The following is a 57,671-nucleotide window of genomic DNA, read 5'->3' as shown; positions in this document are numbered from 1 at the left end:
GGTGACACGTTCGCGCCGGTACGGGCGTTGCTTTCCGGCACGGCCCGGACCACGACGGCCCACCGCACGCCCCGCCGCGCCCCGCGAGGACGGGCCTACCTGCCCCGGCCGAGCATGCCCACCCGTTCCGGCCCGCCCTCGGTCGCCGGGAGATGGTCTCTGCTCCCGGAGCGGGTCTCGGACAACACGCTGCGCGCCCACGCGACCGCGGACCTGCTCCTGGAGCGGTACGGCGTGCTGACCAGGGGCTCGGTGCAGAACGAGGGCGTGCCGGGCGGGTTCGCGCTGATGTACCGGGTGCTCACGGAGTTCGAGGACCGAGGACGCTGCCGCCGCGGTTATTTCGTCGATTCGCTGGGCGGCGCGCAGTTCTCCACCACCGACGTGGTGGACCGGCTGCGCTCCTTCGACCCGGAACGCGCCCGTCCCGAGTCCAGGGAGCCGACCGGCACGGTACTGGCACTGGCCGCGTCCGATCCGGCGAACCCATACGGCGCCGCTCTGGCTTGGCCGAAGAGCGACGTGGAGGGCGGGCATCGCCCCGGACGTAAGGCCGGAGCGCTCGTCGTGCTCGTCGACGGTGAACTGGTGCTGTATCTGGAGCGGGGCGGCAAGACCCTGCTCACCTTCACCGAGGACCCCGACGCCCGCCGCGCCGCCGCCGCGGCGCTCGCCGACCTGGTCCACCGCCGCCGGGTGGACTCGCTGGTCATCGACCGGGTCAACGGAGACACCGTGCACGGCAACACGTTCGCCGGGTTCCTCACCGAAGCCGGCTTCTCCGCCACCCCCCGCGGCCTGCGCCTCCGGAGCCGCCCGTGAGCCCGCGATTCCGCGCCGACTCGGCGGAGCTGCCGTATGCCTGAGGGGGACACCGTCTTTCTCGCCGCGAAACGGCTTCGCACCGCGCTGGAGGGCAAAGAACTGACGCGCAGTGACTTCCGCGTACCGCGATACGCGACGGTGGATCTGCGCGGGCAGGTGATCGAAAGCGTCGGCAGTTACGGAAAACACCTGTTCATCCGCACGCCCACCGTGAGCGTTCACACCCACCTGAAGATGGAGGGCAGCTGGCGCGTGTTCCACTGCGGACAGCGCTGGACGAAACCGCGCGTCGCCGCACGAGTCGTCTTGAGCACCGCGGACGTCGAAGCCGTCGGGTTCTCCTTGGGCACCGTCGAGGTCGTGCGGGTGGGCGACGAGCACCGCATCGTCGACCATCTCGGACCCGATCTGCTGGGCCCGGATTGGGATGCGGCGGAAGCCGTTCGGCGATTGGCGCGGTATCCGGATCAACCCATCGGCGTCGCACTGCTGGATCAGCGCAACCTCGCCGGTATCGGGAACATCTTCCGCAGCGAGGTGTGTTTCCTGCGCCGCGTCCACCCCGCGACCAGGGTCGGCGACGTCCCGGACCTGTTGGCCATGGTCAACGAAGCACACCGCATCCTCGCCGAATCGGTGGCCAAGCCGCCGCGGCGCGCTCTGGCCTACGGCCGAACACACCGTCCGTGCCAGCGCTGCGGCACCCCACTCGTCGCCGACCTACTCGGTGACACCGCACCGGATCACGACCGCGTGGTGCAGCGAGAGCGGGGCATCTTCTTCTGCCCTCGATGTCAGCCCATCCCGGCCGATTGATCCGATGCCGCGAGTCCCGGTTTCCGACACGGCGATCCGCCACGCCGCGCGCTAATTCGCTGCCTTACAGCCGATATCGGCCGACAACTCTTGACGAGCACTTCCCGCCCACCTAACTTACAATTTGTCAGTTATGGCGGGAGGCAGCATGGGCGACCCACGGCGATACGTGGTGATCGGGGGCGGCCTGGCCGGGCTCGCCTCGGCGGTCTGGCTGGCGGAAGCGGGCAAGCAGGTCACCCTGCTCGAACGCAGAGGCAGGCTCGGCGGACGCACCCACGCCATGCGCGCCGCGGCGGTGGACGATCCACCGGACAACGGCCAGCACGTGATCGCCAGCGGATACGACCACCTGTTCCGCTATCTGACCAGCGTCGGCACACGGCAGTACGTCGCTTTCCCACATGGCGGCACACTGCGCTGGCCCGACGGCCGCAGCGTCACCATGCGCACCAAAGGAATCGCCGCGCTGCGCACGCTCTCCGGCGCGCATCCCGATGCGAACCCGCTGGAGCGCGTACGCGCGACGATCGCCACGCTCCGGCTCGGCTGGCAATGCCTGCGTCAGCCCGCCGACCTGCCCGGCCTCACCACCGAGCAATGGTTCGACCGGGTCGGCATGCCCGCCAAAGCCCGGGAAGCACTGTGGGATTGGCTGGCGCTCGGCATCGCGGCGGAGCCGGTGCAGCGGGAGTCGGCGAAGGTGTTCGCCGATGTGATGGCCACGGGCATCCGGCTGGGCCTGCGGCACCGGCAGGCCGTCGACATCGGTTATCCGACCACCGATCTGGACACGTTATATGTCACCGGGGCGTTGCGTGTCTTCGAGAAGCACGGCGTGCAGGTGCGCTATCGAGCCGTGGCGCGCCGGATCCACATCGTGGACGGGAAGGCCAGCGGCGTCGCGTTGGCGGACGGCAGCACGATCCCGGCCGACGCGGTGGTGTGCGCCGTGCCCAACTCGAACATCGGCGGCCTGCTCGACGATCTACCCGAGCACGCCGAGATCTACGCGGCGGCCGACAAACTCGGCTACACGCCGATCGTCAGCACCAACCTCTATCTCGATCGCCCACTGGGGACCACGGCCGAGTTCGAGGCGCTGATCGGCGGCACCGGCGTCATCGACGAGGTCTTCGATCGCCAGCGGATGACCGGGCGCAGTACCGCGAAGGCCTGGCTGTACTGCCTGACCACCAGTGGCGCCTACGAACAGATCCACAAGTCCGGCGACGAGATCGTCGCCGAGCAGATGGCGCTGCTGCGCCGCTACTATCCGGCGGCGCGAGCGGCGAACGTGGTACAGGCCCAAGTCCTCCGCATGCCGAAAGCCACCTTCTCCCAAGTCGTCGGCAACCACGCGTTGCGCCCGAGCCAGCGCACCTCGGTGCCCACTTTGACCCTCGCGGGTGACTGGACCGCCACCGACTGGTCGGCGACGATGGAAAGCGCGGCGCAGAGCGCGGCGCGGGCGGTCGAGCTGCTGCTCGAGCTACCTTCGACGGCGTGACCACCGACCGCTCCACGGCCGAGCGCGGTACCAGCGAGGCGCGGCCGAAGCGCCGGATGTCCGCCGCCGACCGCCGTACCCAGCTGCTGAACGTGGCGCGCGACATCGTCGCCACCGAAGGCTTCGGCGCGGTCAGCATCGACCGGGTGGCCCGCGAAGCGCGGGTCGCCCGTGCGCTGGTGTACCAGCAGTTCACCGACCTGTCCGGGCTGACGTCGGCGCTGCTGGACCGCGAGTCGGCCATCGCCTTCGCCGGTGTGCGCAGCGTGGACTGGGACCACGGTGACGTGGACCGGGTCGGTCGCGGCATCCTCGCCTACCTGCGCGCCGCGCCGACCAGTTGGCGGATCATGCTCAGCCCGTTCGACGGCGGGCCGCCGGAGCTGCGCGAGCGACTCGCGCTCGGTCGCGCTTACGCGCGGGCGATCGGCGCGCGTCATCTGTCCAGATACCTCGGGGTCACCGTGGATCCGAATGGTCCGACAGAGCGAATCCTGTTGGCCGCCATGGAGGAACTGGCCCGGCTGCACCTCACCGACCCGAGCGCGTATCCGGACGAACTGGTGCTGCGCTACCTGCGCTCGCTGGTCGGCTGGGCCATGGCGATGGAAGCGCCCGACTGACCACACTCAGCCCTCCGACGGCACCGGCTCCAGGATCTGCGGGCGCGGCTCGGGCGCGGCGATCCGCAGGGCATCGGCGGAGGCGTCGTCCGGTTGGGTCTGCGATTGGATCTCCGCCTCGACCCGCGCCTGATAAGTGCGTACCTCCCGGTCGATCTCCTCGTCGTCCCAGCCCAGGACGGGCGCGACCAGCCGGGCCACCTGCTCTGCGCAATTGGCTCCGCGGTGCGGGTACTCGATCGAGATCCGGGTCCGCCGGGCCAGGATGTCGTCGAGATGCAGGGCGCCCTCGGCCGCCGCCGCGTAGACCGCCTCCACCTGGAGATAGGACGGCGCGTCCGTGATCGGTTGCAGCAGTTCGGGTTGGTCCTCGGCGAAGGCCATCACATCGGCGATCAGCGAGCCGTACCGATCCAGCAGGTGCTTGATCCGGTACGGATGCACCCCGTAGGTCTCGGCCAGCTGCACCGTCTGGTTGACCAGCGCGAAATAGCCGTCGGCGCCGAGCAGCGGCACCTTCGCCGTGATCGACGGTGAGACCCGGGCCGGTATGTCCTGCGCCGCTTCGTCCACCGCGTCGAGAGCCATCACACGATAGGTGGTGTACTTGCCACCCGCGATGCCGACCAGACCGGGTGCGACCCGGGCGACGGCATGTTCACGTGAGAGCTTGGAGGTCTCGTCGCTCTCCCCGGCCAGCAACGGGCGAAGGCCCGCGTACACGCCGTCGATGTCGTCCGGCGTGAGTGGCTGAACCAGTACTTGGTTCACCCGTTCCAGCAGATAGTCGATATCGGCCTTGGTCGCGGCCGGATGCGCGAGGTCGAGATTCCACTCGGTGTCGGTCGTGCCGATGATCCAATGCGCGCCCCAGGGAATGACGAACAGCACCGATGTGGCGGTGCGCAGGATGATCGCGGTGTCGCTCACGATCCGGTCGCGTGGGACCACGATGTGCACGCCTTTGGAGGCCCGCACATGGAACCGGCCGCGCTGATGCGACAGAGCTTGGACTTCGTCGGTCCACACGCCGGTCGCGTTGATCACCACATGTCCACGGACCTCGCCCGCGCGGCCGTCCTCGGTGTCGCGCACCTTCACACCGACCACCCGATCGGCTTCCCGCAGGAATCCGACGACCTGGGTGGACGTGCGGATCACCGCACCGTAGTGCGCGGCCGTGCGCGCCACCATCATGGTGTGGCGTGCGTCGTCGACGACAGTGTCGTAGTAGCTGACACCGCCGATCAGCGAATCGCGCCGCAACCCGGGCGCCAGCCGCAACGCGCCCGCGCGCGTGAGATGCCGTTGCCCGGGAACGGATTTCGCCCCGCCCATGGTGTCGTACAGGACCAGGCCCGTCGCCACGTACGGACGCTCCCACACGCGGTTGGTCAGCGGGTACAGGAAGCGCAGCGGCTTGACCAGGTGCGGCGCCAGCATGGACAGCGCGAGTTCGCGCTCGCGCAGCGCCTCGCGCACCAATCCGAACTCCAGCTGCTCGAGGTAGCGCAGTCCGCCGTGGAACATCTTCGACGACCGGCTGGACGTCCCGGACGCGAAATCGCGGGCTTCGACCAAAGCGACCTGTAAGCCCCTGGTCGCCGCGTCCAACGCGATGCCGGCCCCGACCACGCCCCCACCTACGACGACCACATCGAAATGATCTTTGCCGAAGCGCTCCCAGGCCGCACTGCGCTGCTCCGGCCCGAGAAGCTGCGATTCCGGTTTCTTCGCCATGCTCGACTCCTCCAGCGGATGTGTCCGATCGAGCGTTCAGATCCAGGCTAGGCGAACCGCCGCGAATCGACCGCCCGCGCCCCGGCCCGTGTCGCCCCGTCCTACTCGTCGGTAACAATCCCAACCCTAGCTGAGCGGCGACCCGTCCCCACCGCCCAGTGAGCCACACAACAGCACACTCCCGCACTCACCAACCCCGCCGCCACAACGACCGGATCGCCTCATCAGACCCAGCACAATTGCGACCGAACCGAGACCGAGCAGCCGCCCAGGCAGGGCAAACACCCCGGCGGACCGGCAACTACTGCGGCCTCATGCACAACGTCTCGAATCCGACCCACGAGTCGCGCGCGCCCCGCCACAGCCCGAACGGCCAACACGCCTTTCCCTCCTGGCAGTCCCGGCCGAGCACATGCGCCGGCGGCCAACACAGCCGACTCGTACCCGACAACTCGCCGAACCGATCGAGCCGACACCAGAGCTACCACCAACCGCTCGCACCGGGTAGCAAGCCTCGACCCCGACGGCACCCACGCCTTCAGCGCGAAGCGAGACCGAGCATCCACCCTTCGCCGCCCGGCTCCGGTCCGACTGGCCGCCGCGTACGCGACGAAAGGAGGAACAGACCGCCGGACCCGCAGCCAGCACTACAACCGCGTGCACCGGTAGCCGAACTTCGACACCGACGCGCCCAGCGCACCGCAACCACGTCTTTCGAGCGCAGCGAGACCGAGCATGCGCCGTTCGCGGCCCGGCTCGCGTTTGCGCGGCCGCCGCGTACGCGACGAAGGAGCAAGCGGCGGTCGCGCAAACGCGAGCCCCAAAGGGGCCGCGAACACGCCGCGCCGAAGTCGTGGCAAATTCAACACAGTAGGATTGCCAGGTGTCTCCGGCCGATCGCGCGAACAGTCGACGCCGCCAGCCTCGGCGCCGCGGTTCGGCCGCCAACGCCGCGAAGCCGCGGATGCGCACGGTGCGGGAGACTTCCGCAGGTGGACTGGTCGTCGACGGCCTGGACGGTCCACGGGAAGCACGAAGCGCGGCCCTCATCGGACGCACCGATCGCCGCGGGCGGTTACTGTGGTCGCTGCCCAAAGGACATATCGAAGAAGGTGAGACCGCCGAGCAGACCGCGATCCGCGAGGTCGCCGAGGAGACCGGCATCAACGGTGTCGTGGTCGCCGAACTCGGCAGCATCGATTACTGGTTCGTGACGGACGGTCGGCGGGTACACAAAACGGTGCATCATTATCTGCTGCGTTCGGTCGGTGGCGAACTGTCCGACGCCGACGTGGAAGTGACCCAGGTCGCCTGGGTTCCGTTGAGTGAACTGGATTCTCGGTTGGCCTACGCCGATGAGCGGCGGCTGGCGGAGATGGCGAACAAGCTGATCGACCGGATGGAGACCGGCAAGCGATGACGCGTGGACTGTTCCGGATCTTCGTGGCGGTCCTGACCATCCTCGGCCCCGTGACGACGCTGCCACTGCTCGATTCCGCGGCGGCGGGAGCGCAACCGACCGGGTCCGGAACCTCGACGAATCCCAAATTCCTGAAGCTGTCCCTCGATTCGGTGACGCCGACCACAGTGACCGCGGGCAGCGATTCGGTGCTCACGGTCGCGGGCACGGTCACCAATATCGGCGACCGTGTGGTGGACGACGTCAGCATCCGTGTCCAGCGGGCGGCGGCGATCACCACGCCGGTCGGGTTGCGCGCCACTTTGCGCCTCGATGAGGTCAACTACGACGTGAACGGTGACTTCGAAGATGTCGCGCAGCGGCTGAACCCGGGGCAGCGCAAACAGTTCACGCTGAGCATCCCGTTGCGTTCCGAGACCGGCGCCACGTCGCTGCGGATCACGGAGCCGGGCGTCTACCCGCTGCTGCTGAACGTCAACGGCGAACCCGCTTACGGCACGCAGGCCAGGCTCGACGACGCGCGATTCCTCCTCCCGGTGCTCGGCGTGCCGCCCGCCGCGAGCGATGGAGCCCCGTCGGTATCGGCGCCCACCGACGCTCCGGTGGCGACCACGCTGCTGTGGCCGCTGGCCGACCGGCCGCGGCAGGTCGGGGGTCATCCGGGCAGCGTGGACGGCAAGGTCGAGCTCACCGACGACGAATTGGCCGCCTCACTCGGCAAGGGCGGCCGTCTCGATCAACTGCTGGCCGCGCTGGAGGGGACGTTGAACCCGAGCGCGGGCCGCAGCACCGATCTGGCCTCGGCCGTGTGCCTCGCCATCGACCCAGACTTGCTGCTCACGGTGCGCGCGATGACCAAGGGTTACCGCGTGCTGGCCAGTCCGTCCGATCCCGACGGCGCGACCAGAGCGGGTGCGGGCGCTGAACAGGCCCAGACCTGGCTGGACCGGCTGCGCGCCATGGCGGGGTCGATGTGCACCGTGGCACTGCCGTTCGCGCAGGTCGATCTCACCGCGCTGGCCGCGGTCAACGATCCGGCACTGTCCGCGCGCGCGATCAACGAACCGGCCGAGATCATCGACTCGATCCTGTCGACCCGGTCGGTGCGCGGGGTCAGCCTGCCGGATTCCGGCAGCATCGATGACGGCGCGGGGGCCCTGTTGCGCAGTCACGGTTTCGGTACCGCCGTGCTCGCGTCGACGGCGGCCGTTCCGCAGGGAAGCGTGGACTGGGCGCAGTCGAGCAGTGAGAGCGGCCGATCCGCATCCGGTGGGAACGAGGTTCTCTCCACCGCCGACCCGGCGATTCCGGAAGCGGTACGCCTGCCCGATATCACCGCGAGCCAGCCGACAGCACCGGCGCCCGCACCACAGATCACGGGCAATACGGTGCCCACCGCGAGTGCACCCGCGCCCGCCGCCGACCCCGCGCTGCACGCGGTGACGTTCGACATCTGGTCCGCGACCGCGCTCGCCGCGGTGGGTTCGAACCCGCCGACCCCGCCGTTCACCCCGTCCCGGGTTCGCTACGACGTGACCAACGACTCACGAGCGGCGCGCTTGCAGGACGCTCTCGGAGCGATTTCGTGGAAGGCGCTGCACCCGGAGGCGAACCCGTCGCGCTCGCTGTTGCTCGTTCCGCCGCAGCAATGGGGTGCGAACCGGGACGAGGCGACCGCACTGCTGCGCCAAGTCGACCAGCTGCTGCGCGGCAACCTCGCCACCGCGCGTCCGTTCCACGATCTGGTGACGCTGCCGCCGGACCCGCGGCCCTACGAGCTGGACTATCTGCCGCAGGCGGCGCAGGACGCGGTGCCGGACCGATTCCTGCCGCCGGTACGCGAGCAGAGTCGCCGGATCACCGAGATGATGCGCGCGTTGGTGGACGTGCCGGAGGCCGAGCCGACGCCGCACGACTTCCTGACGCCGCTGCGCGACGACCTGCTGCGCGTACTGAGCCTCTCGGATCGGCGCGCGGGCGATGCCGCACCGCCGGACACCTTCGCCCAGCGGCGGCTGGACCAGAACACCCGGACGATGGACAAGCTCTATCGCTCGGTGACCGTGCTGCCGCCGGGCGGTGTGTACACGCTCGCGTCCGAGCAGAGCCCCTTGTTGCTGGTCGCGCGCAACGATCTGCCGGTGGCCATCCGGGTCAGGTTCCGGATCGAGGCGCCTGCCGAGACGAAGATCACCGACCCCGGCGAGCAGCAGCTCCCGGCCAATGGGTCCAGGTCCTTCCAGATCCCGACGGAGGTCAGCGACAGCCGCAACCTCGTCATTCCGATCTCGCTCACCACGCCGGAGGGCGTCGCGCTCGGCAATCCCACGCAGGTCTCGGTGCGTTCGAACGCCTACGGCAAGGCCTTGGCGATAATTACGGGATGCGCCGCACTCCTGCTGCTCCTGCTGGCCGGTCGCCGTTTGTGGCGCCGGTTCCGCGGGCAGCCCGATCCGGCCGACGAGGGATTCGATCCGAGTACCAGGCGCCGGGTCAACCGGTACCGGCGCGCGCGCTCGCGTGTGTTGCGGGCGCAGGAAAAAGAGCAGGAGCACCCCCAGGAGACGCGGTGACGGATCCCGCTCCGACGGGGCTACGTAAACCGCTGCTACCTGCGCCGATGTGGGGTACCGCAGTGTCATGTGGCACGGTGGAGGACAATCACAGTGTTGCCGAGCCGGTCCGATCCGGACGGGGACCACGGACAGAATGTTCGCTGAACACGGCGAACCATTGCGGCGAGCCGCGGCTCACCGCACCGATGGGGGTGCGGAATCCCGGCTGGTACAGGAGGCATGATGAGCGACGATGACATATCGGCTCATCGCCCTCGACCAAGCGACCGGCTCGACGGGCCACCGGTGCGGCGAGCCCCGGTCGCGCCGTGGGAGCGGAGCCCCGCTCCAGCCGAAGCCGAGCACCAGGGTTTGAACGGCGGTCCGTACAACGACGGCCAGGCGCCGAGAGTGCCGCAGGTCAGCCGTCCTCCGGCCGCACCGCAGCCGCGCCCTGGTCAGCACATGCCGCCGCCACCGCCCGCCGGACAACCGAGGCCGCCGGTGCCGCCACCGCCGCGACCCGGCCCCGTACCGAACCAACGCCAATATCCGGCTCCGCCACCGGCGGCCGGTCCTGGCCAGCCCCGCCCCGTTCCGCCTGGACCCAATCGCCAGGTGCCTGCGCCCTCCGGCCCGCCTGGCAATGTCCGGCAGACGCCGCCGCCCCCCGGACCACGTGGGCCGCAGCCCGGCGCCATTCCGGCCGCACCGCGTCCCCCGCAGTCCGGCGGGATCCCGACCACGCCGCGTCCACCTCGTTCCGGCGCCATACCCGCGGTGCCACGGCCTCCGCAGTCCGGTCCGATCCCGGCCGCGCCGCGCCTACCCCGTTCCGGGCCGATGCCTGCGATCACGCCGGAATCCGATCGGGTGCCGCCGCCGCGCTACGCCCCGCCGCAGCCGCAGCAGTTCCCACCGCCGCGTCAGCGGCCGGCCGCCCCGGTACGGCATGAACCCGCGGAACCGGATCGCCCACGGACCAGGGAGTGGCCCGCCGCCACCGGCACCGCGGAGCGACCGAAGGCCGACGAGCCGAAGCAGAACACCACCTCCCGGCTGCTGAGCGACACCGGATCAATCGCGTTCGCGACGCTGATCAGCCGGATCACCGGATTCGGCAAGCAGTTGATGCTGCTCACCGTGCTCGGCCCGGCGATCGCCAGCGCCTTCGCGTCTGCCAGCCTGATCCCGAACATGATTTCGGAACTGGTACTCGGCGCGGTGCTGACCGCGATCGTCGTTCCGACACTGGTTCGGGCCGAGCAAGAGGATGCCGACAATGGCGCCGCATTCGTGCGGCGCCTGGTTACCGCAGCATTCACGGTGCTGGCTATAGCGACAATGTTCGCGGTCGCGGCAGCCCCTGTACTCGCGACCCATGTATTCGTGTCGTCCGACGGCCAGGTGAACACCGCGCTGACCACAGCGCTGACGTTCCTACTGGTGCCCGCCATCCTTTTCTACGGCATGTCGGCACTGCTCACCGCGATCCTCAATACGCGACAAGTGTTCAAGCCAGGTGCTTGGGCGCCGGTGCTCAACAATCTGGTTGTGCTGACCGTACTCGGTCTCTACGCACTGACACCCGGCGAAATCACCCTCGACCCGGTGCGGATGAGCGACCCGAAGCTCCTGGTACTCGGCATCGGCGTCACCTTCGGTGTGGTTACGCAGGCGCTCAGCCTGATGCCCGCCATTCGCCGACAAGGGATCGATCTGCGGCCGCTGTGGGGGATCGATGCCCGTCTGAAGCGATTCGGCAGGATGGGCGCAGCCATCATCCTGTACGTGCTGATCAGCCAGGCCGGCCTGGTTTTCGCGAATAACATCTCCTCGCACACCGACGCGGCCGGTCCCGCGATCTACCAGAATGCCTGGCTGCTGCTGCAGCTTCCGTACGGCGTACTCGGCGTCACCGTGCTCACGGCAATCATGCCGCGGTTGAGCCGGAATGCCGCGGCGGACGACACTCCAGCCGTCGTGGACGATCTGTCGGTCGCTACCCGGTTGACGATGATCGCACTGGTCCCGGTCATCACCTTTCTCACCCTGGCTGGACCACAGGTCGGCGAGGCGTTGTTCGGGTACGCACGATTCGCCGACGACGCCGAGCGTTTGGGTCAGGCGGTGAGTTGGTCCGCATTTACGCTCATCCCGTACTCACTCGTGTTGATCCACTTGCGCGTGTTCTATGCCAGGGAGCAGGCATGGACGCCGACCTGGATCATCCTCGGCATCACCGCCGCCAAGATCGTCTTCTCCGCCCTGGCTCCGGTGGTCACCGACTCCGAGCACGTGGTTATCGCGCTCGGTGTCGCGAACGGCCTCGGCTTCACGGTCGGCGCCGTGGTGGGCGGTTTCCTACTGCACCGCAGTCTCGGCGACCTGCGTATGGCGAACGTCGGCCGAACGGTGACTCGTGTCGTACTTGCGTCACTCGCGGGCGGCGCGGTGATGTGGATCGTGGACCGGGTACTCGGCTTGGATCGGCTGACCGAGTCCTTCGGCGGCCCCGGTTCGCTGATCCGGGTGGCGATCACCGCGATCGTGATGTTCGCGGTGGCCTTCGGCTTGATGCGACTCGCCGGTATTCCGGAGATCGTCGCCATCACCGTGGCCGTCTCGCGGCGCCTCGGCTGGACACCGCCCGCGCCGGAACTCGACCTGGAGAGCCCGGTCGAAGATCCCTACGTCACGCAGGTGCTCCGCAGGCCTGATCCCTACTTGGCATACCCGAGGTTCGATCCGTACATGGACGCCCAGACCATGGTGCTTCCTGTGATCCGACCCGATGCCGTTGACCGCACCGGCAAGGGTGAGTTCCCGTACCCTGTTCGGCAGAGAAGCACAAGTGGCGAATTCGCCGGAACCTCGACATACCAGGGCGAAGGAGGACCGAGGGTGAGCGACGACGCGGTGGGCGGCGTCCCAGCCGCCGATTCTTCTGCGACCACGCCCGGCGGACTGTCCACCGATGTACCGCCGACCGCGGGGGAGCCGTTGGATCCCGCGTACGCGAACAACGGGCCGGGCACGGCCGGACCGGAGCAGGACGCGGCGAGACCGCAGGAGAACCAGCTGCCGCCGCGGGATCCGATGTACGACACCGGGATGATCCCCGTCGGCTCGCCGGAGATGCCGCCGATGGGTGGCGAGAACCTGGGCGCCCGGCGAATCCCGCGCGGCCCCAAGTTGATTCCGGGCGCGTCGGTGGCGGGCGGGCGTTACCGCCTGCTGGCGAGTCACGGCGGCGCCCGCGGCCTGAAGTTCTGGCAGGCGCTGGACATCAAACTCGATCGCGAGGTCGCGCTGACCTTCGTCGACGCCGACCAGAAAGCGACAGAGAACTCCGGGCAGGACGGTCCCCAGGCGATCCTGTCCCGGACGCTACGCCTCGGCCGGATCAACTCGCCCGGCCTCGCCCGCGTACTCGACGTCGTGCGCGGCAGTTCCGGCGGCATCGTGGTGGCGGAATGGACGCCGGGTCGTTCGCTGCGCGAGATGGCCGAGACGGTGCCGTCACCGATCGGCGCGGCGCGGGCCATCCGCGCCCTCGCCTCGGCGGCCGAGCTGGCGCACCGTGGCGGCGGGTCGCTGTCCATCGACCATCCCGACCGGGTGCGCATCAGCGCGTCCGGTGACGCGGTGCTCGCCTTCCCCGGCACGCTGTCGGACTCCGACGCGCAGTCCGACGTCCGCGGTCTCGGTGCGATGCTCTACTCCCTGATCACTGCCCGCTGGCCGATCCGCTCCGGCGGTGTCACGGGCACCGCCGCGACCGTCGGCGGGCTGCGGCTGGCCGATTTCGGACCGGACGGCACGCCGGTGGAACCGCGCCAGATCCGTCCCGAAGTGCCGTTCGAGATCTCCGCGGTCGCCGTGCGCTCGCTGGAGTCGAACAAGGGCGTGCGTACGGCGGCGACGGTCCAGCACGTGCTGGAGCAGGCGTCGGTGGTCGATCAGAAGACCGACTTCATCCCGGTGCTGCGGCTTGGCCAGCGCGCTCCCGCGAACATGGACGACTCGCTCGCCGATCCGGAACTGCTCGCGGCCGAACGCGAACGCTCGCAACGCATGATGTGGATCATGGTCGGCCTCGGCATCCTCGCCGCGCTGGTGGTCGGCGTGGTGATCTGGTGGATGGTAAGCGTGTTCGCGCCGAGCGCTTCCGACGCGCCGCTGAACGAACAGCGCAATATCGGCCTGACGACGAACAACCAACCGGTGCCGACGCCCGCCGCCGCGGGCCCCGGCCTCACCTCGACCGGTGCGCCGGTTCCGGTGACCGGCGTGTCGGTGTTCTCGCCGGAGGGCACCGCCGACGGCGTCGCCAACGTCCACGCGGTGCTGGACAACGATCCGGGCACCCAGTGGCGCACCGATCAGTACTTCCAGCAGTTCCCGGCGCTCAAGAAGGGGGTCGGTCTGCTCGCCACGCTGCCGGCCCCCGCGAAGCTCACGAACGTCTCGATCAACTCGCCCAGCGCGGGCACATCGGTGGAGATCCGCACGTCGCCCACCGGATCGCCGACGCTGGATCAGACCCAGCTGATCGGTTCCGCCCGGCTGGACGGCGGCGTCACCGATATCCCGGTGCGCGCCGACCAGGCCGCCCGCTACGTGCTCGTCTGGATCACCGGACTGGGGAATTCCGGAGGACAGTTCCAGACCGCCATCGCCGACATCCGTTTCGACGCCGCGCCGTAGCCCGGCGTGCTCGCGCATCGGTCGCGCGGGCCATTCGTCACGCGGCGTCGAACGCCGCGCATTCCTCCGTATCCGGCCCGATCACTTGGTTGCTGCCAAAACGTTACGGGCGATATGATCTTCGCGCGCTCTCAGCAGGGGAGCTTCCCAGGTTTCGGTGTTTTCGATCCTGGATGCTGCGAAGTCTCGGTGATGGTCAACCATGCCCGTTGCCGCCGTGAGGGCTCGAGGGGTTGGCATTTGTCGTCCGAAGTGAACGAGGAGCTCGGCAGGGGGGCGTCGCAGCCGGTGATGTGTCGCGAGCGCGCCTTCGAACTCGGTGAACGCACCGATGTGGAGTTGTTGCGGGCGCACGTCGCCGGTGAGCGGTACGCGTTCGCGGAGTTACTGCGCAGACACAACGATCATCTGTGGCAGACCGCGCTGCGCACCTCCTACACGCGTGAGGATGCGGCCGATTCACTACAGGACGCGCTCTTGTCGGCGCATCGCACCGCGGGCTCGTTCCGGGCCGAGGCGGAGGTCCGCAGTTGGTTGCACGCGATCGTGGTGAACGCGTGCCTGGACCGGATCCGGCGGAACAAGACCAGGCGGGCATTGTCGCTGGCGCCGGAGTCGATGCCGGAGCCGAGGGACACCCGCGACGAGATGGCCGAGGTGGAGATGTCGTTGGTCATCGATCGAGCGTTGTTTTCGTTGCCGCCGGATCAGCGGACCGCGTTGGTGGCGGTGGATGTGGAGGGGTATAGCGTTGCCGAAGCGGCGGCGTTGCTCGGCGTGCCCGAGGGGACGATCAAGAGCCGGTGCGCACGTGCGCGGCAGCGGTTGAAAGAGCGATTGGATTTTCTGCGTGATCCGGGGAACCGGGGTTAGTTGGGATGCGTCATTAACAGTGACGAACCACTGAACGAATCAGAGATAGGCCCCGTAGGCGAGGGGGTCCCCGCGATGTCCGATGCGAACGACGGAGGTGCGATGGCTACCGAGTCCGTGCCGCAGCCTCCGTTCGCGTCCGAATTGCTGGCTGACCTACATGCCGACAACGTAACGCCCGCGCAGCGCGAGCAGTTGTGGCCGATCGTCTCGCGCGACCCGGAAGCGGTGCGGTATCTGCGCGCGCTGGATGACGTGAGTGCCCAGCTGCGTGCCTTGGGTGGGGACGAGCGCATAGTCCATCCGATGCCGGAAGACGTGGCGGCCCGGCTCGCGCGGTTCGTCGGCGAGCTGGAGCCACCCGAAGGCGCCACGGTTCATGAGTTTCCGCCCCCGCAAGTAAGCGAATCCGTCGGCGAAGCAAAAGATTTCGAATCCGCGCCGGTGGCTCTGGACGAGCGTCGCCGCGGCAGGTTGCGCTGGTTGGCCGCGGCAGCCGCGGCGATCGTCGCCGTCGTCGGCGCGGGTGTGTGGGCTTCGACGATGCGCAGCGGAGACGACCCAGCGCCCACGGCGCAGCCGACATCGGGAAAAGACGACTGGGGTGACGATCTCACCGCCACCGTGGCCCTCGGCGCGCTGGGCAGGCACAACGTCACCGGAGCCCTGGCCGGCCCGGAAGCGCTCGAGCGTTGCGTACGGGCGAACGGCCTGGACCGCACGATCCTCGGCTCGACCGACATCCGATTCCAGGGCGGCAACGCGGTGCTCATCCTGCTGAACGGCCCCCGCCCGCCGCAGATCACCGCGCTGGTCGTCGGGACCGGTTGCGCTACCGGCGATCCTCAGCGCAAGGCGCTGCAGGACATCGGCTGACCTTGCGATCTGGGCCACCCGCGCGGTGTGACCCCCGCCGACGCGGGAACAACAGCCATTACCCTGTTGTTGACCGACACGTCCGATCGAATCTCCCCGGAAGGGCCCCATGAGCGAGCGTAGCGAGCAAAAAAGCGACACCGGCACGCCAGTTCGCGACCTGATCATCATCGGCTCCGGCCCCGCCGGCTACACGGCCGCCGTTTACGCGGGCCGCGCCGAGCTCCAGCCGTTGCAGTTCGAGGGGACCCAGTTCGGCGGTGCGCTGATGACCACCACCGAGGTCGAGAACTTCCCCGGCTTCCGCGGCGGCATCATGGGCCCGGATCTCATGGAGGAGATGCGCGAGCAGGCCAAGCGGTTCGGCGCGGACATCCGCACCGAGGACGTCGAGGCGGTCGACCTGACCGGCCCGATCAAGAAGGTCGTCGTCGGCGGCGAGACCTTCCACGCCTACGCCGTGATTCTCGCCATGGGCTCGGCCGCGCGCTACCTGAACGTTCCGGGCGAGCAGCGGCTGCTCGGCCGCGGTGTCAGCGCCTGCGCCACCTGCGACGGGTTCTTCTTCAAGGGCCAGGACATCGTGGTGGTCGGCGGCGGCGACTCCGCGATGGAAGAGGCGACCTTCCTGACCAAGTTCGCCTCCAGCGTCACCATCGTGCACCGCCGCGAGGAGTTCCGCGCCTCCCGCATCATGCTGGAACGGGCGAAGGCGAACGAGAAGATCAAGTTCGTGCTCAACGCCGAGGTGGCCGAGGTGCACGGGGAGAACAGCGTCACCCATCTGACCCTGCGTGACACCCGGACCGGCGAAACCTCCGAGCTGGCCGCCACCGGCCTGTTCGTCGCGATCGGCCACGATCCGCGCAGCGAACTCGTCAAGGGCCAGGTCGCCTTGGACGACGAAGGATACGTGCTGGTACAGCACCCCACGACCTCGACCGAGATCCCCGGCGTCTTCGCCGCGGGTGATCTCGTCGACCACACCTACCGGCAGGCGATCACCGCCGCGGGCACGGGCTGCCGTGCGGCCATCGACGCCGAGCGCTGGTTGGCCGAGCAGGGCGACATCACCTCGAACACCCTCGCCCACGCGGGTGAGTCGGTGGCCGCCAACTGAGCTCGCGCTGGACGAGCCATACCTTTCCGTCTCGCTGTATCGCAAGGAGAACACCCATGTCCGAGTCCGCCAACACGGTCACCGTCACCGACGCGTCCTTCGCCGACGACGTGCTGCTGAGTGAGAAGCCGGTCCTCGTCGATTTCTGGGCCGACTGGTGCGGCCCGTGCAAGATGGTCGCGCCCGTCCTGGAGGAGATCGCGGGCGCGCACGCGGACAAGCTGACCGTCGCGAAGCTGGATGTGGACGCCAACCCGAGCACCGCCCGCGATTATCAGATCCTCTCGCTGCCCACTATGATGCTGTTCCGCGGCGGTAAGCCGGTCAAGCAGATCGTCGGAGCGAAGGGCAAAGCGGCTCTTCTGCGCGAACTCGAAGACGTCATCTGAGGACGCGCCGTAGGATGCCTGGACCCGGGGATTGTCGAAACCCGGTCCGGGTCTGAGACAATCGACCGACGCTCCGGTCGTGCGAAGGTGTATCCCATCGCATGAGTGGGTACCCGCGGGTTTGACGGAAGGAAAGGGCTCTCACGCATGCACCGACTTCGTCACGGCGATTCCGGTCCAGCCGTTGCAGAGGTTCGGAGCACCCTGGCAAGCCTCGGGTTCCTACACGCGCACATCGCTGCCGACAACGCGGACGCACGCGAATATTGGAAGGACACCGAAGTGTCCTTCGACCATCACCTCGACTCCGCGGTTCGCGCGTTTCAGCAGCATCGCGGTTTACTCGTCGACGGTGTGGTCGGTCCGGCGACCTACCGGGCACTGAAGGAAGCGTCCTACCGACTCGGCGCGCGCACGCTGATCTATCAGCTGTCCGCGCCGCTGTACGGCGACGATGTGGCCACGCTCCAGCGCAGGCTGCAGGACCTCGGCTTCTACGTGCACCGGGTCGACGGCTACTTCGGTCCGCACACCCACGACGCGCTGACCGCCTTCCAGCGGGAGATCGGCCTGTCGGCCGACGGCATCTGCGGTCCCGACACGCTGCGCTCGCTCGACCTGCTCGGCGCCAGGGTGACCGGCGGCAATCCACACCGGATCGCTGAGGAAGAGGTCGTGCACCGGGCTGGGCCGCAGCTGACCGGCAAGCGGATCGTCATCGATCCGGGTCTCGGCGGTCCGGACAAGGGTGGTGCCGTGCCCACCGAGTACGGCGACGTCTACGAGTCGGAGATCCTGTGGGATCTCGCCAGCCGTCTGGAGGGGCGGATGGCTGCCACGGGCATGGAGACCTTCCTGTCGCGGCCGTGGGGCGCCAACCCCACCGACGCCGAACGCGCGGAAACATCCAACGCCTTCGACGCCGATCTGATGATCTCCCTGCGCTGTGCCGCTAACCCGAGCCCGCTCGCCAACGGCGTTGCCGGGTTCTACTTCGGCAACTCACACGGCTCGGTGTCCATGATCGGGCAGGTGCTGGCCGGGTTCATCCAGCGCGAGGTCGTCGCCCGAACGTCGTTGCAGGACTGCCGCACTCACGCGCGAACCTGGGATCTGCTGCGTCTCACCAAGATGCCCACCGTGCAGGTCGACATCGGTTATCTGACAAACGAATACGATGCCTCGGTGCTCACCAACCCGCGCATGCGCGACGTGATCGCCGAAGCCATTCTGATCTCGGTGAAGCGGCTGTACCTGCTCGGTCAGGACGACCAGCCCACCGGCACATACACTTTCGCGGAACTGCTGGCCGAAGAGCTGGCTGCCGCCGACCGGATGTAGCCATCGGTCTTTCGTAAGTCGAAGCGCCCCCTGCCCTTTCCAGACCGGCAGGGGGCGCTTCGAGGTTCAGCTCAACGCGCTCCGATACGAGTCGGCGCGGTCATCGACGCCGCCGCGAGCAGCTGATCCAGCGCCCGTTCAACGTCTTCCTTCCAGCCGTGATCGGAGGCGAGCTCCAACCGCAAGCGCGGGAATCGGTGATGCGGGGCCACGACCTCGAAGCCGACATCCTCCAGGAAGTCGGCATCGATCATGCAACTCTCGGGTGAGCATTCGGTCGTCGCGCCCGCCGGGTTCGCATTCTTGATCGGCGCGACGATCCGCTCGAGCAGTGTCATCGAGCCGGACCGCTCCGAGAGCGCCTGCGTGGTCGGGTCGGTGCGGATACCGAAAGCCTCCAGGGCGCGCACGCCGCGACGCACCAGATCGGACACCACGGCCTGAACCAGGCTGTGGGCGACATCGGCATCCTGATAGGGGAATTCGGCCCGCAGCGTGGTCAACAGGATCGCGTCCGGGCTCACGGGGGAGGTGGGGAAGAGCGTGGCGCGCGGCACGGCGCTCGGTGGCGCGTACAAGGCGCAGCCGGCGACGTTGCCGTCGACGTTCGCCACCTGCCCGCACGAACCCCACTCCAGCATGACCGTGGACAGCCAGGCTTCCTTCTCGAACACCGGATCGCTGAAGTTGCGCGAGTCCTCGGCCACGGCGGGGTCCATCTCCCAGAAGACACAGCGCCGCGCATGCGCGGGAAGCTTCTCCAGTCCGCCGAGGGTTAGTGCTGTGACGCTGGTCGACACCGCTCTGCTCAGCCTCCAGCTGTCCGATTCATCCACGCTCACGTCGCATCAATGTTTGCTCGCCAGCAAGAATAAGCGATCAACGGGAACCTGCCTCATTCCATGTCGCTGTGCTGTTGGTCGGAAGAACTTGTGTTGCTCCGCCGGGAGCGATAGACGCTCGCAGCCGTGCCGTACCCCTGCCGTCACAGTGACGTTTCGGCCGGGTACTCGCACCTATCGAAACCACAAGTTAAATTTCGTCACTTCTGTCACACTGCGGGTGCGTTCTGCTCCATCAGGGCGACGATCCGTTCGAGGTCTTCGACCGACCCGAACTCGACGACGATCTTGCCTTTGCGCTTGCCCATACTCACGAGAACCCGGGTGTCGAAGGAACCGGACAGCCGTTCGGCCACGGCTTGTAGGCCTGGCATCTCGATCGGCTTGCGCCGAGCGACGGGAGAGGGCACGGCCGCGTCCTGCTCTCGGTTCGCCAGCATGACGGCTTCCTCGGTAGCCCGGACCGAGAGTCCCTCGGCGACGATCCGGGCGGCGAGCACCTCTTGAGCGTCCGCACCCGCTTCGAGACCGAGCAGTGCCCGCGCGTGCCCGGCGGACAGTACGCCCGCCGCGACCCGGCGCTGCACCGGGATCGGCAACTTCAGTAGACGGATCATATTCGTCACGACGGGGCGAGAGCGACCGATTCGCGAAGCCAATTCTTCGTGAGTGACGTCGAATTCCTCCAGCAGCTGCTGGTAGGCCGCCGCCTCTTCGAGCGGGTTCAGTTGCACCCGGTGGATGTTCTCCAGCAGGGCGTCGCGCAGCATGGACTCGTCCGCGGTCTCCCGGACGATCGCGGGAATCGCGGCCAGGCCCGCCTCCTGACAGGCCCGCCACCGCCGCTCGCCCATGACCAGCTGATAGCGGTCCACACCCGGTTCGGTCCGGCGCACCACGATCGGCTGCATCAATCCGAATTCGCGAATCGAATGCACCAGCTCGGCCAGCGCGTCTTCTTCGAAGACCGTACGCGGCTGCTTGGGATTCGGCTCGATCTGGTCCGGCGGGATCTCCCGGTAGACGGCGCCGCCTGCTTCCAGTTCGGCGTTGTCGGCGGGATCCGGTACCCGGTGCAGGTAGGCCGAGGGGGGCTGCGGCCCGACCGGATCCAGACCGATGACACTCGCCGCAGCGCTACTGAGGCCCGGTGATGCCGTCGGTGTCGTCGGGATCAGCGCGGCGAGACCGCGCCCGAGACCACCCTTCTTCGCCTGACTCATCGGTCTACCGACCCCTTCCTCATTCCGCTACCGAACCGCACTGTGCCGAGCGTCGACCCGGCCGGCCGAATCACTCCGCCGACTTCGTCGCGGCGACACGCGGGGCCACCGCGCGGGCCGCCATTTCGCGTCCGGCGTCCAGGTAGCTCATCGCGCCCCGGGAGCCTGGATCATAATCGAGCACCGTCATGCCGTAACCAGGCGCCTCCGACACCTTCACGCTGCGTGGAATCACCGACCGCAGTACGACATCGCCGAAGTGCCCGCGAACCTCCTCGGCGACCTGGTCGGCCAACTTGGTGCGCCCGTCGTACATCGTGAGGATCACGGTCGAGACGTGCAGTTCCGGGTTCAAGTGCGCCTGCACCAAGCCGATATTGCGAAGTAGCTGACCCACGCCTTCCAGCGCGTAGTACTCGCACTGAATCGGGATCAGCACCTCTTTCGCCGCGACGAGCGCGTTGACCGTCAGCAGGCCCAAGGAAGGCGGGCAGTCGATCATCACGTAGTCGATGTCGTATCCGGCGATATTCGCCTCTTGGATAGCGGCTTTCAGGCGCCCCTCCCGGGCCACCATAGACACGAGTTCGATCTCGGCGCCCGCCAGGTCGATGGTCGCGGGGATGCAGAGGAGGCGCTCGCTGTGCGGACTCGTTTGGATAGCGTCTCTGACCGAGACTTCGCCGATAAGCAGCTCGTAGCTGGAGGGGACACCCGAGTGGTGCTCGATACCCAGGGCGGTGCTGGCGTTGCCCTGCGGATCGAGGTCGATCACAAGCACCGTCATCCCCTGATGCGCCAAGGCGGCCGCCAGATTCACGGCGGTGGTCGTCTTCCCGACGCCGCCTTTCTGATTGGCGATCGTGATGATCCGTTGCTCGTGGGGTTTCGGCACAGTCACCTTTCCTGGATGGAGGACCTGACTTGCACGTTGGGCTTCGGCAGCTATCGGGGTCTCGCTGGGGGAGATGTGCCCGAACGGCGTACTTCCGAATGCCTCCGTGTCGAAATTGCTGGAGTCCAGCATCCCCGGCACGCGCGACGTTGTTTCCCGTGAAACATTCGCCGGACCGCTCGACATAGACAGCTCCTAACCCGAGAAACTTCAGAACACGTGCGCGCGACGGGACGGGTCGGCGTCGTATCTGCAACAGCCTTTGTCGGTTCGAACACGATGCACAACTGGCTCCGCGGCGCCCGATCGACCGAGCGGAGCTGCGCGCCGCTGTGACAACCAGATCCCTCGTGGCACCTACGCTCACGCCCGACGCACACTAGCTTGCCAGCACTGAGCGGTTTAAGAAAGCTGAATCGCGGCGAGGCGCAAAGCGACACGCAAATCCGCACGAATTCGCCTCGACGCGCGCGCTGTTTCACATGAAACATTGCCGCCGGACGGTGCGTGGGACAGCAGGCATGCCGCGTGACCGATCGCGGATCGCGGATGACTACTCGCAGTGGCTGTTCGACCGAGCTGGTTCAGATGCTTCGGCTGACGACCTCGGACCGGCACACTGCCCCGCGCTACTTCGAATGGATTGAGCTCAGTCGCGCATCGACAGAACTGCCGGCGCCGAGGTATGCGTTGCCGCGCTTCGAGAGTGACGCAGCGGCCAGAGCGCCACACGTATTGCCCCTCAGCTGTGTTGGGAGACCGATCGCGTCTCCAGCGGGGCAAGACCGATTCACGTGAAACATCGGGCGGCAATTCCAGACGCGCTCAGGATTCCGGCGGACTCGTTCCGGGGGACTTTGATTCACGTGAAACATGGGCCGCGGCCTCCTGATCCGAGAAGCGCCCGCTAGGTCCGCAACCCACTCCTGTCTCATGCTCGAGGTGTAGTTCGAGACGCACCCCGATGAAGTCGAGTGTGACTCGGACGCGCTCGCATGGAACTTCGCTCAGGCAACACCCGAGCGTCCGAGAGCGAGGATCAGGCAGTGAGGGAGGCGCGGCCCTTACGGCGAATCAGAAGCGCAAGCGTTGATCGCAGGACAACGGCTTCAACCCGCTGATGGGCTGCCTGCCGATCCTCACTCAGGTGCCGGTGGGGTTCTACTCTAGGCTCGCCGCGGACCGACTTCCCGCCGATGTTTCACGTGAATCCAGTCCGCGTGGGAGTCTGTGCAACCACGCGCACACAACACGACGACTTCTCACCCGAGGCACAACGGACTTGTTCCAACCGCGACGCCAGTAGCAATCTCTTCCACAGCCACGGCAGACGCACGCCTCGACTTCAGCCACCAAGCGGCCACGCCGTTCCAGACGGAGGTACCGCATGGGACCCCTCCGTCCAGCCGACGGATCGAGAGAAAGCAAATCAAGTTCGAGTAGATCGCCCGCCGAGTCCACCCGACGCGCGTTCAACCGGGCCATTCCGTCAGAGTGACGAAACGATCCCAGGCCCGAGGTCGACGGTCGAGTCTTCGCGATCGAAGCTTCTACTTGGCCTTGCGTGCCGCACGCTTACGCGCACGCTCCGTCGTGGCGGCGCGGACGGCCTTTCCGCCACGCTCGACCGCTCGTTCGGCGCGCCGTCGGGTGGCTCGCTCAGCGCGGGGGAGGCGCTCTGCACTGATCACCATCGTGGGCGTCGCCACCAGACCGACGCCACATTCCAGGACGACCGCGTTACCTGCGCCGGCCTTCGTCAGCGCGTCGCCATCGCGTTCGAGTTCCTCGGCCGCGCTCGCTCCCTTGAGGGCGAGCATGTGCCCGTGGTCGCGGAGGAGAGGAAGGGACCATTGGGCGAGTTTCCCGAGCGGGGCCACCGCGCGGGAAGTGACCACGTCCGCGCCACCGGCCTCCTTCATCACACCCGACTGCTCCGCGCGCCCTCGCACCACGGTCACGTCCAGTCCGACCGATTCGATGAACTCGCTCAAGAAGATCGTGCGGCGCAGCAGTGGTTCGACCAGAGTGATCCGGAGATCCGGACGCGCGATGGCGAGCGGGATGCCCGGCAGGCCCGCACCGCTGCCGATATCGACCACGGACGCGCCCTCGGCGATCAACTCGCCGAGTACCGCACAGTTGAGGATGTGGCGATCCCAGAGGCGGGGCACCTCGCGCGGGCCGATCAGCCCGCGCTCCACGCCCGCGGTCGCGAGCGCCGTGTGATATCGACGCGCGAGATCGAGTCGGTCGCCGAAGACGGTCGCCGCCGACGCGGGTGGCTCCAACTCCACGGGCTCCGCGGTGGTTCCACCGAGATCTCGTTCCACGTGAAACATCCTTCCGAACTCGGGTCGATCTACGAACGAGCAATCGGGCTCCGGACACGAACAAGGCCCCCGGTCCGAAGACCAGAGGCCCTATCCAACCACTACCCATCCGGGCCGCGAAACACGCCGCCCGCTCCGGGGATGTCGCGACTCAGCCGGGAACGACCACCACGTGCCGGTTCGGTTCCACACCTTCGCTCTCGCTGCTGACGCCCTCCACGGCCGCCACCGCATCGTGCACGATCTTGCGCTCGAACGGAGTCATGGGCGCCAGCGACTCCGGCTCACCGGAGTCCAGTACGCGCTGCGCCGCCGCTGCGCCGAGTTCGCTCAGCTCGGACCGCCGCTTGGCTCGCCAACCTGCCACGTCCAGCATCAGCCGGCTCCGCACTCCGGTCGCTTGCTGGACGGCGAGCCGGGTCAGTTCCTGCAACGCGTCGAGCACCTCACCGTTACGTCCGACGAGCTTGGTCAGGTCACGTCCGCCGTCGATGCTCACCACGGCGCGATCGCCTTCCACGTCGAGATCGATGTCGCCGTCGAAGTCCAGCACGTCGAGCAACTGTTCGAGATAGTCGCCCGCGATCTCGCCTTCTTCGATGAGCGCTTCCTCGGCATCATTCACGACATCGTCGGTGTCCGCTCCGGCGTTCGCCGTCGTCGTCGCCACGGTGGCGTCCCCTCCGTCGGTCTCAACAGTCATTTGATTTCCTTCATCTGCTCATCGCGCGCGCCGGGCAATCGCCGCCGGGCGGTATTCGCGATCAAGGGGTTGCTCAGCGATCGAGGTGGGCGACTCGGCCCACCGATGGTGCGATCAGCGCTTGCGCTTCTGGTTCGCCCTGCCCCGGTTGCCCGGCCGTTTCTGCCCGGCCGGACGCCGTTGGCCCGCCGACTGCTTCGGCGGCTTCGCAGTGCCGTTCGTCGACGCGACAGCAGTGTCCTCGTCCGACGCGGCATCGGCAGCGGCGGCGGTCGGCTTCTTCTTCACGTTGACCGGTTTGGCTCCGGGCTTGGGCGCGTTCTGCGCGCGCTGCTCGAGCTTCGCCTGCTTCTTGGCCTCTTCTTCTTTCGCCATGCGGCCGAACACGAGGTGCTGCTGCCCGTAGGTCCAGATGTTGTTGGAGACCCAGTACAGCAGGATGGCGATCGGCAGGAACGGGCCACCGACGAGCACGCCGAGCGGGAACACCCACAACGCGAGCTTGTTCATCATCGCGGCCTGGGGGTTGGCCGCGGCTTCCGGCGTCTGCCGCGCGACCGAAGCACGCGCGTTGAAGTGCGTGGCGATACCGGCGATGACCATCAGGGGGATCGCGACGAGCGCGATGCTCAACTTGGTCGGCACGCCGCCGTAGTCGGCGAAGGCCTGCAACTGGGGGGGCGGAATGGTGATGAACGCCGAGATCGGCGCACCGAAGATGCGAGCGCTCAGGAAGGACTGGACATCGGCGGCGCTGAAGACGTAGTTCGCGGTGTTCGCGTTCTGCTCCGGCGTCATTCCGAGCTGGCCGATACCGTGCCCGGTCCGGTTGAACGAGCGCAGCACGTGGAAGAGTCCGAGGAACACCGGCACCTGAGCGAGAATCGGCAGGCAGCCCATCAGCGGGTTGAAGCCGTTGTCCTTCTGAAGCTTCTGCATCTCGACCGCCATCTTCTGACGGTCGTTCTTGTACTTCTTCTGCAGCTCTTTGATCTGCGGCTGCAGTTCCTGCATCTGCTTTGTGGTGCGCACCTGCTTGACGAACGGCTTGTAGAGCACCAGGCGCAAGGTGAACACCAGGAACACCACGGCCAGCGCCCAGGTGAGACCGTTGTCCGCGCCGAACGCGAACCCGAAGACCCGATGCCAGAACCAGAGGATCCAGGACACCGGGTAATAGATGAAGTCGAGCACGGCTCTATGCACTCCCGTCGTTCGTGTCGCCGATCACCGCGTGCGGCGATCCTTTACAAGCTTTCGGCTCCGACCGCGGTCCGGTGAGCAGGCTCGTTTCCTGCGACGTCGCGTCGGTCGCTGCCCCTTCCGCCGGCTCGGCGCGATGCGTACTCCGCTTCCGCTCCGGGACGGGGTCCCACCCACCAGGGTGCCAGGGCGCGCATTTGGCCAAGCGCACGACCGTCAGTAAGAGCCCCATGAACAGGCCCCGAGTGCGCAATGCGGTCACCGCGTACTCACTACAGGTCGGGGTGAATCGACACACCGGCATGCGGGTGGGGGAGACGTAGGTCCGATACAGCTCGATCGAAAAGATCAGCACGTTCGCGGGCAGTCTGGCGATCTTCGCCCAGAGGCTCATGCCAGGCCACCCGTCGACATACCCGCCTGAGCGCCGACGCCGAGCTTGCGCAGTGCGGTGCGCAGCTGGCGCAGCAGGTCGTCCGACGACGCTGTAGCGGCGCCAGGAAGCGCGCGGATGACGACATCGGTCTCGGCGGGCAATTCGTCGACCACCTGGGCACACATATGACGCAGGCGGCGGGCGACGCGATGTCGAATCACCGCGTTGCCCACCGCCTTGCTGACGATCAGCCCGAAGCGCGGTCCGCCCACGCGGATCAGCACGTCGTCCGGGACCTGATCGTGTCGTCCATTCGCGCCCACGATTCCGTCATACCCGTGCGCGAGCGCATGTACGACCAGATCACGCCTCCCGATTCGCTGGCCGCGGCGCACCGTCCGGGAGAAGTCGGCACGATGATGCAACCGATACGGCTCAGGCAACACCCGAGCGTCCGAGAGCGAGGATCAGGCAGTGAGGGAGGCGCGGCCCTTACGGCGACGCGCCGACACGATGGCGCGGCCCGCACGGGTGCGCATCCGGAGGCGGAAGCCGTGAACCCGCGCCCGACGACGGTTGTTCGGCTGGAACGTCCGCTTGCCCTTGGCCACGGTCAACACTCCTCGAGTAGGCGGGCACCAGGTAGTGCCCGAAGCTTGTCGGTGATACGTATATTGCGCGAATGAATCGCGGGTCTGGTCATCATCGGCGCGCGTCGGTCCTGGCGCACAGTCGGTCGATCACGACCTAAACGCGGTCAGCACAAGACCGCCACCGCACCAAGGGGTGACTGTACGAGGGTACTGATCGGCTCGGGGCGGGTCAAACTCGCCCCATCGCTTCGCTCGCCCCCAGCGACCAGGCGGAATCGGCTCGCCGGATTCAGGCATTCTGGCAATGACCGTGAGTTCGTCCACACCCCTAGCCATCGCGCACCCCGCACCACTAAGGTACGTAGCCAGGCGATTGCTGCAGAACCCCAGGTCGTGGCGTTGCCCTTCCCGCGCGTACGCGCGTTTCACAGTTCCCGAGGGTTCTCCACATCTGTGGATAATTGTGTGGAAAGACCCCTGGAGTGGCATATTCGTAGGGCCGACGGTGCCACGCCGCTGTCCAGATGGGGGACCCGGGCAGCGTCCGAACCGGTTACGGACGTACGCAGGATCACGGGATCCATCCCGAGCATCACATTCCACGCGTGCCCCGGCCGTCTGCTCCTATCGACCTACTCCGGGGAGGAAACTGCATGGACGACGAGCAGAACGTGCTGGCCACGGTGTGGCCCGAGGTTGTCACCGAGCTGACCACCGGGTCGCCCGACGGCGCTATTCCTCCGGTGACCCGAGCACAGCAGGCTTGGCTGAAGCTGGTCAAGCCGCTGACGGTCGCACAGGGGTTCGCGCTGCTCTCCGTGCCCTCGTCGCTGGCCCAGGAGGCCATCGAACGCGATCTGCGCGAGCCCATCCTCCGTTCCCTCGGCCGTCGGCTCGGGCCTCAGGTGGAAGGGCTCGGCGTTCGCATCGCCGCCCCGACCACCCCGACCGTCGACCGGCAGACCAACACGCCGCGGCACGCGCGGATGACGAGCAGGCCGGAGCGCAACCGAGAGGGCCGTGCTCCCGCCGCCTACCCGGGTTCGGAGTTTCCCGGTCGCGATGCCTACCCGGGGCCACGTTATGCACAGCCCACCGACTTTCCTGCGGCGCCCGCGTACCACGACGGCTCCGACTACCCGGGCACCGAATACGGGCAGGACTTCGCGCCGCCGGAGGAGTACCGCCAGCCGGAGTACGCGCACGCCGACTATCCACCGCGCGGTGAGTACGCCACGACGGCCGAGCTGCCCATGATGTCCGGGCCCGACGCCGCGCCGCGCCGCGAACCCGGGCTTCCGCCGCGGCGAGAGCCCGCCATCCCTCCGGGGCAAGAGTCACTGTTCAATCCGGAGCCGTCGCCGAGCGGTGTGCGCGGCCCGCTGCGCGCGCCGATGCGCGAGACCACCGACGACGACACGGGCTTGGCGCACGATCCGGTGCGTGAGCCGGTAGGTGACCGCGACCAGGACGACGAGCCCGTGGTGAACGTCCGCAACTCCTGGCCCACTTACTTCGCCAAGTCACAGGAAGCACCCGCTCCGTCGACGTCCTCGGCAAGTCTGAACGCGAAGTACACCTTCGAGACCTTCGTCATCGGCGCGTCCAACCGCTTCGCGCATGCCGCGGCCGTCGCCATCGCCGAAGCCCCGGCTCGGGCCTACAACCCGTTGTTCGTCTGGGGCGCATCGGGGTTGGGCAAGACCCATCTCTTGCACGCGGCCGGCCATTACGCACAGCGTCTCTTCCCCGGCATGCGGGTCAAGTACGTCTCGACCGAAGAGTTCACCAACGACTTCATCAACAGCCTGCGTGACGACCGCAAGGTCGCGTTCAAGCGCCGCTACCGCGAGACCGACATCCTGTTGGTCGACGACATCCAGTTCATCGAGGGCAAGGAAGGCATCCAAGAGGAGTTCTTCCACACCTTCAACACCCTGCACAACGCCAACAAGCAGATTGTCGTCTCCTCGGATCGTCCGCCCAAGCAACTGGCCACACTCGAAGAGCGGCTGCGGACCCGATTCGAATGGGGACTGATCACCGACGTACAGCCGCCGGAGCTGGAGACACGCATCGCCATCCTGCGGAAGAAGGCGCGGATGGACCGGCTCGACGTACCGCACGACGTGCTGGAACTGATCGCAAGCCGGGTGGAGCGCAACATCCGCGAGCTGGAGGGCGCGCTGATCCGGGTGACCGCGTTCGCCTCGTTGAACGGCCAGCCGCTGGACCTTCCGCTGGCGGAAGTGGTGCTGCGCGATCTGATGCCGGACACCGCGGCCCTGGAGATCAACGCGGCCACGATCATGGCCGTCACGGCGGAGTACTTCAACACCACACTCGAAGAACTCACCGGTCCAGGTAAGGCGCGGCCGCTGGCCCAAGCCAGGCAGATCGCCATGTACCTCTGCCGCGAGTTGACCGACCTGTCCCTGCCGAAGATCGGCCAGGCATTCGGCCGCGACCACACCACGGTGATGTACGCGGAGAAGAAGGTACGCAAGGAGATGACCGAGCGGCGCCGCGTCTACGACCAGGTGCAAGAACTCACAGCCCGGATCAAGCAGCGCTCCCGCTGAGCGCTATCCACATCTGAGCACCGCCCCTGACCTGGGGCGGTGCTTTTTTGTGGGTTGTGGATTCCTCGAGGAATCCTTGTGGAGTCCTCGAGGAATCCACCGGTTTGTCCACGGATCCGTACACAGGTCGAGGCAACCGCGCCCTCGAGTTCACTCACAGGGCGAATTCAACAGTTTCCCCAGGCAGAGTTGCGCACAGCCGCTGACCAGGGGAGTGTCCGGATCGGGCCTTGTGGAATCCTCGAGGAGTCCGTGTGGAGTCCTCGAGGATTCCTCGAGCTGTCCACGATCTCGTGCACATGTGTGAACAACCGGGTGAATCCGGTGGAACAACTCGAGGAGCGCTCGAGGATGAATCGGGGACAACCACGGAACCTCCACAGACGCCTCGTGTTCATCCTCGAGACACTCCATGGCCATCCCCACGGCACCACGCCCCCTGAACAGCGGTTTCGGCCGCAGTCCACAGAATCCACAGCGCCTACTACTACTTCAGTTCTTTTCATTAGAGATCTCTCTTCAAAACAGGGTGTGTGGAAAGTCGGTCGAGCGACGCACTTCGCCGTCCGCTCCCGGTTTCCGGCAAGGAAGAGGGACCGACCCGGAGCGGGATCACCCGTCCCGACGACCGATCGCCGGCGGCGTCCGCCCGACCACCGCACGCCCGGCCCGATCTCCCTCGCCGCCCCGCTCGCGTCCGCTCGTGGCTCGGCCATCGGCGGCACCGGAGGGTCGGGCTAGGTGCATGTCCCTCGCGCGGGTACGGTTTGATGTCGGTCGCCTGTGCCAGACTTCGAAGGCGGCCGATTCGGCAGGACCCTTTCGAGCACCGACACTGACGAGCCGACAACAGATCACGGAACCGGGAGAGGACAGATCGGGCGATGGAGCTTGCAAGCATGAAGTTTCGGGTCGCCCGCGAGGATTTCGCCGAGTCCGTCGCCTGGGTGGCGCGCAGTCTTCCGTCCCGGCCGCCGGTTCCGGTACTCGGCGGTGTGCTGCTGGTCGCCGACGAGGACGGCTTGACCGTCTCCGGCTTCGACTACGAGGTCTCCGCACAGGTACGGGTCGCGGCCGAGGTCGCGGGTCCCGGGCAGGTGCTGGTCTCCGGTCGTCTGCTCGCCGACATCACCAAGGCGCTGTCCAACAAGCCCGTCGACGTCTCCGTCGACGGCACGCGCGTGCTGATCACCTGTGGCAGCGCGAAGTTCTCCCTGCCGACCATGCCGGTGGAGGATTATCCCCAACTTCCCGAGGTGCCTCAGCAGACCGGTGCACTGAGCGTGGATGTCTTCGCCGAGGCGGTCGGTCAGGTCGCCGTCGCCGCCGGCCGCGACGACACCTTGCCCATGCTGACCGGTATCCGGGTGGAGATCGAGGGATCGCAGGTCGTGCTCGCGGCCACCGACCGGTTCCGCCTCGCCGTCCGGCACATCGAATGGCAGCCCGCACGCGCAGATATCGAGACTTCGGTACTCATTCCGGCCAGGACGCTGTCGGAGGCCGCCAAGACGCTCGGACCCTCCGACGCGCCCGTCCAGCTGTCCCTTGGCACCGGTGCGGGGTCGGACGGCCTGCTCGGCATCGTGAACGCGGGCCGCCGGACCACCACCCGCCTGCTGGACGCGGAATTCCCCAAGTTCCGCCAATTGCTCCCCAAGGAGCACACCTCGATCGCCACCCTGGCCGTCGCCGCGCTCACCGACGCCATCAAGCGCGTCGCGTTGGTCGCCGAACGCGGCGCGCAGGTGCGGCTGGAGTTCTCCGCCGACGGCCTGCTGCTGTCGGCGGGCGGCGACGATGCCGGCCGGGCCGAGGAGTGGCTGGAGGCGGATTTCCGCGGCGAATCCCTGACCATCGCGTTCAATCCCGGTTATCTCATCGACGGCCTGTCCGCGCTGCACGCCGACCGGGTCACCTTCGGCTTCACCACGCCGAGCAGGCCCGCCGTGCTGCTGCCCGCGTCGGAGGAAGAGCCCGAGGTACTCGACTCGGGGACGTTCGCGGCGCTGTCGAGCCCGTACATCTATCTGCTGATGCCGGTCCGGCTCCCGGGCTGATCGCCTGTGCACGATCTGGTTCCCGGCGGATCCGCTCCGCGTGATCCAGCGCGGGTGAGCGGTGCTGTCGCTGGAGAATTCCCAGCGACGGCAGAGAAATCGGTCGCCGCAAAGCGGAGGATCCACTTTATCCACAGGTGTTCCACAGGGGTATGGCTCGCCGAGCGGCATGCGCAGGACGCGCCAGCAATGCTTCCACCGGCGGAAATGTCCGCTTCGACGCAGGCAGGGGCGCGATAGCGGATGTTCGTCCGAGCTCTGTCGCTGCGTGACTTCCGCTCGTGGGAGCATGCCGAACTGGATTTATCCCCAGGTCGAACCGTTTTCTTGGGATCGAACGGCAACGGCAAGACGAACCTGCTGGAAGCGATCGGCTACCTGGCCACGCTCGGGTCGCATCGCGTCGCCACGGAAGCTCCGTTGATCCGGACCGGGACCGAGCGCGCCCGGATCGGCGCCACGGTGGTCAACGCCGGCCGCGAGCTGCGCATCGATGTCGAGCTGAATCAGGGCAGTGCGAACCGCGCGCAGATCAACCGCTCGCCGGTCCGCCGGACCCGGGAGATCCTGGGGATCCTGCAGACGGTGTTGTTCGCCCCGGAGGATCTCGCTCTGGTCCGCGGCGATCCCGGGGAACGCCGTCGATTCATGGACGAGTTGTGCACAAGTCGCCTCCCCCGGCTGGCCGCGGTCCGCAGCGACTACGACCGGGTGCTGCGCCAGCGCTCGGCGCTGTTGAAAACCGCTGGGCGGCACGCCAGGTCGAAGGCCGACCTGAGCACTCTGGACGTGTGGGACGGGCACCTCGCCGAGCATGCGTCCGTCCTGCTCGTCCAACGGCTGCGTTTGGTGCACGATCTCGCGCCCTATCTCGCCCAGTCCTATGCGTCGATCGCCCCCGAATCCCGGCCCGCGTCGATCGCGTATCGCAGCGCCGCGCTTCCCCCCGAGTTCCTGGATCCGGCCAGGCCTCCACGCCCGGAGGACACCGAGGAGCTCGCGGCGATCATGCTGCGTGAACTCGCCGCCGCGCGTCCGAGGGAACTCGAACGTGGTGTCTGCCTGATCGGTCCGCACCGCGACGACCTGGACCTGATGTTGGGCGATTCGCCCGCGAAGGGGTTCGCCAGTCACGGCGAGTCCTGGTCGTTCGCGCTGGCATTGCGCTTGGGCGCGTTCGAGCTGCTGCGCGCCACCGGCGCCGAACCGGTCCTGCTGCTCGACGACGTGTTCGCCGAGCTCGACCGGCGTCGCCGCGCCGCGCTGGCGGCCGTCGCCGCGAGCGCGGAACAAGTGCTGATCACAGCGGCCGTGCCGGAGGACGTGCCCGGCGAACTCGCCGCGCTGCCGCTGCGCGTCGAGACGGCGGGTGGCCCCGACGGCCGCGTTTCGCGGATCCTCGCCGAGGATCGGTCCGGCAGCGGAGGTTTCGACGGCAAACAACGGCAGGACCACGCCACGCCTCCGGCAGCCGAGGGCGAACGTGATCCGGTCACCGGATCGACGGAATCGCGGGCGCCCTAGCCATCCACAGGCGAAGTGGACAGAATCGCCATACACCGCCCCGGTCCACTACAGTGACCTCTCGTCGGGATCGTCGATCGAGTTCTCAACAGTTGAGACCGATTCCCCAACACCTGTGGAAAACTCGTCCGGTCACGCTTGCCCGCTTCCCCGAAACCTCACCCAGCAACAGCTGAGCAAGTCATCGAACTTTGCCGGAAAAAGCCAGTTTGGGCGGGGAACAGAGCGTTCAAACCGCTGCCTGCGGCAGGCAGTAGGCGAGATTCTCGATGCAGGCAACCTTGTGCGACGGCTGGGGACAACTCGATCGAAGCTGGGGACAAATCATCGGACGCGGAGAAAGAGGGGCGATGAGCGATCAGCCTCCGGAGCCCGGATCCGCCGAATCCACCGGACCGGAACCCGAACTGCGCGGAATCGACCTGGCCCGGCGTGCCCTGGAGGAAGCGCGTGCGGCGGCACGGGCGAGCGGAAAATCCGTCGGTCAGGGGCGTTCCTCGCCTCAGCGCAGGCTGCGAACGGGTGGCCGCAGACGAACCGGATGGTCGGGCGCGGGTCCGGACGATCGCGATCCACAGTTGTTGTCCAAGCTGGCCGGCTCCATCGCCAGGAGCCGCGGCTGGTCGAACCGAGTCGCCGAGGGCATGGTCTTCGGTCGCTGGGCGGGCGTGGTCGGCGAGGACATCGCCGCGCACGCCACACCGGTCACCCTGAAGGACGGCGTATTGAGTATCTCCGCCGAGTCGACCGCCTGGGCGACGCAGCTGCGGATGCTGCAAAGCCAGATTCTCGCGAAGATCAATGCCGCGGTCGGGCAGGGGGTGGTGACCTCGCTGAAGATCTCGGGGCCCGCTGCGCCGAGCTGGCGCAAGGGCGAGCGTCATATCAAAGGTCGCGGACCGCGCGACACCTACGGCTGACCACGGTGGCCAGTATCTGATACCGAGTGTTACGTTTATTCGAGGCGTTTCACGTGGAACGCCCCGGTTCGACGTCCCATCGGAAGCCCGCGGCGTCGGATCGAAGCGTCCGCGCAGAAGGAATCTCGATGACGATCACCACCTCGGTCGGCCCGTTCCCCGCGACTGCGACCCGGACGGTTCACCGAGGCGACGTCGAGCTCGCGGTCTACGAGTGCGGCAATCCCGAGGGTGTTCCGGTACTGCTGATCCATGGTTGGCCCGATACTCATCTGCTGTGGAGCCGGGTGGCGGGCCTGCTCGGCGGCCGTCATCGCGTGATCGCCTTCGACAACCGTGGCGCGGGGAGCAGTTCGGCGCCGGAAGCGGTCGAGGCCTACCGGATCGAAGAGCTCGCGGCGGATGTCCGCGCGGTCATCGCCGCGGTCGCGCCCGGTGAGCGGGTGCACGTCCTCGGGCACGACTGGGGATCGGTGATCGGGTGGGAGTTGGTGGCCGCTACGGACGCCGCATCCGTCATCGCGTCCTTCACCTCGGTGTCCGGTCCGAATCTGGATTTCCTCGGCGCCTATCTGCGTGGACCGCTCACCTCGGCGCGGCTGCGCGGCGCGCTGACCCAAGCCGTGGCCTCGGCCTACACCGTCGCCTTCCAGATCCCCAAGCTGCCGGATCCGGCACTGCGCGTGTTGGCCAGCCGCTGGCCGCGATTCCTCGCGTTCTTCGACGGCCTGGACCCCGCGCTGGTAGAGACGGCGCCGACGCTGCGCACAGATATGGTCAACAACCTGAAGCTCTATCGAGCGAACATCCGGACCCACCTGCGTCATCCCCGACCGCGCCCGATCGAGGTGCCCGTCCAGTTGATCGTGGCCACCGGCGACCGCGCCGTGCGGCCCGTGGTGAACGCCGAGGCCGACCGGTGGGTGCCGCATCTGAGCCGGGTCGAGATCCCGGCGCGGCACTGGTCGCCGATCTCACACCCAGCGGAGCTGGCGCGCCACACCGCCGCGTTCATCGCTCGGGTCGACGCCGCTCGCTGATCCCGGGCGCTCGAAGGGTCGCCCTGCCAACGCATCTCTCAGCCCACTTCTGATGGATCGAAACCGGCGGGAGGCGGAACCGAGTCACCGAATTCCGATTTCTCGCATCCACGCCGCCGTGAGGGGTGTCGGAGGTGGGTTGTAAGTTGGCTGTACCAGTAGGATGGTGACGTAACTAGCGGCGATACCTTCGGCGCGTTCCGCACAGTCCGCGCGTGGACCCTAATTCTCCAGCAGGCATCACCAGGGCCCCACGTGTGCTGTCCGATCGCTCTATGCCGGGATCAGCAAGTAAGGAGAGCTACCGACCAGTGGCTGCCAAAGACTCCAACGCATCGGGTTCGACCAGAGCGACCGGGAAGCAGGACTACGGTGCCTCCTCCATCACGGTTCTCGAGGGACTCGAGGCGGTTCGCAAGCGTCCGGGCATGTACATCGGCTCCACCGGTGAGCGCGGTCTGCACCACCTGATCTGGGAGGTCGTCGACAACTCCGTCGACGAGGCGATGGCCGGATACGCGACGAAGGTCGAGGTCACTCTGCTGGCCGACGGCGGCGTCGAAGTGATCGACGACGGCCGCGGCATCCCGGTGGAGATGCACGCGCAGGGTATCCCGACCATCGAGGTCGTCATGACCCAGCTGCACGCGGGCGGCAAGTTCGACTCCGAGTCCTACGCGGTGTCCGGTGGTCTGCACGGCGTCGGCATCTCCGTGGTCAACGCGCTGTCGACGCGGCTGGAGGCCGAGATCGACACCGGTGGCTATCACTGGACCCAGGAATACAAGGACGCGAAGCCAGGCAAGCTCATCCAGGGCGAGCCGACGAAGCGGACCGGTACCACCATCCGCTTCTGGCCGGATCCGGACATCTTCGAGACCACCACCTTCAACTTCGAGACCGTCGCGCGCCGGTTGCAGGAGATGGCGTTCCTGAACAAGGGCCTCACCATCGTCCTCACCGACGAGCGGGTCAGCGACACCGAGATCACCGACGAGGTGGTCAGCGAGACTGCCGAGGCGCCCAAGCACGCCGAGGACGCCGCCGCGCCCGCCGAGCACAAGGTGAAGTCCCGGACCTACCACTACCCGGGCGGTCTGGAGGACTTCGTCCGCCACATCAACCGGACCAAGCAGCCGATCCACAACTCGGTCGTCGCGTTCACCGGTAAGGGCACCGGCCACGAGCTCGAGGTCGCGATGCAGTGGAACTCCGGTTACTCGGAGTCGGTGCACACCTTCGCCAACACCATCAACACCCATGAGGGCGGTACGCACGAAGAGGGCTTCCGCGCGGCGCTGACCACTGTGGTCAACAAGTACGCCAAGGACAAGAAGCTCATCAAGGAGAAGGACGGCAACCTCACCGGTGACGACATCCGGGAGGGCCTGGCCGCCATCGTGAGCGTCAAGGTCGGCGAGCCGCAGTTCGAGGGCCAGACCAAGACCAAGCTGGGCAACACCGAGGTGAAGTCGTTCGTGCAGCGCACCTGCAACGAGCACCTCACCCACTGGTTCGAGGCCAACCCGGCCGACGCGAAGACCATCGTCAACAAGGCGGTGTCCTCGGCGCAGGCCCGCGTCGCCGCGCGCAAGGCCCGCGAGCTGGTGCGCCGCAAGTCCGCCACCGACCTGGGCGGACTGCCCGGCAAGCTGGCCGACTGCCGGTCGAAGGACCCGAGCAAGTCCGAGATCTACATCGTGGAGGGCGACTCCGCGGGCGGCTCGGCCAAGTCCGGCCGCGACTCGATGTACCAGGCGATCCTGCCGCTGCGCGGCAAGATCATCAACGTCGAGAAGGCGCGCATCGACAAGGTCCTCAAGAACAACGAGGTCCAGTCGATCATCACCGCGTTCGGCACCGGCATCCACGACGAGTTCGACATCAGCAAGCTGCGGTATCACAAGATCGTGCTGATGGCCGACGCCGACGTCGACGGCCAGCACATCTCCACGCTGCTGCTGACCCTGCTCTTCCGCTTCATGCGCCCGCTGGTCGAGCACGGGCACGTCTACCTGGCGCAGCCGCCGTTGTACAAGCTGAAGTGGCAGCGCAGCGAGCCGGAGTTCGCCTACTCCGACCGGGAACGCGACGGCCTGCTGGAACGCGGTCTCGCCGCGGGCAAGAAGATCAACAAGGACGACGGCATCCAGCGCTACAAGGGCCTGGGCGAGATGAATCCGAAGGAACTCTGGGAGACCACCATGGATCCCAGTGTCCGGGTGCTTCGTCAAGTGACGTTGGACGACGCGGCCGCGGCCGACGAGTTGTTCAGCGTGCTGATGGGCGAGGACGTGGAGGCCCGCCGCAGCTTCATCACCCGTAACGCCAAGGACGTCCGCTTCCTCGACGTGTGACCTGCCCGAGGCGCCGCCGATGGCGGTGGCGCCCGGCAGTTTTCGCACGTCAGCCCGTTAAGGAGACTTCATGACCGACATCACCCTGCCGCCGGACGGTGCGGGCGACCGCGTCGAACCGGTCGATATCCAGCTGGAGATGCAGAACAGCTACATCGATTACGCGATGAGCGTGATCGTCGGCCGCGCGCTACCCGAGGTGCGCGACGGCCTCAAGCCGGTACATCGCCGCATTCTCTACGCCATGTACGACAACGGGTACCGGCCTGATCGCGGATACGTGAAGTCCGCGCGCCCGGTGTCGGACACGATGGGTAACTACCACCCGCACGGCGACTCGGCGATCTACGACACCTTGGTGCGTATGGCGCAGCCGTGGGCGATGCGCTACCCGCTGGTGGACGGCCAGGGCAATTTCGGCAGCCGCGGTAACGACGGCGCGGCGGCCATGCGTTACACCGAGTGCCGCCTCACGCCGCTGGCGATGGAGATGTTGCGCGAGATCGACCACGAGACGGTCGATTTCGTCCCCAATTACGACGGCAAGACGCAGGAACCGGTGGTCCTGCCGAGCCGCGTGCCGAACATGCTGATGAACGGCAGCAACGGCATCGCGGTCGGCATGGCGACCAACATCCCGCCGCACAACCTGACCGAGCTCGCCGCCGCCATCTACTGGGCGCTGGACAACCACGCCGCCGACGAGGAGGCCACCCTCGCCGCGTGCATGGAGCGGATCAAGGGCCCGGACTTCCCGACCGCGGGCCTGATCGTAGGCACCCAAGGCATCCACGACGCGTACACCACCGGCCGCGGTTCGATCAAGATGCGCGGTGTCGTGGAGATCGAGGAGGACAATCGCGGCCGCACCACGATCGTCATCACCGAGCTGCCCTATCAGGTCAACACCGACAACTTCATCAACGCGATCGCCGAGCAGGTCAAGGACGGCAGGATCGCCGGGATCGCCGACATCCACGACGAGTCCTCCGACCGCGTCGGCCTGCGCATCGTGGTGACGGTCAAGCGTGACGCCGTCGCCAAGGTCGTGCTGAACAACCTGTACAAGCACACCCAGCTGCAGACCAGCTTCGGCGCCAACATGCTGTCCATCGTCGATGGCGTGCCGCGCACGCTGCGCCTGGACCAGATGATCCGGTTCTACGTCAACCACCAGTTGGACGTCATCGTCCGGCGCACCAGGTACTTGCTGCGCAAGGCGGAGGAGCGGGCGCACATCCTGCGCGGCCTGGTCAAGGCGCTCGATGCGCTCGATGAGGTCATCGCGCTGATCCGCCGCTCGGCCAACACCGACACCGCGCGCACCGGCCTGATGCAGCTGCTCGACATCGACGAAATCCAGGCGACCGCGATCCTGGACATGCAGCTGCGGCGGCTCTCGGCGCTGGAGCGGCAGAAGATCGTCGACGATCTGGCCAAGATCGAAGCCGAGATCGCCGATTACAAGGACATTCTCGACAAGCCGGAGCGGCAGCGCGCGATCGTGCGCGACGAGCTGGCCGAGATCGTGGAGAAGTACGGCGACGATCGGCGCACCCAGATCGTCTCGGCGGACGGTGACGTGGCCGACGAGGATCTGATCGCTCGCGAAGACGTGGTCGTCACGATCACCGAGACCGGCTATGCCAAGCGCACCAAGACCGATCTCTACCGCAGCCAGAAGCGCGGCGGCAAGGGCGTGCAGGGCGCGGGCCTCAAGCAGGACGACATCGTCAAGCACTTCTTCATCACCTCGACGCACGACTGGCTGCTGTTCTTCACGAACAAGGGCCGGGTCTACCGCGCCAAGGCCTATGAACTGCCCGAGGCCAACCGCACCGCGCGCGGCCAGCACGTGGCCAACCTGCTGGCCTTCCAGCCGGACGAGAAGATCGCCCAGATCATCCAGATCAAGTCCTACGATGACGCGCCGTACCTGGTGCTCGCCACCAAGAACGGCCTGGTGAAGAAGTCGAAACTGACCGACTTCGACTCCAACCGCAGCGGCGGCATCGTCGCGGTGAATCTGCGCGACGAGGACGAATTGGTCGGCGCCGTGCTCTGCTCGGCCGACGACGATCTGCTCCTGGTCTCCGCGCTCGGCCAGTCGATCCGGTTCTCGGCCACCGACGAGGCGTTGCGTCCGATGGGGCGCGCCACCTCCGGCGTGCAGGGCATGCGGTTCAACGACAGCGATGAGTTGTTGTCGCTCAACGTGGTCCGCGCCGGCACATATCTGCTGGTCGCCACGTCCGGCGGTTACGCGAAGCGGACCGCGATCGAGGAGTACACCGCGCAGGGCCGCGGTGGTAAAGGTGTATTGACCATCCAGTTCGACGCGAAACGTGGCACCCTGGTCGGGGCGCTCATCGTCGACGACGAAGATGAGTTGTATGCGATCACCTCCGGGGGCGGCGTCATCCGGACGGCGGCTAAGCAGGTTCGTAAGGCTGGACGACAGACCAAGGGCGTGCGATTGATGAACCTCGCCGAGGGCGATACCTTGCTTGCGATCGCGCGCAATGCCGATGAGCCCGATCCCGATCAGGTCTCCGGTGGCGGCGACACCGGCTCCTCCGAGAAGTAACCCAACAGCGGCGGCAACGAACGGATCTAAGGATTCCCATTGACCACTCCGAATCAGCCGAATGACGAGCGGCACCAGACGAACGGTGTGACCGAGCGGATCGCACCGTCACCGATTCCGCCGCGGCCGATCCCACGGCCGGTCGCCTCGGCCGAGAACGGTCAAGGCCAGCAGAGCGGCGGCCAGCCGGGCGGTCACCCTGGTGGCGGCCATCCCGGTGGGCCGCAGCCGGGTGGTCCGCAGGGCCAGTCGAACGGGCCGCAGTCCGGCGGTCATCCGGGTGGCCAGCCGGGCAACCAGCCCGGCGGCAACCAGCCGCGCGAGATCCGCGATCCGCAGGTCGCGCAGCAGCAGGGCGCGCTCGACCAGGCGCCCGGAGGCGACGGCCAGGATCGCTTCGACCAGAAGACGACTCGGATCCCCAATCAGGCCCCGCAGTCCGCGCCCGAGAGCGAGGACAAGCAGCCGGTGGGCGCCGCCAATGGCGGACAGCAGTCGCCGTATCAGGATGGGTGGGCGCAGCTGCCGCAGCGGGAGCCGCAGTCCAACCTGTACCGCCCGGGGCAGGCCCCGGTCACCGGCCGCCCGACCTCGGGCGGTGCGGGCGGCGGCCTCGGCGGTAGCACGTCCAACGCGCGTACCACCGCCGACTTGGCCGCCAAGGCGGCGCGCAAGGAAGCGGCGATGGTGAAGTCCGTCGGCATCGACGGCCCCACCCGCAGCATCGCGCGGCCGGAACTGATCAAGGACATGCCGGACCTGTCCGAGATCCGGCATCCGCTGCCGCAGGCCGAAGCCGCGGGCCAGCAGTCCGGGCCGGTTTCGCCCGCGGTTCCGGTCGCGGTCGCGGCGGTCGCCTCCGGCGAGCCGCTGCGGGCCACCGTGCAGATCCGTCGGATCGACCCTTGGTCGACGCTGAAGATCTCGCTGGTCATCAGTGTGGCGATGTTCTTCGTGTGGATGCTGGCGGTCGGCCTGCTGTACATCGTGCTCGAGGGCATGGGCGTGTGGGAGCGGCTGAACAACACGTTCACCGACATGGTGTCCCAGGACAGCGGTTCGGTGGGACTGATCGACGCGGGCACCGTGTTCGGGTACGCGGGCGTGATCGGCTTGATCAACGTCGTGCTGTTCACCGCGCTCGGCACCGTCGGCACCTTCATCTACAACCAGTGCTGCGACCTCGTCGGCGGCATCCAGGTCACCCTGGCCGACCCCGACTAGTCCCGGAACGTCCAGACGGCCGGTACTCGCCCAACGGGCAGAGTGCCGGCCGTTTTCGTGGATGCTGTCGCCTGACGGACTGTCATACCGGCGGCGCTGGACAGCGGCTGTCGCTGCCGCCGCAAGTGCGCCTCGCTAAGGCTTCTACCAGCCGTTTTGGTTCAGTGGATAGGTGTTGTGTAGTCTCTACACGTCGTTGTTCATGCAAACAACACAAACTACGGGCCTATAGCTCAGGCGGTTAGAGCGCTTCGCTGATAACGAAGAGGTCGGAGGTTCAAGTCCTCCTAGGCCCACCTCCCTCAGTGCCAGGTCAGGCGCCATTCCGGTCCTCTCGAGCCGATCTACCGTTGCGTCATCAACCGGCTGTCCGCCGTTCAGCGAACTTCGCCGCGTTCCCTGTAGACCCGGCGCGTCCGCTGCCTCACCCCGCGCTCCAGGGGCCGAGTACCGCACCGCCTACTCGGCGCTGATGCGTCAAGGACTTCTACGCCGATTGGCTGATGAAGCACCACAAGGCGAGGGCGGGGTGTGCGTCACAAAGCCCGCCAGCGACGGAGTCGGTCGGTGCCGGGGTGAAGGCCTCGAGCGGAAGGGGTTCGGCCGTGGCGGCGCCGGCGCCGACAAGGGTCGCGGCACTGATCAGCGCGCCGACGAGGATTCCACGCAGTGTGGACATCTGAAACAACTGAAACGTTGGTTGGTAGCGATTCATGTGAGAGCGGGGTCATGTCGCCTGGGCGTGACCGCCGGGGGCACCGTCGTCCGGCAATCGCCGGTGCCCTGCGCACATGCCGGTCGGTCGTCGAAATCCCGGCCGCGCTCTCGGGGTTCTACTGGCAGAACTGGGGGCCCTGGTTCATGAGCATCAGCTTGATGATGGTGCAAAGGATTCCCGACGACGAACCGCTCGCCGAGCCGCTGTCGCCGGCGGCGATCGAGGACACAGACGGAGTGGGCTGCGAAGTCTCCGCCTGCGCGGTTGCGGCAGGTGCCAGCACAGCCACGGTCAAAAGTGCGCCGATGGTGAGCCGAGTGATTCGAGTCATGTCGAATCTGCCTTTCTCTCTTAGGTTTTCGGTCCGCTCAGGCGTACCGCCAAGTCCATCGGCGGCTCCACTTCCGCCGTTACAGCGGTGTTATCCAACGACCGTTCGCCCTCCGAACGCTGCGCCGGCCCAGAATGATCTCCTGCGGGACGGTGTTCTGGGCCTGGGCGATTTCCTGGAGGGCTCGCGCGTGCCCGAGATGTCTCCGCGTATCGGCACTTGCTGTTCAGGCCGGAGACTCCCGCTGGACGCACCCCTGTAACACCGCGGGCGGTCGGTCCGACATCTCTGACAACAGTTGAGGGACAAGAACATTCGTCGCGCTGCGATGCCGCAACGCGTCGCTTCGGCGCGCCGGTGATCGCGGCCCGAACGAATATCGAAACCGAAGCTCGGTCAGCAATTTCGAGGGGTGCGCAATGAACGTCAGACTATCGGCTGTGCTGTCGATCGCGGCCACCGTTGTGGTCGCAACCGCCGCGTGCGGGACCGACTCGAGCACATCGGCCGGGTCCGCGACGTCGGCGGGAAGTACGACCACCGCGTCATCGGCGGGTCCGGCGGCGACGCGGACAACAGCGATCGGCGAACAACCGGGGGCGGCGCCACAACCGGGAGGGGTACCACAAGCGGGAGGGGCACCACAGCCGGCGACGGCGCAACAACCGGCTCCCGGGGCCACCGCGGTCCCGGAACCATCCGTTGCGGCGACCTCGTCTCCCGCTACGCAGTCGGCGCCGGAAGGTAGCGGCCACGGCCTGTGCTTCGACGTCAACTCGGCGCTCGCGGCGTCCTCGGTCGCCACGTTGGCCGCGCCGCCCGGTGGCGGGTCGTGGACGATCCAAGGGGCGAGCGAGGATCCCATCGCGGCAGGATGTTCCGGGGTGCTGTCGTGGATGACTGTGGAATGGCCGGGAATTCATCCCGGCACACACGTTCTCTTCTTCACCGGCGGGAAGTATCTCGGGACCGCGAGCGCGCGGCCATACGGGTACACGACAGTTCTGGGCAAGACCCGCGACACCGTGTCCGTGCAGTACCGCTGGCCGTTGAAGGACGACGCGCTGTGCTGCCCGCAAGGAGGACCGAGCGTCGTGACATTCACCCTGAACGGCACCACCGTGCAGGCGAACGGGCAGTTCCCGCCGGAGAACTGAACGGTCCACACCGGAACCACACGAAAAAGGCTCACGCTCCGCGAGCATGAGCCTTCGACGAGTGGAGCCTAGGGGAATCGAACCCCTAACCCCTGCCTTGCAAAGGCAGTGCTCTGCCAATTGAGCTAAGGCCCCGCGCGTACATACGCCTGCAAAACGTTACCTTCTCGCCGCTGAGATGGTCAAAACGGCAGGTTGTCGCGTCAAGCCGAGCGCCGTCGGCCGCGCCCCGGGTGACGCCCGGTCCGGCGGCGCGCTCGAGCACCTCGGCGAGGGAAGGCAGGGGGCGTGAGCAGATCTCGTCCGCCTCGTCGGCCAGAACGCCGAACATCCGAAGCAGGTCTTCGATGACCTGATCGGTGGCGGCGGCGTCGTCACGGTCGGGGTGATCGGGCAATAACTGGCCGAGACACAGAGCGGCTCCAGTCTTGACGAATCCATCATAGATCCGGCTCGGGTCTTTCTGGGCGGGCTTCGGGCACCGCAGTAGGGTGGAAACCATGAAACTTCTTCTCACCGCCGGTGTCGTGGTTCTGGTTCTCTTCGGCATCTCCAAGCTGCGCCAGCGCAGCGACGCGGACATGTGGCACGAGGTGACCACCCGCTGATCCCGGGAGGGGCCTTAGCTCAATTGGCAGAGCACTGCCTTTGCAAGGCAGGGGTTAGGGGTTCGATTCCCCTAGGCTCCACTGATGACCTGAAACGCTTCGTTCCGGTGCGGCGGCCTACCGCTGGTGCGTTGGTGTACGCACCCGAGCTTCGAGGCCGATACGGATAACGGGCGTCCCCCCGACGAATTTCGAGTCGGCAGCAGCGGGAACACGGGCTCGCCGTCCCGGCGGGGTGGTGAAATTTCCGGCCGGATAGCCGGAACCTTTGTGTCCAATTGGACACAGAGCGGCAGCGGCACAGCCGCGACAAGGCGCCGCAATCAGACGATATTCGTCGATACTGTGCCAGACTGGCCCGGCACAGTAATACACTCCTCACCCTCGGAGGAACGTCAATGACGAATTCTGTTGCGCCACTCGAATTGCCCGAACCTCTGGTCATCACGCTGGGGAATCTCAAGGGCGGTGTCGGCAAAACGACATCAGCGTTCTTCTTGGCGAGCTACTTCGCTTCTGTTCACGAACTGCGGGTGCTGGTGATCGACGCCGACCCGCTCAGCCAGACCGGCTACTCCTGGTACCGGCGGCTGGTCAAGGGGGGCATCGAAGTGCCGTTCCATCTGGTCGCGTTCCCGTCGCGGCATGTCGGCGACTGCATAACGGACAATGCCGCCGATTTCGACGTCATCATCGTGGACGCCGGGGGTGAGTCGGCCGATATCTTCAAGGCCGCTGTTCCGGAGAGCGACGAGCTGTTGCTGTTGACGAGTGTGAGCCCGTCGGAAGTCAAACGCGTGCCGAGTACGTTCAAAGCCGCCGAGGAGGCGGCGGCCGACACCGACCGGGAAATCCGGGTGCGGGTGCTGATGACCAAAGTCCCGGTGATCATGAAGAAAGGCGTCAATGTCTCGACCGAATACCGTGCGCAGCGGGGCCATTTGGAAAGCGCGGGCTACGACGTATTCGATTCCTATTTGAGCGCCTGGAAATGGTATCGGGAGGCGGCCGACGGGGAGGTGGGGGAGGGCGCCGAGAATCCGATCGAGGATTTGGGCGAGTACCGCAAGGTGGGCGACGAGCTGCTGAGCGCGTATCGCGCCCTGCTGGAGGTGCCTGCCTGATGCCTCCACAACGCAGGAAGGGTTCGATCGGCGGGGCGAATCCGCTATCCGACGGCGCCGAGCACACGCCACCGGTGTCCCCGCTGCGCGACGCCGAATGGCGGCGGTCGAAGCCGGCCGTGAGCCCGAATGTCTTGACCATGCCGGTGCCGGACGCGGGTGACGGACCCCTGAGCGACCGAGAACGGGCGCAGTTGACGGCGTGCGAGTCGTCGATCGATACGCTGCGGATCGCATTCTGGGCCGCCGGGCGTGCGCTGCAGATCGTGCGGGACGGCAGGCTCTACCGCGACAGCCACGAGACGTTCGACGACTACGTGGAACAGCGGTGGGATATGCAGCGGTCGTACGCGCACAAGCTGATTCGCGCTTGGCCGCTCGCCGCGCGGCTGCAGCCGGTCGCGCCCGCGATCAACGAGGGCCAGGTCCGCGAACTGCTGCCGGTGGCGGCCGAATACGGGGAAGACGCTGCGGTCACCATCTACACCACCGTGGCGGCGGGTGCCGACGTGAAGGTCACCGCGGGAAAGCTCCGGCAGGCGGTGGCGCTGCTGCCCGAACGCTATGACGAAGAAGTGGTGGTCGAGCGTCTCCAAGCGTGGCTGCGCGGCGAACTGCCGGGCGACCCGACCGATCGCTCCGCCGACATCTTCACCGCCATGGAATCCCGGCTCGCGGCGCTGACGAAGCGCGTGGTCAAAGGATCCAGCGACGACCCACGCGCGGCGCGCGAATTCGCGGCCAAGCTCCGTACGATCGCCGAGCAGATCGAGGAACAGATCACCGCGTGAAATCGCAGTCGGCGACGGCCCCGCAGCGGAATGTTTTCCCTGCGGGGTCATTGCGTACAGAGGGAACGAATTGCGAGACGCGGAATTATCGTTGCGGGTGCCGGAACGAGTTATTATTTCGTTATGGAAATAAAGGTGTGTTGTGCTTTACGTGATGCAAACTATGCCGAAAGGTGAATACTCGGATCGGATCCGCTGGACTGACGAAGCACCGTGATGTTTCGAATCAATTCGAGGTCTTTGGTGAAGTCCGTCGCGCCACGCATGGCGGCGTCGTATGGCTCCGCCGGAGGCCGGCGATATGAGCATCGGAGGACCGCATCATGGCATCATCGACCGACGACCGATATATCCGCTACCTGCGACGTGCTGTGCTCTGGGCACTCGCCACCGGAGCGGCCGCATTCATCGGCGTGTTGTGCAACGCAGGGGAGGCATCGGCCCAGCCGGTGACCATTCCGGGCGTGGGAACGTTCGAGATTTCCGACTACATTCCCCTGAACAACGCCATACTCCCCGTCACCGAATCTCCGGTGACCGCGGGGTTCTCGGATATCGAGAACATCGCGAGTACCCCGGTTCCGCAGATCGAGATCGCGCCTGCCACGCTCGGCCCGGCGATCGAGTCCCCGGTTTCGGTGAAGATTCCCGTAATCGAGCTGCCGTTACCGACGACTGTGCCTGCGATCGAGATCCCACTGATCGGCGTGCTTCCGGAGATCGAGATCCCTTTCCTCGGTGACCTCCCGCAGATCATGCCTCGGGCGCCCACTCCGCCCGCCGCGGTGATTCCGCAGAGGACCGCCGGTGATATGGCCGTCGACGCGGCACGAACCAAACTCGGTTCCGATTACAGCTATGGCGCCGTCGGCCCGGACTCCTTCGATTGCTCCGGGCTGGTGCAGTGGTCCTACGAGCAGGCCGGCGTGGAGCTGCCACGCACCAGCTACGACCAGCTCGCCGCCGGAACGCCGGTACCGCTCGACGAACTGCGTCCCGGCGACATGGTCTCGTTCTACGGCGGAAGCCACTCCGCCCTCTACGCAGGCGACGGCAAAGTCATCCACGCATCGACATACGGCACGGGCGTGACCACTTCCCCCCTCTCCTCGATGCCGGTGACAGGCGCCCGCCGATTCTGATTCCCTCTGGTGCAGCCGCACCGCAGTTCGCAGGTCAGGGAGAGACCGCCGCCCCTTCCAGTGCGGCCAGCGTCTCGGCATCCGGCCAGTGGCGGATTTCGTAGCGGCGAGGTGAGAGATCCGGGACCGGAGTGAGGCCGGTCAGTCCCACGACAGCATCGAACGGGACCTCGAAAAGACGCTCCAGTTCACCTCGGTCGTCACGGCAGAAGGCGACGTAGTCGGCCTCCGGGAGCAAGTAGTCGACACCTTCCCCCCAGACGGTGATCGTGAAGGGACCCTTGTCGCCATGGCCGTACATGACCGAACCGACATAGGCGGACTCGAGGTCATAGGGCGTGAATTCCAGATCGCGCTCGACGATCTCGTTGAGAATCTGAGCCTGCGCGTCGTATTCGGTGACCGCCAAACCGCATCGGGCCCGCTGCACGGCGGGCAGGTGGCGGTGCGCGGGCGAACGATCGAGCGGAATGACCGCGCCACTGTCGTCCACGGTGTACCCCTGTGGCGAGACCGGCCGGGCCGCGTCACGATACTGCTCTTCCACCACCTCGAAGATCGGCTCGAGATCGTCCGCGCCGGTCGCGATGATGAGCGTGTCGACATCGGGCATGAAGGCGACAGGTGGTCGGGTTCCGAAGCCGGAACCGGCGAGCCAGCCGGGGAACAGCGGCCATGATGTGCAGTAGCCGTCGCCGTCGTCGACGAATTGCAGGATGCCGTCTTCCTCTATGTCGGTGAAACTCACTATCGCGCCGAGATTCTCGCGCGCCGCCGCGAAAACCTCCTCGGGACTCACATCCCATTCGCGCAACGACGCGTAGGTGACGATCGATCGGGTGTGGGGCAAATCGATGGCCACCATCTCGTCCACGAATGGAAACGCGGAGCGAGCGATCGGCCGCGACTCCGGTTCGACGCCTGCGCCGAAGCTGTTGGGACGCAATATCGGCCGCAGCATGGACCGCACCGAAGGCCAACCCGGTGCGGGGGTGCGTAGCTCACGCACGGCGTCGCAGTGCTGTGCGACCCGGGCATCGCGCTCCGTGGCATCGAGCTCACGCGTTTCCCGAAAGATGTTGTGCAGGTCGAGAAAAAAATCGCCGATCCGTATCGCGAACTCGTCCGGGTCGTATTCGACATCGGTTTCGCCCAGCGCCGCCAGATGCTGCATGACGAGCGCGGCGAAGGCGGCGGCTTCGTCTTCGATATTCTGCACGCGGCCACGGTAGTCGCGAAGTCCCGCGGTCACCCGGCGGTGGCTTACCGTGTGAGGGGACCGTGCCGATCCAGGTGCAGATAGGTGAAGCCGGTGACGAGCAGGCACACGACTGTCGCGGTGATCAGCATGGCCCAGCCGGCGACCAGCAGGCTCAGCAGTCCGCCGAGCAGCGCGCCGAGCGAGAAACCGGCATAGAGCAGGAAGTACCCGAGCCAGTCCGCGTAGTCGCCACCGCTGAGGTGGCGTTCGACACCTTGACCCAGCTTGACGAGCGTCCCGGTGACGTAGCTGAGCGGTATGGAGACCTCACCGTTGCGGACGAACGATGTGTTGAGCGCGCCGACGCCGAAGGCGACGAACAAGATCGGCAGCAGACCGATCGGCTTGCTGGACGTCTGGTATTCGAGCAGGTCGACGGCCGAGGCCAGCGCCAGGCAGACAGTGGTGAGCAGAGTGGGCCCGTGTGGGTGCCCGGACCAGTAGCGTCTGCGGCACCATGAGGCCACCACGACACCGGACAGGAAGGACATCAGCAATCCGGCGGCCGCCAAACCCATGTCCGATTCGTCGTGAAAGTACCCGAGGACGGCCCGTTCGGTATTGCCCGTCATGAAAGTGACGAAATAGCCGGCGGTATGCATGAACGCCGCCGCACCGATCAGCCCGGCGAGTGCCGCCAGCACCCAGGACAGTCTGGCTTCGGAGTCGAAAAGTGCCTTCTTGCGATCTTCTTCCAGTTCCGGCACAGGTCGAACTCCTTCCGGTACGGCGCGGCAGTTCAGTCAAGCAGGCTCGTCGACGGAATCGGCCCACGCAGGGCCGACCGTTGCTCATTGATCGCCGGCATTCCGGGCACGTTCCGTCGACGCATGCTCCCACGCGATATCGAAGCGCCGTTTCACCCCGGTCGGCGGGCCGTCGTCCGCACCGAGCCCTCTCGAGCGAGTCGCTGCTCGGTTACCGTGCTGAGGTGGATACTCTGCTCGACTTCCTGCTGACCGAGCCGGTGGCGGCCGCGCCGCTCGATGACGTCGCCGCGGCGTGGACGCGACATCGTGTGGCGGCGAATCGTTTCGAGCAGCCGGTGGAGGTGTCGATCGCGGGCGGCTTCGGAGCCGACCGGCTCGGCTTCGCCTTCCTGTCCGGTTACCAGGAAGCGCTGCGGACGCTGATTCCCGACCTGCCGGACGACGAACTGGTCGCGATGTGCGCCACCGAGGAAGGCGGCGGTCACCCCGCCGCGATCCGCACCACGCTCACCGAGCGGGACGGGGTCTGGCTGCTCGACGGCACCAAGTCGTTCGCGACCATGGGCTCTTACGCGCGACAGCTGGTGGTGATCGCCAGTGTCGGCACGGCGCCGGACGGGCGGAACCGGTTGCGCGCCTGCACGGTCGAGACGGGGGAACCAGGCGTGCGCCTGACCGATCATCCCGCGCTGTCGTTCGCGCCCGAGGTCCCGCATGCGTCGGTCGTGCTGACCGGCGTGCCGGCGCTGCCGCTTCCCGGTGACGGATATCTGGACTACCTCAAGCCGTTCCGGACGATCGAGGACATCCACGTGCTGGCCGCCACGCTGGGCTGGCTGGTGCGGTTGGCTCGGGTGTCGCAGTGGCCGCGCGCGAGTCGGCAACGACTGTTGACACTGGTGGCCGCCGTGCGCGGCCTGGACATCGATGCGCCGGGTGCTGCCGGGGTGCACATCGCCCTCGGCGGGGTCTTCGATTCGTTCGGTGACGTGCTGGCCGAACTCGAGCCTTTCTGGCAGTCCGCCGACCCCGTGACACGGCAGCGGTGGGAGCGTGACCGGCCACTGCTCGCCACCGCCGGGCGCGTGCGCGCGCAACGCCTCACCGCCGCGTGGCGGGCGGTGGAACCGGGCGACGACCAAGCGGGAACAGGGGTCTGACCTGGTCTGAAAATGGGGAGCGGGCCTCGGCGAAGGGGGGGAGTTAGCCGAGGCCCGCGTAGGGTCGGCCCGGGGGGGAGGGGCCGACGAGAACGATGCTACTCGATGATGTGTGTTTGTGTGTGCGGGGGGACGGCCGCGCTCCAAGTTTTTTTGGGTGGGCTTACTTTCTGGATGCCGCATGGCAGTTGTCCCTGGCCCCTCGGTCGCCAACGCCATTCCCGCCTGTTGGCTTAGTGTTTGCCAAAAGTGTTGTAAAGCAAGCGTTTCCATGGCTGTGCGGCAGCATGACCTGCTGCGGATCCGCGTTGTGCACAACATGCCGACCGGTCGCCGAAGAAAGGAATCCACGAGAACGTTCGGGCGTGTCCGCCATTCCGGGCGTGGTGCCGCCCGCGCGCATAGACCGAATGTGTCGTACCCCGATGCGAACATGTGTTCGTGATCACCGACTGGACCGTTCGCGCGGAGCGCCCCCGCTCGCCGCGACAACGCGCATGCGAATTTCCGTCATCCGAGTACGGGTCCTCGGCGATTCGGGTAGTCCGCTACGCGCGCTCGGGTACCCGTGCGCGCGGGATCATCGAACCGGTCGCATTCCGATCCGGTACCCCCGAGCACCGACCGGATCGGAATGCGGCCTTCTCGCGTTGCACGAGTCGTCCTTCCGGGGCAGACAGGTCTCCGGAAACAAATCGGATGAAATTGTCGGCGAGCGGGACGATACTGTGCCGGGTATCGGCCGGTGATCCGATCCAGCGAATTGATCGGCGCCCGGGGCTCCTGGGGTCGCACTCATTCGCATCGAACTCGTCAACTTCAGGAGAATCATGCCCGACGCAATAGTCGCCGAGGGTCTGGTCAAACGATACGGCCAGCTGGTGGCCCTCGACGGACTCGATCTGCGAGTCCCGGAAGGCACCGTCACCGCACTGCTCGGACCCAATGGCGCAGGCAAGACCACCACCGTCCGCGTGTTCACCACTCTGCTGGTGCCGGATGCCGGACGCGCGACGGTCGCCGGAATCGATGTGCTGCGCGATCCGCAGACGTTGCGTTCCCGCATCGGGGCGTCGGGACAGTATGCCGCGGTCGACGAATACCTCACCGGTTTCGAGAATTTGGAAATGGTGGGACGTCTTTATCACATGGGGGTGCAGCGAAGTAAGGAACGCGCGCGCGAATTGCTCGAACGATTCCGGCTCACCGACGCCGCGGACCGTCCGGTCAAGGGTTACTCCGGCGGCATGCGCCGTCGCCTCGATCTGGCGGGCGCGTTGGTCGCGAACCCTCCCGTGCTGTTCCTCGACGAGCCCACCACCGGACTGGATCCTCGTGCGCGCCTGGATCTTTGGGACGTGATCGAGGAATTGGTCGCGGGTGGGACAACGTTGCTGCTCACCACCCAGTACATGGAGGAGGCGGATCGGCTCGCCGATTCGATCGCGGTGATCGACCACGGCAAGGTGATCGCCAAGGGCACCGCGGACGAACTCAAGACCATGGTCGGCGGCGACCGCATCGAGTTGACCGTCGATCGCGTGGACAATCTCGCGACGGCCGAGGCCGCGCTGAAGAGTTTGGCGGACGGGGAGATTCATCTGGAACCAGGGTTGCGCCGGATCATCGTCCCGGTCTCCGACGGGTCGCAGGCACTGGTGGAGGCAGTGGGGCGGCTGGCCGAGCACAGCGTGCAGATCCACGACGTAGGTCTGCGCCGCCCGTCGCTGGACGACGTCTTCCTCACCCTCACCGGTCATGAGGCGGAGGCGATCGCCGCCGGTGACGCGGCGAACGACGAGCTGGGAGCTACGGAAGGAACGATCCGATGACCGCCACCGCCCCGGTCCTGGGCAGGCCCTCGCTGGGCGCGCGACTGTCCATTGTGGTCAGCGACAGTGTGACCATCGCGAAACGCAACGTCATCAAGATCAAGCGGGTCCCTGACGTCCTGATCTTCTCCACGCTCTCGCCGATCATGTTCGTGCTGCTGTTCGCCTATGTCTTCGGCGCGGCCATCGACGTCCCAGGCCTCTCCGGCGGATATCGCGAGTTCCTCATCGCGGGCATCTTCGCGCAGACCGTGGTGTTCGGTGCGACCTTCACCGGCGCCGGGCTGGCCGAGGACATGCAGAAGGGCATCATCGACCGATTCCGCTCGCTGCCGATGGCCTCGTCGGCGGTGCTGGTCGGCCGCACGATCAGCGATGTGGTGATCAACGTGGTCAGCCTGACCGTCATGTCGCTGACCGGTCTGCTCGTGGGTTGGCGCATCCGCGGTTCGTTCCTGGACGCGGTGCTGGCCTACATCCTGTTGCTGCTGTTCGCCTACGCGGTGTCCTGGATCATGGCCGTGGTGGGGCTGCTGGTGCGTGCGCCGGAGGTGTTCAACAACGCCAGCTTCATGGTGATCTTCCCGCTCACGTTCATCGCCAACACGTTCGTCCCCAGCGAGAAACTGCCCACCGTCCTGCGGGTGATCGCGGAATGGAACCCGGTGTCCGCGTTGACCCAGGCGACGCGTGAGCTGTTCGGGAACACGAGTCCGCTCGCGCCGACGCCGGATGCCTGGTCGTTGCAGCACCCGGTGATCACTTCGCTGGCCTGGGTGGTGGTGATCCTGGTGGTGTTCGTGCCGCTGGCCCTGCGCCAGTACAAGAAGACGGTCAGTCGCTGATCCGCCGCTGTCTCGTCAGTGCTCGGTCTCCACGCCGGTCTCCGCCAATGGAGTCGGCGTGGAGCCGTTGCGGGAGTATCCGATGCGCGGCGGCGCGGGCGCGGGTTCCGGCGGCTGCGGCCGCCGGGTGCGGGCCAGATAGGCCACGCCACCCGCCAGCGCGACGGCGGCGGCGAGAAGGAGCCGATTACGTGAACGCGACGAGACATGCAGGCGCCCAGAGGTCATTGGACCACTCTATGCACAGCCCGGTGATTCGCGCAGGAGGCCCAGCTCACAGCACGGTCCGGCCCAGTTCCGCGGCCGCGTCGCCGACCGTGGCACGATGGGCGGCGTGACCTCACCGAATCAGACATCCGTGGCAACGCTGCACACGAATCACGGCGATATCAAGCTCGCGCTTTTCGGTAACCACGCGCCCAAGACGGTCCGCAACTTCCTAGGTCTCGCCGACGGTTCTGCTCCCTACACCACCGCGAACGCCAGCGGAGGCAACAGCGGCCCGTTCTATGACGGCGCCCTGTTCCATCGCGTGATGGCCGGTTTCATGATTCAGGGTGGCGATCCCACCGGGACCGGTCGCGGCGGCCCCGGATACGAATTCGGTGACGAGTTCCACCCCGAGCTGCGGTTCGACCGTGGCTACCTGTTGGCGATGGCCAACGCGGGGCCCGGCACCAACGGCTCCCAGTTCTTCATCACCGTTCGACCGCAGCCGCACCTCAACCGCAAGCACACCATCTTCGGTGAAGTCGTGGACCCGGAATCCCGGAAGGTCGTCGACGCCATCGCGACCACCAGGACCGATCGCATCGACCGGCCCGTGGAGCCCGTCGTCATCACCAAGATCACGATCGAATGAGACTATGAACCCCCAGCCGCCCGCACCCACCTGCGTCCGCCATCCGAATCGCCCGACCGGCCTGGCCTGCACGCGGTGCGGGCGGCCGTCCTGTGCGGAGTGCCTGCGACCCGCGGCCGTCGGTCAGCACTGTGTCGACTGTCTGCGCGCGGATCAGCGCGACGTCGCGCCGGTGCGGACGGTCTCGGGCGCGGCAGCGCCCCGGATGTCCGCACCCTATGTGACCTATGCGCTGATCGCGATCAACGTGGTGATCTACGCGATCACCGCGGCGCAGGCCAAGAGCCTGATGGACAACCAGCGTGGCTCCGCGCTGTTCTTCGATTGGGTGCTGTTCGCACCGGCGGTCGCGGACGGCGAATGGTGGCGGGTGCTCGGTTCCGGGTTCCTGCACTACGGCCCCATCCACCTGCTGCTGAACATGTTCGCGCTGTATGTGGTGGGCCGGGATGCCGAATTGGTGCTGGGCCGGCTGCGCTACCTGGCGGTGTACCTGGTCTCGATGCTCGGCGGGGCCGCCGGGGTCATGCTGTTGTCCCAGAACAGTCTCACGGCGGGTGCGTCGGGCGCGGTGTACGGCCTGTTCGGTGCGATCACGATCATTCTGCTCCGGTTGCGGCAGAACCCGAATCAGATGCTGATCATCATCGGCATCAACGTGTTCATCAGCCTGTCACTGCCCGGCATCTCGCTCTGGGGTCATCTCGGCGGTCTGGCCGCGGGTACCGTCGCCACGCTCGGCATTCTGTTCCTGCCGGGTTGGCTGCGAGTGCGCACTCCGCAAGCGGCACGGACGGTCGGCTGGATCGCGGTGGCGCTCGTGGCGTTCGCGGCGCTGGCGCTGGTGGCTGTGGGCGCGATCACTTCGACTGCCTGACAGCGGGATTCGCTTCACGTGAAACATTCGCGGCCGGGTTTGCCGAATGTCCCCGGCCGCGGCGTCGTCAGCGGGTCTTGTCCTGGGTGAGCCGCAGGGCTTCGACCAGGTCTTGATATACGAACTCGGGATTGGCGCCCAGATCCCAGCGGCCGAAGATCAGCAGCCGGTCCACTCCGTCGTGCTGGACGTCGAGTTCCAGCATCGGCATCTTCCGCCCGAGACGGCGGTAGCTCACCACACGGGCGCGCACGATTTGCTCGGGGGTGTATTCGTCAGGTCCCGTCAGGGTGCGGACGACCATGCGTGGTTGCGCGCCGGGCACCACGGACAGTCGCGGGCGTTGCCGGAACCCGAGCGCGGCGAGGGCGAGCAATCCGGCCGCTGCCAGTCCTACGAGCAGGCGGCTCGCCGCCTCGTTGGTGACCACCGCCGCGACGGCCAACGCGACGCCGCCCGCGGCGACCGCGACGAGCGCGGAGGTCGGCGTGGTCCAGACCAGGCCCGGCTCGTCATGGTCCGGCGAGCCGGGGACCGCGGACTCCGAACTCACGGCACTCCCCAATCGCTCCTCGAGTTGTCCACAGGCTCATCCACAGGTGTGCATGAATGACACGTCTGTAATCTGCGCGATGTCGCCGCTCAGCGCCAGCGCATCGTCATGATCAGGCCCACCACCATCAGACCGAAGCCGATCAGGAAGTTCCAGGCGTTGAGATCGTTCATCCAGCTGATCTGCTCGGCCGCCAAGTAGTAGACGAGCAGCCAGGCCAGCCCAGCGAGCATGAATCCGAGCATGATGGCGACATACCAGACCGGCGACGGCCCGGCCTTCACCTTCACCGGCGTCCGGCTGGCGGGGTTGATCGTATAGTCGGTCTTCTTACGGACCTTCGACTTGGGCATGACGTCCTCGTATTCGGCGTGCAGGTCGTGGTCTCTAGGCTATCCCAACAGGTAATGGATGCGACGCGGTGCCGTGCGGGCACGTAATCTCGATGCCATGCGTGTTCTGGTCGTCGACAATTACGACAGCTTCGTCTTCAACCTGGTGCAGTACCTCGGTCAACTGGGTGTCGACGCGGTCGTCTGGCGTAACGACGATCCGAATCTGGCCGACGTCGCGGCGGTGGTCCGTGACTTCGACGGCATTCTGATCAGTCCAGGCCCCGGCACTCCGGACCGTGCGGGCGCCAGTATCCCGTTGGTGCGCGCCTGCGCGGAAGAAAATGTCCCGCTGCTGGGCGTGTGCCTTGGCCATCAGGCGATCGGCGAGGCCTTCGGCGCCACCGTCACCAGGGCTCCCGAGTTGCTGCACGGGAAGACGAGCGAGGTCTTCCACATCGGCGCCGGCGTGCTGGCCGGTCTTTCCGACCCGTTCACCGCCACGCGGTACCACTCCCTCACCGTGCTCGAGGACACCCTGCCGGAGGAGATCGAGGTGCTCGGGCGCACCGAGAGCGGGATCGTGATGGCGATGCGGCATCGCACCTTGCCCATCCACGGTGTGCAGTTCCACCCGGAATCGGTGCTCACCCAGGGCGGGCACCGAATGCTGGCGAACTGGTTGGGCGTGTGCGGTGAGCGTCCCGCCGAAGGGTTGGTGCAGACGCTGGAGGCGGAGGTCGCCGCGCTGGTGCTGCAGTGACCCGTCCGCATGTGCTCCTGTCGGTCGCGACGAGTATCGACGGGTACATCGACGACGCGAGCCCCGAGCGGCTGCACTTGTCCGACGCGGCGGACTTCGATCGGGTCGACCAAGTCCGCGCGGACTCCGACGCCATTCTGATCGGAGCGCAGACCCTGCGCAGCGACAATCCGCGACTGCTCGTCGGCAGCGCCGAGCGCAGGGCGGCCCGCCTCGCCGCGGGCAAGCCGGAGTATCCGTTGAAGGTCACGGTCTCCGCGAGCGGCGAGCTCGATCCCGAACTGCGGTTCTGGCACCACGGCGGCGGCAAGCTCGTCTACACCACCGCGGCGGGTGCGGCGAAGCTCACCACCCGGCTGAGCGGACTGGCCGATGTGGTGGATCTCGGCACCGAACTCGACTTCGGTGCGCTGTTGGACGATCTGGGCCGCCGGGGCGTCGACCGTCTCATGGTGGAGGGCGGCACCCGCATCCATACCGCGTTCCTCGCCGCCGATCTGGCCGACGAACTGCACCTTGCGGTGGCCCCGATCCTGGTGGGTGACGTCGCGGCTCCGCGCTTCCTCGACCCGGCCGATTTCCCGGGGGCGCCCCACCGCAGGATGCGGCTGGCGGGCGTGACGCAAGTCGGCGATGTCGCCGTGCTGCGGTATCTGCCGAAGGCCGACCGGATCTGACGGCGGGTCGTGCCACGACAAAGGGGCGACGCACCGCGGACGACGGTCCGTCGTCCGCGGCCGGGCGTCGGCTCACACCACACCTCGACCGGATTGTGCTGCCCGCCCTAACTCCCTCGAGTTCGCATCGCCGGACGGCAGACCGTTGTCGAAGTGCACAGGTCGATCCGAGAGGGCGGTGGGATACCGCCCTCCGCACCGGTTCGAAAGCTACGGACGCCCGTAGACGGCGGTCACGAACTCGCCGAGCTGGTTATCGTCCAGATGCCTGGCCAGGTCCGCTTCGCTGATCATGCCGACCAGCCGCTTGTCCTCGATGACGGGCATGCGCTTGACCCGGTTGCTCTCCATTTCATCGAGGACTTCCTCGATGTCGGCGTTGGCATCGACCCACCGCGGCGTCGCTTCGCACAGTTCCTCGACCCGGCAGTTCGCGGGGATCTTGCCCTGAGCGATGCACTTCACCACGATGTCGCGGTCGGTGACGATGCCGCACATCCGTTCGTTGTCGTCCGAGACGATCAGCGACCCGACGTTGAGTTCGGCCATGGTGCGCGCGGCCTGCTCGATAGTCGTGTCCTTGGAGATCCACTGAACGCCGGGTTTCATGATGTCCCTGGCAGTGGTCATGAGCTACCTCCTCGTGCTCAGCTGCGCTGATTGGGATG

Annotated in this window: 48 protein-coding genes, 3 tRNA genes and 2 pseudogenes (1 of these 53 cut by a window edge); 33 read left to right on the top strand and 20 right to left on the bottom strand. The window is 66.9% G+C overall.

What is annotated here, in order from left to right:
• The 4 genes from ABZW96_RS10985 to ABZW96_RS10970 all read left to right on the top strand — a co-directional run.
• Positions 1-822, top strand: partial view of an ATP-dependent helicase gene (locus ABZW96_RS10985; protein WP_355073461.1) — the 3' end only. 4,071 nt of this gene lie to the left of the window's left edge; 822 of the gene's 4,893 nt are visible here — the last part of the coding sequence; its start codon lies beyond the left edge, outside the window; it ends in the stop codon at positions 820-822.
• Positions 823-858: 36 nt separating this feature from the next.
• Positions 859-1,641: a DNA-formamidopyrimidine glycosylase family protein gene (locus ABZW96_RS10980; RefSeq protein WP_355073459.1), complete on the top strand. Its 783-nt coding sequence runs from the start codon at positions 859-861 to the stop codon at positions 1,639-1,641.
• Between the two features lie 148 nt (positions 1,642-1,789).
• Positions 1,790-3,151 carry a hydroxysqualene dehydroxylase HpnE gene (hpnE, locus tag ABZW96_RS10975; protein ID WP_355073457.1) on the top strand — a complete coding sequence of 454 codons (1,362 nt, stop codon included), beginning with the start codon at positions 1,790-1,792 and terminating at the stop codon, positions 3,149-3,151.
• A gap of 56 nt (positions 3,152-3,207) precedes the next feature.
• Complete coding sequence (locus ABZW96_RS10970; RefSeq protein WP_355073766.1) at positions 3,208-3,774, top strand: TetR family transcriptional regulator; 567 nt, start codon at positions 3,208-3,210, stop codon at positions 3,772-3,774.
• 6 nt (positions 3,775-3,780) lie between these two features.
• Here the strand turns inward: ABZW96_RS10970 and ABZW96_RS10965 are convergent, their stop codons facing one another.
• Positions 3,781-5,514, bottom strand: coding sequence for a glycerol-3-phosphate dehydrogenase/oxidase (locus ABZW96_RS10965; protein ID WP_355073456.1), 1,734 nt, complete (start codon positions 5,512-5,514; stop codon positions 3,781-3,783).
• An 883-nt stretch (positions 5,515-6,397) separates the two neighbouring features.
• On the opposite strand from ABZW96_RS10965, the gene ABZW96_RS10960 reads away from it, so the two are divergent.
• The 8 genes from ABZW96_RS10960 to ABZW96_RS10925 all read left to right on the top strand — a co-directional run bounded on the left by ABZW96_RS10960 (position 6,398) and on the right by ABZW96_RS10925 (position 18,798).
• A complete protein-coding gene (locus ABZW96_RS10960; RefSeq protein ID WP_039803412.1) occupies positions 6,398-6,934 on the top strand; it encodes an NUDIX hydrolase in 537 nt (178 codons plus the stop codon).
• Complete coding sequence (locus tag ABZW96_RS10955) at positions 6,931-9,507, top strand: DUF6049 family protein (protein WP_355073454.1); 2,577 nt, start codon at positions 6,931-6,933, stop codon at positions 9,505-9,507. Before ABZW96_RS10960 ends, ABZW96_RS10955 begins: the two co-directional genes overlap by 4 nt.
• Positions 9,508-10,332: 825 nt before the next feature.
• Positions 10,333-14,199: a murein biosynthesis integral membrane protein MurJ gene (locus tag ABZW96_RS10950; RefSeq protein ID WP_355073452.1), complete on the top strand. Its 3,867-nt coding sequence runs from the start codon at positions 10,333-10,335 to the stop codon at positions 14,197-14,199.
• Positions 14,200-14,490: 291 nt separating this feature from the next.
• Positions 14,491-15,072: an RNA polymerase sigma factor SigM gene (gene sigM / locus ABZW96_RS10945; RefSeq protein WP_355073765.1), complete on the top strand. Its 582-nt coding sequence runs from the start codon at positions 14,491-14,493 to the stop codon at positions 15,070-15,072.
• Between the two features lie 102 nt (positions 15,073-15,174).
• Positions 15,175-15,948 (top strand): hypothetical protein, encoded by a 774-nt coding sequence (locus ABZW96_RS10940; protein ID WP_355073451.1) that lies wholly within the window; start codon positions 15,175-15,177, stop codon positions 15,946-15,948.
• Between the two features lie 109 nt (positions 15,949-16,057).
• Positions 16,058-17,068, top strand: coding sequence for a thioredoxin-disulfide reductase (gene trxB, locus ABZW96_RS10935; protein ID WP_355073449.1), 1,011 nt, complete (start codon positions 16,058-16,060; stop codon positions 17,066-17,068).
• A 56-nt stretch (positions 17,069-17,124) separates the two neighbouring features.
• A complete protein-coding gene (trxA, locus tag ABZW96_RS10930; RefSeq protein WP_039803419.1) occupies positions 17,125-17,457 on the top strand; it encodes a thioredoxin in 333 nt (110 codons plus the stop codon).
• A gap of 147 nt (positions 17,458-17,604) precedes the next feature.
• Positions 17,605-18,798 (top strand): N-acetylmuramoyl-L-alanine amidase, encoded by a 1,194-nt coding sequence (locus tag ABZW96_RS10925; RefSeq protein ID WP_355073447.1) that lies wholly within the window; start codon positions 17,605-17,607, stop codon positions 18,796-18,798.
• A 71-nt stretch (positions 18,799-18,869) separates the two neighbouring features.
• Here the strand turns inward: ABZW96_RS10925 and ABZW96_RS10920 are convergent, their stop codons facing one another.
• The 9 genes from ABZW96_RS10920 to rpmH form a co-directional block, all read right to left on the bottom strand.
• Positions 18,870-19,598 (bottom strand): GNAT family N-acetyltransferase, encoded by a 729-nt coding sequence (locus ABZW96_RS10920; RefSeq protein ID WP_355073763.1) that lies wholly within the window; start codon positions 19,596-19,598, stop codon positions 18,870-18,872.
• A 251-nt stretch (positions 19,599-19,849) separates the two neighbouring features.
• On the bottom strand, positions 19,850-20,863 hold the full coding sequence (locus ABZW96_RS10915; protein WP_355073445.1) for a ParB/RepB/Spo0J family partition protein: 1,014 nt from the start codon (positions 20,861-20,863) through the stop codon (positions 19,850-19,852).
• Between the two features lie 70 nt (positions 20,864-20,933).
• Complete coding sequence (locus tag ABZW96_RS10910) at positions 20,934-21,944, bottom strand: ParA family protein (RefSeq protein WP_355073444.1); 1,011 nt, start codon at positions 21,942-21,944, stop codon at positions 20,934-20,936.
• Between the two features lie 1,364 nt (positions 21,945-23,308).
• A complete protein-coding gene (rsmG, locus tag ABZW96_RS10905; RefSeq protein ID WP_355073442.1) occupies positions 23,309-24,100 on the bottom strand; it encodes a 16S rRNA (guanine(527)-N(7))-methyltransferase RsmG in 792 nt (263 codons plus the stop codon).
• A 142-nt stretch (positions 24,101-24,242) separates the two neighbouring features.
• A complete protein-coding gene (locus ABZW96_RS10900; protein ID WP_355073440.1) occupies positions 24,243-24,794 on the bottom strand; it encodes a protein jag in 552 nt (183 codons plus the stop codon).
• 114 nt (positions 24,795-24,908) lie between these two features.
• Positions 24,909-25,988 (bottom strand): membrane protein insertase YidC, encoded by a 1,080-nt coding sequence (yidC, locus tag ABZW96_RS10895; RefSeq protein ID WP_355073438.1) that lies wholly within the window; start codon positions 25,986-25,988, stop codon positions 24,909-24,911.
• Between the two features lie 4 nt (positions 25,989-25,992).
• Positions 25,993-26,391, bottom strand: a complete 399-nt coding sequence (gene yidD, locus ABZW96_RS10890; RefSeq protein ID WP_355073436.1) for a membrane protein insertion efficiency factor YidD — start codon at positions 26,389-26,391, stop codon at positions 25,993-25,995.
• Complete coding sequence (rnpA, locus tag ABZW96_RS10885) at positions 26,388-26,819, bottom strand: ribonuclease P protein component (protein WP_355073434.1); 432 nt, start codon at positions 26,817-26,819, stop codon at positions 26,388-26,390. The genes yidD and rnpA overlap by 4 nt, the downstream gene beginning before the upstream one ends.
• Positions 26,820-26,840: 21 nt before the next feature.
• Entirely contained in the window at positions 26,841-26,984 is a 144-nt protein-coding gene (rpmH, locus tag ABZW96_RS10880) for a 50S ribosomal protein L34 (protein ID WP_006550910.1), read from the bottom strand.
• Between the two features lie 635 nt (positions 26,985-27,619).
• Here rpmH and dnaA point away from each other — a divergent pair.
• From dnaA to ABZW96_RS10835, 9 genes and pseudogenes are all read left to right on the top strand, one after another.
• Positions 27,620-29,548: a chromosomal replication initiator protein DnaA gene (gene dnaA, locus ABZW96_RS10875; protein WP_355073430.1), complete on the top strand. Its 1,929-nt coding sequence runs from the start codon at positions 27,620-27,622 to the stop codon at positions 29,546-29,548.
• An 884-nt stretch (positions 29,549-30,432) separates the two neighbouring features.
• Positions 30,433-31,608: a DNA polymerase III subunit beta gene (gene dnaN, locus ABZW96_RS10870; protein WP_355073428.1), complete on the top strand. Its 1,176-nt coding sequence runs from the start codon at positions 30,433-30,435 to the stop codon at positions 31,606-31,608.
• A 243-nt stretch (positions 31,609-31,851) separates the two neighbouring features.
• Positions 31,852-32,979 (top strand): annotated as a pseudogene (gene recF / locus ABZW96_RS10865) (DNA replication/repair protein RecF); the annotation flags it as partial.
• A 503-nt stretch (positions 32,980-33,482) separates the two neighbouring features.
• Positions 33,483-34,052: a DUF721 family protein gene (locus tag ABZW96_RS10860; RefSeq protein ID WP_355073426.1), complete on the top strand. Its 570-nt coding sequence runs from the start codon at positions 33,483-33,485 to the stop codon at positions 34,050-34,052.
• Positions 34,053-34,180: 128 nt separating this feature from the next.
• On the top strand, positions 34,181-35,092 hold the full coding sequence (locus ABZW96_RS10855) for an alpha/beta fold hydrolase (RefSeq protein WP_355073424.1): 912 nt from the start codon (positions 34,181-34,183) through the stop codon (positions 35,090-35,092).
• Between the two features lie 311 nt (positions 35,093-35,403).
• Positions 35,404-37,449, top strand: a complete 2,046-nt coding sequence (gene gyrB / locus ABZW96_RS10850) for a DNA topoisomerase (ATP-hydrolyzing) subunit B (protein ID WP_355073422.1) — start codon at positions 35,404-35,406, stop codon at positions 37,447-37,449.
• A 70-nt stretch (positions 37,450-37,519) separates the two neighbouring features.
• Entirely contained in the window at positions 37,520-40,036 is a 2,517-nt protein-coding gene (gene gyrA, locus ABZW96_RS10845; RefSeq protein ID WP_355073421.1) for a DNA gyrase subunit A, read from the top strand.
• Between the two features lie 39 nt (positions 40,037-40,075).
• Positions 40,076-41,260 (top strand): DUF3566 domain-containing protein, encoded by a 1,185-nt coding sequence (locus ABZW96_RS10840; RefSeq protein WP_355073419.1) that lies wholly within the window; start codon positions 40,076-40,078, stop codon positions 41,258-41,260.
• Positions 41,261-41,482: 222 nt separating this feature from the next.
• Positions 41,483-41,556: transfer RNA gene (locus ABZW96_RS10835), tRNA-Ile, on the top strand.
• 191 nt (positions 41,557-41,747) lie between these two features.
• Here ABZW96_RS10835 and ABZW96_RS10830 read toward each other — a convergent pair.
• Positions 41,748-41,939 (bottom strand): hypothetical protein, encoded by a 192-nt coding sequence (locus ABZW96_RS10830; protein ID WP_355073417.1) that lies wholly within the window; start codon positions 41,937-41,939, stop codon positions 41,748-41,750.
• Positions 41,940-42,093: 154 nt separating this feature from the next.
• A complete protein-coding gene (locus ABZW96_RS10825; RefSeq protein WP_355073416.1) occupies positions 42,094-42,309 on the bottom strand; it encodes a hypothetical protein in 216 nt (71 codons plus the stop codon).
• Between the two features lie 896 nt (positions 42,310-43,205).
• Here ABZW96_RS10825 and ABZW96_RS10820 point away from each other — a divergent pair.
• Positions 43,206-43,466 carry an LppP/LprE family lipoprotein gene (locus tag ABZW96_RS10820; RefSeq protein ID WP_355073414.1) on the top strand — a complete coding sequence of 87 codons (261 nt, stop codon included), beginning with the start codon at positions 43,206-43,208 and terminating at the stop codon, positions 43,464-43,466.
• A gap of 62 nt (positions 43,467-43,528) precedes the next feature.
• Here ABZW96_RS10820 and ABZW96_RS10815 read toward each other — a convergent pair.
• Positions 43,529-43,601 (bottom strand) — tRNA-Ala (locus tag ABZW96_RS10815).
• Positions 43,602-43,743: 142 nt separating this feature from the next.
• A pseudogene (locus ABZW96_RS10810) lies at positions 43,744-43,890 on the bottom strand (TetR/AcrR family transcriptional regulator); the annotation flags it as partial.
• A gap of 192 nt (positions 43,891-44,082) precedes the next feature.
• On the opposite strand from ABZW96_RS10810, the gene ABZW96_RS10805 reads away from it, so the two are divergent.
• The 4 genes from ABZW96_RS10805 (at position 44,083) to ABZW96_RS10790 (ending at position 47,131) form a co-directional block, all read left to right on the top strand.
• Positions 44,083-44,155: transfer RNA gene (locus ABZW96_RS10805), tRNA-Ala, on the top strand.
• Between the two features lie 197 nt (positions 44,156-44,352).
• Complete coding sequence (locus tag ABZW96_RS10800) at positions 44,353-45,198, top strand: ParA family protein (protein WP_355073412.1); 846 nt, start codon at positions 44,353-44,355, stop codon at positions 45,196-45,198.
• On the top strand, positions 45,198-45,989 hold the full coding sequence (locus ABZW96_RS10795) for a hypothetical protein (protein WP_355073410.1): 792 nt from the start codon (positions 45,198-45,200) through the stop codon (positions 45,987-45,989). Before ABZW96_RS10800 ends, ABZW96_RS10795 begins: the two co-directional genes overlap by 1 nt.
• A gap of 677 nt (positions 45,990-46,666) precedes the next feature.
• Complete coding sequence (locus ABZW96_RS10790; RefSeq protein ID WP_355073761.1) at positions 46,667-47,131, top strand: C40 family peptidase; 465 nt, start codon at positions 46,667-46,669, stop codon at positions 47,129-47,131.
• Between the two features lie 34 nt (positions 47,132-47,165).
• Here ABZW96_RS10790 and ABZW96_RS10785 read toward each other — a convergent pair whose 3' ends face one another.
• Positions 47,166-48,350, bottom strand: a complete 1,185-nt coding sequence (locus ABZW96_RS10785) for a hypothetical protein (protein ID WP_355073408.1) — start codon at positions 48,348-48,350, stop codon at positions 47,166-47,168.
• Positions 48,351-48,394: 44 nt separating this feature from the next.
• On the bottom strand, positions 48,395-49,099 hold the full coding sequence (locus ABZW96_RS10780) for a YoaK family protein (protein ID WP_355073406.1): 705 nt from the start codon (positions 49,097-49,099) through the stop codon (positions 48,395-48,397).
• A gap of 224 nt (positions 49,100-49,323) precedes the next feature.
• Here ABZW96_RS10780 and ABZW96_RS10775 point away from each other — a divergent pair, with 224 nt between their 5' ends.
• From ABZW96_RS10775 to ABZW96_RS10765, 3 genes are all read left to right on the top strand, one after another.
• Positions 49,324-50,262: an acyl-CoA dehydrogenase family protein gene (locus ABZW96_RS10775; RefSeq protein WP_355073405.1), complete on the top strand. Its 939-nt coding sequence runs from the start codon at positions 49,324-49,326 to the stop codon at positions 50,260-50,262.
• A gap of 830 nt (positions 50,263-51,092) precedes the next feature.
• A complete protein-coding gene (locus tag ABZW96_RS10770) occupies positions 51,093-52,094 on the top strand; it encodes an ATP-binding cassette domain-containing protein (RefSeq protein ID WP_355073403.1) in 1,002 nt (333 codons plus the stop codon).
• Positions 52,091-52,939: an ABC transporter permease gene (locus ABZW96_RS10765; protein ID WP_355073401.1), complete on the top strand. Its 849-nt coding sequence runs from the start codon at positions 52,091-52,093 to the stop codon at positions 52,937-52,939. The genes ABZW96_RS10770 and ABZW96_RS10765 overlap by 4 nt, the downstream gene beginning before the upstream one ends.
• Positions 52,940-52,954: 15 nt before the next feature.
• On the opposite strand, the gene ABZW96_RS10760 is transcribed toward ABZW96_RS10765, so the two are convergent.
• Positions 52,955-53,167, bottom strand: coding sequence for a hypothetical protein (locus ABZW96_RS10760; RefSeq protein ID WP_355073399.1), 213 nt, complete (start codon positions 53,165-53,167; stop codon positions 52,955-52,957).
• Positions 53,168-53,273: 106 nt separating this feature from the next.
• On the opposite strand from ABZW96_RS10760, the gene ABZW96_RS10755 reads away from it, so the two are divergent.
• Both ABZW96_RS10755 and ABZW96_RS10750 read left to right on the top strand, forming a co-directional pair.
• A complete protein-coding gene (locus ABZW96_RS10755) occupies positions 53,274-53,801 on the top strand; it encodes a peptidylprolyl isomerase (RefSeq protein ID WP_355073397.1) in 528 nt (175 codons plus the stop codon).
• A gap of 4 nt (positions 53,802-53,805) precedes the next feature.
• Positions 53,806-54,678 carry a rhomboid family intramembrane serine protease gene (locus ABZW96_RS10750; RefSeq protein ID WP_355073396.1) on the top strand — a complete coding sequence of 291 codons (873 nt, stop codon included), beginning with the start codon at positions 53,806-53,808 and terminating at the stop codon, positions 54,676-54,678.
• Positions 54,679-54,745: 67 nt separating this feature from the next.
• On the opposite strand, the gene ABZW96_RS10745 is transcribed toward ABZW96_RS10750, so the two are convergent.
• Together ABZW96_RS10745 and crgA are read right to left on the bottom strand one after the other, a co-directional pair.
• Positions 54,746-55,231, bottom strand: coding sequence for a PH domain-containing protein (locus ABZW96_RS10745; protein WP_355073394.1), 486 nt, complete (start codon positions 55,229-55,231; stop codon positions 54,746-54,748).
• An 89-nt stretch (positions 55,232-55,320) separates the two neighbouring features.
• A complete protein-coding gene (gene crgA / locus ABZW96_RS10740) occupies positions 55,321-55,584 on the bottom strand; it encodes a cell division protein CrgA (protein ID WP_039803465.1) in 264 nt (87 codons plus the stop codon).
• Between the two features lie 97 nt (positions 55,585-55,681).
• Here crgA and ABZW96_RS10735 point away from each other — a divergent pair, with 97 nt between their 5' ends.
• The gene (locus tag ABZW96_RS10735; RefSeq protein WP_355073392.1) at positions 55,682-56,326 is read left to right on the top strand and encodes an aminodeoxychorismate/anthranilate synthase component II; all 645 of its coding nucleotides are present in this window, start codon (positions 55,682-55,684) and stop codon (positions 56,324-56,326) included.
• Positions 56,323-57,003, top strand: a complete 681-nt coding sequence (locus tag ABZW96_RS10730) for a dihydrofolate reductase family protein (protein ID WP_355073390.1) — start codon at positions 56,323-56,325, stop codon at positions 57,001-57,003. The genes ABZW96_RS10735 and ABZW96_RS10730 overlap by 4 nt, the downstream gene beginning before the upstream one ends.
• A gap of 210 nt (positions 57,004-57,213) precedes the next feature.
• Here the strand turns inward: ABZW96_RS10730 and ABZW96_RS10725 are convergent, their stop codons facing one another.
• Entirely contained in the window at positions 57,214-57,633 is a 420-nt protein-coding gene (locus ABZW96_RS10725; RefSeq protein WP_355073389.1) for a CBS domain-containing protein, read from the bottom strand.
• Between the last annotated feature and the right edge of the window lie 38 nt (positions 57,634-57,671).

The sequence above is a fragment of the Nocardia sp. NPDC004168 genome, from assembly GCF_040610355.1.
GTDB lineage: Bacteria > Actinomycetota > Actinomycetes > Mycobacteriales > Mycobacteriaceae > Nocardia > Nocardia sichangensis.
The sequence above is the reverse complement of the archived record's forward strand: the minus strand, read 5'-3'. Positions and strand labels throughout refer to the sequence as shown.

What these genes read in the sequence shown, in the direction of transcription:
- ABZW96_RS10980 (WP_355073459.1), top strand. Translation starts at nt 859, where the DNA reads ATGCCTGAGGGGGACACCGTCTTTCTCGCCGCGAAACGGCTTCGCACC.
- hpnE (WP_355073457.1), top strand. Translation starts at nt 1,790, where the DNA reads ATGGGCGACCCACGGCGATACGTGGTGATCGGGGGCGGCCTGGCCGGG.
- ABZW96_RS10970 (WP_355073766.1), top strand. Translation starts at nt 3,208, where the DNA reads ATGTCCGCCGCCGACCGCCGTACCCAGCTGCTGAACGTGGCGCGCGAC.
- ABZW96_RS10965 (WP_355073456.1), bottom strand. Translation starts at nt 5,514, where the DNA reads ATGGCGAAGAAACCGGAATCGCAGCTTCTCGGGCCGGAGCAGCGCAGT.
- ABZW96_RS10955 (WP_355073454.1), top strand. Translation starts at nt 6,931, where the DNA reads ATGACGCGTGGACTGTTCCGGATCTTCGTGGCGGTCCTGACCATCCTC.
- ABZW96_RS10950 (WP_355073452.1), top strand. Translation starts at nt 10,333, where the DNA reads ATGCCTGCGATCACGCCGGAATCCGATCGGGTGCCGCCGCCGCGCTAC.
- sigM (WP_355073765.1), top strand. Translation starts at nt 14,491, where the DNA reads ATGTGTCGCGAGCGCGCCTTCGAACTCGGTGAACGCACCGATGTGGAG.
- ABZW96_RS10940 (WP_355073451.1), top strand. Translation starts at nt 15,175, where the DNA reads ATGGCTACCGAGTCCGTGCCGCAGCCTCCGTTCGCGTCCGAATTGCTG.
- trxB (WP_355073449.1), top strand. Translation starts at nt 16,058, where the DNA reads ATGAGCGAGCGTAGCGAGCAAAAAAGCGACACCGGCACGCCAGTTCGC.
- trxA (WP_039803419.1), top strand. Translation starts at nt 17,125, where the DNA reads ATGTCCGAGTCCGCCAACACGGTCACCGTCACCGACGCGTCCTTCGCC.
- ABZW96_RS10925 (WP_355073447.1), top strand. Translation starts at nt 17,605, where the DNA reads ATGCACCGACTTCGTCACGGCGATTCCGGTCCAGCCGTTGCAGAGGTT.
- ABZW96_RS10915 (WP_355073445.1), bottom strand. Translation starts at nt 20,863, where the DNA reads ATGAGTCAGGCGAAGAAGGGTGGTCTCGGGCGCGGTCTCGCCGCGCTG.
- ABZW96_RS10910 (WP_355073444.1), bottom strand. Translation starts at nt 21,944, where the DNA reads ATGTCGAGCGGTCCGGCGAATGTTTCACGGGAAACAACGTCGCGCGTG.
- rsmG (WP_355073442.1), bottom strand. Translation starts at nt 24,100, where the DNA reads ATGTTTCACGTGGAACGAGATCTCGGTGGAACCACCGCGGAGCCCGTG.
- ABZW96_RS10900 (WP_355073440.1), bottom strand. Translation starts at nt 24,794, where the DNA reads ATGACTGTTGAGACCGACGGAGGGGACGCCACCGTGGCGACGACGACG.
- yidD (WP_355073436.1), bottom strand. Translation starts at nt 26,391, where the DNA reads ATGAGCCTCTGGGCGAAGATCGCCAGACTGCCCGCGAACGTGCTGATC.
- dnaA (WP_355073430.1), top strand. Translation starts at nt 27,620, where the DNA reads ATGGACGACGAGCAGAACGTGCTGGCCACGGTGTGGCCCGAGGTTGTC.
- dnaN (WP_355073428.1), top strand. Translation starts at nt 30,433, where the DNA reads ATGGAGCTTGCAAGCATGAAGTTTCGGGTCGCCCGCGAGGATTTCGCC.
- ABZW96_RS10860 (WP_355073426.1), top strand. Translation starts at nt 33,483, where the DNA reads ATGAGCGATCAGCCTCCGGAGCCCGGATCCGCCGAATCCACCGGACCG.
- ABZW96_RS10855 (WP_355073424.1), top strand. Translation starts at nt 34,181, where the DNA reads ATGACGATCACCACCTCGGTCGGCCCGTTCCCCGCGACTGCGACCCGG.
- gyrA (WP_355073421.1), top strand. Translation starts at nt 37,520, where the DNA reads ATGACCGACATCACCCTGCCGCCGGACGGTGCGGGCGACCGCGTCGAA.
- ABZW96_RS10830 (WP_355073417.1), bottom strand. Translation starts at nt 41,939, where the DNA reads ATGTCCACACTGCGTGGAATCCTCGTCGGCGCGCTGATCAGTGCCGCG.
- ABZW96_RS10825 (WP_355073416.1), bottom strand. Translation starts at nt 42,309, where the DNA reads ATGACTCGAATCACTCGGCTCACCATCGGCGCACTTTTGACCGTGGCT.
- ABZW96_RS10820 (WP_355073414.1), top strand. Translation starts at nt 43,206, where the DNA reads ATGACTGTGGAATGGCCGGGAATTCATCCCGGCACACACGTTCTCTTC.
- ABZW96_RS10795 (WP_355073410.1), top strand. Translation starts at nt 45,198, where the DNA reads ATGCCTCCACAACGCAGGAAGGGTTCGATCGGCGGGGCGAATCCGCTA.
- ABZW96_RS10770 (WP_355073403.1), top strand. Translation starts at nt 51,093, where the DNA reads ATGCCCGACGCAATAGTCGCCGAGGGTCTGGTCAAACGATACGGCCAG.
- ABZW96_RS10765 (WP_355073401.1), top strand. Translation starts at nt 52,091, where the DNA reads ATGACCGCCACCGCCCCGGTCCTGGGCAGGCCCTCGCTGGGCGCGCGA.
- ABZW96_RS10760 (WP_355073399.1), bottom strand. Translation starts at nt 53,167, where the DNA reads ATGACCTCTGGGCGCCTGCATGTCTCGTCGCGTTCACGTAATCGGCTC.
- ABZW96_RS10750 (WP_355073396.1), top strand. Translation starts at nt 53,806, where the DNA reads ATGAACCCCCAGCCGCCCGCACCCACCTGCGTCCGCCATCCGAATCGC.
- crgA (WP_039803465.1), bottom strand. Translation starts at nt 55,584, where the DNA reads ATGCCCAAGTCGAAGGTCCGTAAGAAGACCGACTATACGATCAACCCC.
- ABZW96_RS10735 (WP_355073392.1), top strand. Translation starts at nt 55,682, where the DNA reads ATGCGTGTTCTGGTCGTCGACAATTACGACAGCTTCGTCTTCAACCTG.
- ABZW96_RS10725 (WP_355073389.1), bottom strand. Translation starts at nt 57,633, where the DNA reads ATGACCACTGCCAGGGACATCATGAAACCCGGCGTTCAGTGGATCTCC.